General features: G+C 53.7%; 62 protein-coding genes and 2 tRNA genes (1 of these 64 only partly in view). 26 read left to right on the top strand and 38 right to left on the bottom strand.

The annotated features are described in order from the left end of the window. Positions 1–90 precede the first annotated feature (90 nt). The gene (locus HX778_RS06075; RefSeq protein ID WP_176981516.1) at positions 91–621 is read right to left on the bottom strand and encodes an NAD(P)H-dependent oxidoreductase; all 531 of its coding nucleotides are present in this window, start codon (positions 619–621) and stop codon (positions 91–93) included. A gap of 100 nt (positions 622–721) precedes the next feature. Between HX778_RS06075 and HX778_RS06070 the strand changes: the two genes are divergently transcribed. The 3 genes from HX778_RS06070 (at position 722) to nrdG (ending at position 4,637) form a co-directional block, all read left to right on the top strand. Further along, on the top strand, positions 722–1,603 hold the full coding sequence (locus HX778_RS06070; protein ID WP_176981515.1) for a LysR family transcriptional regulator: 882 nt from the start codon (positions 722–724) through the stop codon (positions 1,601–1,603). A gap of 296 nt (positions 1,604–1,899) precedes the next feature. Further along, positions 1,900–4,035: an anaerobic ribonucleoside-triphosphate reductase gene (gene nrdD / locus HX778_RS06065; RefSeq protein WP_038478571.1), complete on the top strand. Its 2,136-nt coding sequence runs from the start codon at positions 1,900–1,902 to the stop codon at positions 4,033–4,035. 137 nt (positions 4,036–4,172) lie between these two features. Further along, positions 4,173–4,637 (top strand): anaerobic ribonucleoside-triphosphate reductase-activating protein, encoded by a 465-nt coding sequence (gene nrdG, locus HX778_RS06060; RefSeq protein WP_176981514.1) that lies wholly within the window; start codon positions 4,173–4,175, stop codon positions 4,635–4,637. 30 nt (positions 4,638–4,667) lie between these two features. Here nrdG and HX778_RS06055 read toward each other — a convergent pair whose 3' ends face one another. Continuing rightward, positions 4,668–5,021, bottom strand: a complete 354-nt coding sequence (locus HX778_RS06055; protein WP_052049003.1) for a helix-turn-helix domain-containing protein — start codon at positions 5,019–5,021, stop codon at positions 4,668–4,670. 121 nt (positions 5,022–5,142) lie between these two features. On the opposite strand from HX778_RS06055, the gene HX778_RS06050 reads away from it, so the two are divergent. Further along, the gene (locus tag HX778_RS06050) at positions 5,143–5,673 is read left to right on the top strand and encodes an NAD(P)H-dependent oxidoreductase (protein WP_176981513.1); all 531 of its coding nucleotides are present in this window, start codon (positions 5,143–5,145) and stop codon (positions 5,671–5,673) included. Between the two features lie 33 nt (positions 5,674–5,706). Here HX778_RS06050 and HX778_RS06045 read toward each other — a convergent pair whose 3' ends face one another. Further along, the gene (locus tag HX778_RS06045) at positions 5,707–6,354 is read right to left on the bottom strand and encodes an NAD(P)H-binding protein (protein WP_038478563.1); all 648 of its coding nucleotides are present in this window, start codon (positions 6,352–6,354) and stop codon (positions 5,707–5,709) included. 83 nt (positions 6,355–6,437) lie between these two features. Between HX778_RS06045 and HX778_RS06040 the strand changes: the two genes are divergently transcribed. Then, the gene (locus HX778_RS06040; protein ID WP_038478560.1) at positions 6,438–6,956 is read left to right on the top strand and encodes a type 1 glutamine amidotransferase domain-containing protein; all 519 of its coding nucleotides are present in this window, start codon (positions 6,438–6,440) and stop codon (positions 6,954–6,956) included. On the opposite strand, the gene HX778_RS06035 is transcribed toward HX778_RS06040, so the two are convergent. Next, a complete protein-coding gene (locus HX778_RS06035) occupies positions 6,953–7,381 on the bottom strand; it encodes a YhbP family protein (protein ID WP_038478557.1) in 429 nt (142 codons plus the stop codon). The genes HX778_RS06040 and HX778_RS06035 overlap by 4 nt on opposite strands. Positions 7,382–7,434: 53 nt before the next feature. Here HX778_RS06035 and HX778_RS06030 point away from each other — a divergent pair, with 53 nt between their 5' ends. Next, entirely contained in the window at positions 7,435–7,728 is a 294-nt protein-coding gene (locus tag HX778_RS06030) for a GIY-YIG nuclease family protein (protein WP_038478553.1), read from the top strand. Here the strand turns inward: HX778_RS06030 and HX778_RS06025 are convergent. Together HX778_RS06025 and HX778_RS06020 are read right to left on the bottom strand one after the other, a co-directional pair. Continuing rightward, a complete protein-coding gene (locus HX778_RS06025; protein WP_038478550.1) occupies positions 7,725–8,228 on the bottom strand; it encodes a GNAT family N-acetyltransferase in 504 nt (167 codons plus the stop codon). The two genes, HX778_RS06030 and HX778_RS06025, sit on opposite strands and share 4 nt — an antisense overlap. After that, a complete protein-coding gene (locus tag HX778_RS06020; protein WP_038478547.1) occupies positions 8,222–8,746 on the bottom strand; it encodes an SCP2 domain-containing protein in 525 nt (174 codons plus the stop codon). The genes HX778_RS06025 and HX778_RS06020 overlap by 7 nt, the downstream gene beginning before the upstream one ends. Positions 8,747–9,000: 254 nt before the next feature. Here HX778_RS06020 and HX778_RS06015 point away from each other — a divergent pair, with 254 nt between their 5' ends. The 3 genes from HX778_RS06015 to HX778_RS06005 all read left to right on the top strand — a co-directional run bounded on the left by HX778_RS06015 (position 9,001) and on the right by HX778_RS06005 (position 12,034). Next, complete coding sequence (locus HX778_RS06015) at positions 9,001–9,996, top strand: peptidase U32 family protein (RefSeq protein WP_176981512.1); 996 nt, start codon at positions 9,001–9,003, stop codon at positions 9,994–9,996. Beyond that, on the top strand, positions 9,987–10,883 hold the full coding sequence (locus HX778_RS06010; RefSeq protein WP_038478541.1) for a U32 family peptidase: 897 nt from the start codon (positions 9,987–9,989) through the stop codon (positions 10,881–10,883). The genes HX778_RS06015 and HX778_RS06010 overlap by 10 nt, the downstream gene beginning before the upstream one ends. Positions 10,884–11,026: 143 nt before the next feature. Then, on the top strand, positions 11,027–12,034 hold the full coding sequence (locus HX778_RS06005; protein ID WP_038478538.1) for an LLM class flavin-dependent oxidoreductase: 1,008 nt from the start codon (positions 11,027–11,029) through the stop codon (positions 12,032–12,034). Positions 12,035–12,076: 42 nt separating this feature from the next. Here HX778_RS06005 and mtr read toward each other — a convergent pair whose 3' ends face one another. The 18 genes from mtr to rlmE all read right to left on the bottom strand — a co-directional run bounded on the left by mtr (position 12,077) and on the right by rlmE (position 31,451). Then, the gene (gene mtr / locus HX778_RS06000) at positions 12,077–13,321 is read right to left on the bottom strand and encodes a tryptophan permease (RefSeq protein ID WP_038478535.1); all 1,245 of its coding nucleotides are present in this window, start codon (positions 13,319–13,321) and stop codon (positions 12,077–12,079) included. A 157-nt stretch (positions 13,322–13,478) separates the two neighbouring features. Continuing rightward, entirely contained in the window at positions 13,479–15,419 is a 1,941-nt protein-coding gene (locus HX778_RS05995) for a DEAD/DEAH family ATP-dependent RNA helicase (RefSeq protein ID WP_038483143.1), read from the bottom strand. Further along, positions 15,412–15,489 carry a protein YrbN gene (gene yrbN / locus HX778_RS05990; RefSeq protein WP_099458804.1) on the bottom strand — a complete coding sequence of 26 codons (78 nt, stop codon included), beginning with the start codon at positions 15,487–15,489 and terminating at the stop codon, positions 15,412–15,414. The genes HX778_RS05995 and yrbN overlap by 8 nt, the downstream gene beginning before the upstream one ends. A 110-nt stretch (positions 15,490–15,599) precedes the next feature. Next, positions 15,600–16,484, bottom strand: coding sequence for a lipoprotein NlpI (nlpI, locus tag HX778_RS05985; RefSeq protein WP_038478532.1), 885 nt, complete (start codon positions 16,482–16,484; stop codon positions 15,600–15,602). Between the two features lie 117 nt (positions 16,485–16,601). Next, complete coding sequence (gene pnp, locus HX778_RS05980) at positions 16,602–18,731, bottom strand: polyribonucleotide nucleotidyltransferase (RefSeq protein ID WP_154188397.1); 2,130 nt, start codon at positions 18,729–18,731, stop codon at positions 16,602–16,604. A gap of 247 nt (positions 18,732–18,978) precedes the next feature. Continuing rightward, on the bottom strand, positions 18,979–19,248 hold the full coding sequence (gene rpsO, locus HX778_RS05975; protein ID WP_002434239.1) for a 30S ribosomal protein S15: 270 nt from the start codon (positions 19,246–19,248) through the stop codon (positions 18,979–18,981). Positions 19,249–19,402: 154 nt separating this feature from the next. After that, positions 19,403–20,347 (bottom strand): tRNA pseudouridine(55) synthase TruB, encoded by a 945-nt coding sequence (truB, locus tag HX778_RS05970; RefSeq protein WP_176981511.1) that lies wholly within the window; start codon positions 20,345–20,347, stop codon positions 19,403–19,405. Further along, positions 20,347–20,748, bottom strand: a complete 402-nt coding sequence (gene rbfA / locus HX778_RS05965; RefSeq protein WP_038478520.1) for a 30S ribosome-binding factor RbfA — start codon at positions 20,746–20,748, stop codon at positions 20,347–20,349. The genes truB and rbfA overlap by 1 nt, the downstream gene beginning before the upstream one ends. A 65-nt stretch (positions 20,749–20,813) precedes the next feature. Next, positions 20,814–23,504 (bottom strand): translation initiation factor IF-2, encoded by a 2,691-nt coding sequence (infB, locus tag HX778_RS05960; protein WP_038478517.1) that lies wholly within the window; start codon positions 23,502–23,504, stop codon positions 20,814–20,816. 24 nt (positions 23,505–23,528) lie between these two features. Continuing rightward, on the bottom strand, positions 23,529–25,016 hold the full coding sequence (gene nusA / locus HX778_RS05955; protein ID WP_038478514.1) for a transcription termination factor NusA: 1,488 nt from the start codon (positions 25,014–25,016) through the stop codon (positions 23,529–23,531). 27 nt (positions 25,017–25,043) lie between these two features. Next, positions 25,044–25,496 carry a ribosome maturation factor RimP gene (gene rimP / locus HX778_RS05950; RefSeq protein ID WP_071843016.1) on the bottom strand — a complete coding sequence of 151 codons (453 nt, stop codon included), beginning with the start codon at positions 25,494–25,496 and terminating at the stop codon, positions 25,044–25,046. A 213-nt stretch (positions 25,497–25,709) separates the two neighbouring features. Beyond that, a tRNA-Met gene (locus HX778_RS05945) sits at positions 25,710–25,786 on the bottom strand. Between the two features lie 59 nt (positions 25,787–25,845). Continuing rightward, positions 25,846–25,932 (bottom strand) — tRNA-Leu (locus HX778_RS05940). Positions 25,933–25,981: 49 nt separating this feature from the next. After that, positions 25,982–26,314 (bottom strand): preprotein translocase subunit SecG, encoded by a 333-nt coding sequence (gene secG, locus HX778_RS05935; protein WP_038478508.1) that lies wholly within the window; start codon positions 26,312–26,314, stop codon positions 25,982–25,984. Between the two features lie 235 nt (positions 26,315–26,549). Continuing rightward, a complete protein-coding gene (gene glmM, locus HX778_RS05930; protein WP_038478505.1) occupies positions 26,550–27,887 on the bottom strand; it encodes a phosphoglucosamine mutase in 1,338 nt (445 codons plus the stop codon). Then, entirely contained in the window at positions 27,880–28,728 is an 849-nt protein-coding gene (folP, locus tag HX778_RS05925; RefSeq protein WP_176981510.1) for a dihydropteroate synthase, read from the bottom strand. The genes glmM and folP overlap by 8 nt, the downstream gene beginning before the upstream one ends. 99 nt (positions 28,729–28,827) lie before the next feature. Continuing rightward, positions 28,828–30,765, bottom strand: a complete 1,938-nt coding sequence (ftsH, locus tag HX778_RS05920; RefSeq protein ID WP_038478498.1) for an ATP-dependent zinc metalloprotease FtsH — start codon at positions 30,763–30,765, stop codon at positions 28,828–28,830. Positions 30,766–30,821: 56 nt separating this feature from the next. Continuing rightward, a complete protein-coding gene (rlmE, locus tag HX778_RS05915; RefSeq protein ID WP_016538370.1) occupies positions 30,822–31,451 on the bottom strand; it encodes a 23S rRNA (uridine(2552)-2'-O)-methyltransferase RlmE in 630 nt (209 codons plus the stop codon). A gap of 126 nt (positions 31,452–31,577) precedes the next feature. Here rlmE and yhbY point away from each other — a divergent pair, with 126 nt between their 5' ends. Then, positions 31,578–31,871, top strand: coding sequence for a ribosome assembly RNA-binding protein YhbY (yhbY, locus tag HX778_RS05910; RefSeq protein WP_038478495.1), 294 nt, complete (start codon positions 31,578–31,580; stop codon positions 31,869–31,871). Positions 31,872–31,976: 105 nt separating this feature from the next. On the opposite strand, the gene greA is transcribed toward yhbY, so the two are convergent. Next, on the bottom strand, positions 31,977–32,453 hold the full coding sequence (gene greA / locus HX778_RS05905) for a transcription elongation factor GreA (protein WP_038478492.1): 477 nt from the start codon (positions 32,451–32,453) through the stop codon (positions 31,977–31,979). Positions 32,454–32,706: 253 nt separating this feature from the next. Here greA and dacB point away from each other — a divergent pair, with 253 nt between their 5' ends. From dacB to pmrB, 3 genes are read left to right on the top strand one after another with little or no spacing between them, the layout of a single operon-like run. Continuing rightward, positions 32,707–34,140: a serine-type D-Ala-D-Ala carboxypeptidase gene (gene dacB / locus HX778_RS05900; RefSeq protein ID WP_038483140.1), complete on the top strand. Its 1,434-nt coding sequence runs from the start codon at positions 32,707–32,709 to the stop codon at positions 34,138–34,140. 2 nt (positions 34,141–34,142) lie between these two features. Continuing rightward, positions 34,143–34,805: a two-component system response regulator PmrA gene (gene pmrA, locus HX778_RS05895; RefSeq protein WP_038478489.1), complete on the top strand. Its 663-nt coding sequence runs from the start codon at positions 34,143–34,145 to the stop codon at positions 34,803–34,805. Then, positions 34,802–35,857: a two-component system sensor histidine kinase PmrB gene (gene pmrB, locus HX778_RS05890; RefSeq protein WP_176981509.1), complete on the top strand. Its 1,056-nt coding sequence runs from the start codon at positions 34,802–34,804 to the stop codon at positions 35,855–35,857. The genes pmrA and pmrB overlap by 4 nt, the downstream gene beginning before the upstream one ends. Before the next feature lie 36 nt (positions 35,858–35,893). Here the strand turns inward: pmrB and cgtA are convergent, their stop codons facing one another. The 4 genes from cgtA to rplU form a co-directional block, all read right to left on the bottom strand. Further along, positions 35,894–37,066 (bottom strand): Obg family GTPase CgtA, encoded by a 1,173-nt coding sequence (gene cgtA, locus HX778_RS05885; protein ID WP_176981508.1) that lies wholly within the window; start codon positions 37,064–37,066, stop codon positions 35,894–35,896. Between the two features lie 16 nt (positions 37,067–37,082). Next, positions 37,083–38,048 carry a DMT family transporter gene (locus HX778_RS05880; RefSeq protein WP_038478480.1) on the bottom strand — a complete coding sequence of 322 codons (966 nt, stop codon included), beginning with the start codon at positions 38,046–38,048 and terminating at the stop codon, positions 37,083–37,085. A gap of 108 nt (positions 38,049–38,156) precedes the next feature. Then, positions 38,157–38,414, bottom strand: a complete 258-nt coding sequence (gene rpmA / locus HX778_RS05875) for a 50S ribosomal protein L27 (RefSeq protein WP_007673187.1) — start codon at positions 38,412–38,414, stop codon at positions 38,157–38,159. 19 nt (positions 38,415–38,433) lie between these two features. Next, complete coding sequence (rplU, locus tag HX778_RS05870; protein ID WP_008454812.1) at positions 38,434–38,745, bottom strand: 50S ribosomal protein L21; 312 nt, start codon at positions 38,743–38,745, stop codon at positions 38,434–38,436. A 260-nt stretch (positions 38,746–39,005) separates the two neighbouring features. Here rplU and ispB point away from each other — a divergent pair, with 260 nt between their 5' ends. Together ispB and sfsB are read left to right on the top strand one after the other, a co-directional pair. Next, a complete protein-coding gene (ispB, locus tag HX778_RS05865; protein ID WP_038478473.1) occupies positions 39,006–39,977 on the top strand; it encodes an octaprenyl diphosphate synthase in 972 nt (323 codons plus the stop codon). A gap of 233 nt (positions 39,978–40,210) precedes the next feature. Continuing rightward, entirely contained in the window at positions 40,211–40,474 is a 264-nt protein-coding gene (sfsB, locus tag HX778_RS05860; protein WP_038478471.1) for a DNA-binding transcriptional regulator SfsB, read from the top strand. 42 nt (positions 40,475–40,516) lie between these two features. Here sfsB and murA read toward each other — a convergent pair whose 3' ends face one another. From murA to mlaF, 7 genes are all read right to left on the bottom strand, one after another. Next, positions 40,517–41,779 carry a UDP-N-acetylglucosamine 1-carboxyvinyltransferase gene (murA, locus tag HX778_RS05855; protein ID WP_038478468.1) on the bottom strand — a complete coding sequence of 421 codons (1,263 nt, stop codon included), beginning with the start codon at positions 41,777–41,779 and terminating at the stop codon, positions 40,517–40,519. A gap of 53 nt (positions 41,780–41,832) precedes the next feature. Further along, positions 41,833–42,087: a BolA family iron metabolism protein IbaG gene (gene ibaG / locus HX778_RS05850; protein ID WP_038478465.1), complete on the bottom strand. Its 255-nt coding sequence runs from the start codon at positions 42,085–42,087 to the stop codon at positions 41,833–41,835. Between the two features lie 133 nt (positions 42,088–42,220). Beyond that, positions 42,221–42,523 (bottom strand): lipid asymmetry maintenance protein MlaB, encoded by a 303-nt coding sequence (gene mlaB / locus HX778_RS05845; protein WP_038478462.1) that lies wholly within the window; start codon positions 42,521–42,523, stop codon positions 42,221–42,223. Beyond that, on the bottom strand, positions 42,523–43,152 hold the full coding sequence (gene mlaC, locus HX778_RS05840) for a phospholipid-binding protein MlaC (protein WP_176981507.1): 630 nt from the start codon (positions 43,150–43,152) through the stop codon (positions 42,523–42,525). The genes mlaB and mlaC overlap by 1 nt, the downstream gene beginning before the upstream one ends. A gap of 17 nt (positions 43,153–43,169) precedes the next feature. After that, the gene (mlaD, locus tag HX778_RS05835; protein WP_038478456.1) at positions 43,170–43,721 is read right to left on the bottom strand and encodes an outer membrane lipid asymmetry maintenance protein MlaD; all 552 of its coding nucleotides are present in this window, start codon (positions 43,719–43,721) and stop codon (positions 43,170–43,172) included. Positions 43,722–43,725: 4 nt separating this feature from the next. Further along, complete coding sequence (mlaE, locus tag HX778_RS05830; protein ID WP_038478453.1) at positions 43,726–44,508, bottom strand: lipid asymmetry maintenance ABC transporter permease subunit MlaE; 783 nt, start codon at positions 44,506–44,508, stop codon at positions 43,726–43,728. 7 nt (positions 44,509–44,515) lie between these two features. Next, the gene (gene mlaF, locus HX778_RS05825; RefSeq protein ID WP_038478450.1) at positions 44,516–45,331 is read right to left on the bottom strand and encodes a phospholipid ABC transporter ATP-binding protein MlaF; all 816 of its coding nucleotides are present in this window, start codon (positions 45,329–45,331) and stop codon (positions 44,516–44,518) included. Positions 45,332–45,560: 229 nt separating this feature from the next. On the opposite strand from mlaF, the gene HX778_RS05820 reads away from it, so the two are divergent. The 11 genes from HX778_RS05820 (at position 45,561) to npr (ending at position 53,487) form a co-directional block, all read left to right on the top strand. Then, a complete protein-coding gene (locus HX778_RS05820; protein WP_038478448.1) occupies positions 45,561–46,538 on the top strand; it encodes a calcium/sodium antiporter in 978 nt (325 codons plus the stop codon). Between the two features lie 16 nt (positions 46,539–46,554). Then, positions 46,555–47,541, top strand: a complete 987-nt coding sequence (kdsD, locus tag HX778_RS05815; RefSeq protein WP_038478445.1) for an arabinose-5-phosphate isomerase KdsD — start codon at positions 46,555–46,557, stop codon at positions 47,539–47,541. A gap of 16 nt (positions 47,542–47,557) precedes the next feature. Then, the gene (gene kdsC / locus HX778_RS05810; protein ID WP_038478442.1) at positions 47,558–48,124 is read left to right on the top strand and encodes a 3-deoxy-manno-octulosonate-8-phosphatase KdsC; all 567 of its coding nucleotides are present in this window, start codon (positions 47,558–47,560) and stop codon (positions 48,122–48,124) included. Then, complete coding sequence (gene lptC / locus HX778_RS05805) at positions 48,121–48,693, top strand: LPS export ABC transporter periplasmic protein LptC (RefSeq protein WP_038478439.1); 573 nt, start codon at positions 48,121–48,123, stop codon at positions 48,691–48,693. Before kdsC ends, lptC begins: the two co-directional genes overlap by 4 nt. Further along, positions 48,662–49,213 (top strand): lipopolysaccharide ABC transporter substrate-binding protein LptA, encoded by a 552-nt coding sequence (lptA, locus tag HX778_RS05800; protein ID WP_038478436.1) that lies wholly within the window; start codon positions 48,662–48,664, stop codon positions 49,211–49,213. The genes lptC and lptA overlap by 32 nt, the downstream gene beginning before the upstream one ends. A 6-nt stretch (positions 49,214–49,219) precedes the next feature. Further along, positions 49,220–49,945 carry an LPS export ABC transporter ATP-binding protein gene (lptB, locus tag HX778_RS05795; RefSeq protein WP_038478433.1) on the top strand — a complete coding sequence of 242 codons (726 nt, stop codon included), beginning with the start codon at positions 49,220–49,222 and terminating at the stop codon, positions 49,943–49,945. 48 nt (positions 49,946–49,993) lie between these two features. Beyond that, positions 49,994–51,427 carry an RNA polymerase factor sigma-54 gene (rpoN, locus tag HX778_RS05790; protein ID WP_176981506.1) on the top strand — a complete coding sequence of 478 codons (1,434 nt, stop codon included), beginning with the start codon at positions 49,994–49,996 and terminating at the stop codon, positions 51,425–51,427. A 22-nt stretch (positions 51,428–51,449) separates the two neighbouring features. Next, positions 51,450–51,737, top strand: a complete 288-nt coding sequence (hpf, locus tag HX778_RS05785) for a ribosome hibernation promoting factor (protein WP_038478427.1) — start codon at positions 51,450–51,452, stop codon at positions 51,735–51,737. A gap of 82 nt (positions 51,738–51,819) precedes the next feature. Beyond that, complete coding sequence (gene ptsN / locus HX778_RS05780; RefSeq protein WP_176981505.1) at positions 51,820–52,317, top strand: PTS IIA-like nitrogen regulatory protein PtsN; 498 nt, start codon at positions 51,820–51,822, stop codon at positions 52,315–52,317. A 46-nt stretch (positions 52,318–52,363) separates the two neighbouring features. Continuing rightward, complete coding sequence (gene rapZ, locus HX778_RS05775) at positions 52,364–53,218, top strand: RNase adapter RapZ (RefSeq protein WP_008454836.1); 855 nt, start codon at positions 52,364–52,366, stop codon at positions 53,216–53,218. After that, complete coding sequence (npr, locus tag HX778_RS05770) at positions 53,215–53,487, top strand: PTS phosphocarrier protein NPr (RefSeq protein WP_038478422.1); 273 nt, start codon at positions 53,215–53,217, stop codon at positions 53,485–53,487. The genes rapZ and npr overlap by 4 nt, the downstream gene beginning before the upstream one ends. Before the next feature lie 17 nt (positions 53,488–53,504). On the opposite strand, the gene HX778_RS05765 is transcribed toward npr, so the two are convergent. Further along, positions 53,505–54,641 carry a glycerate kinase gene (locus tag HX778_RS05765; protein WP_038478419.1) on the bottom strand — a complete coding sequence of 379 codons (1,137 nt, stop codon included), beginning with the start codon at positions 54,639–54,641 and terminating at the stop codon, positions 53,505–53,507. 10 nt (positions 54,642–54,651) lie between these two features. After that, on the bottom strand, positions 54,652–55,037 hold the end of the coding sequence (locus HX778_RS05760) for a GntP family permease (RefSeq protein ID WP_038478416.1). 883 nt of this gene lie beyond the right edge of the window; 386 of the gene's 1,269 nt are visible here — the last part of the coding sequence; its start codon lies beyond the right edge, outside the window — the gene reads right to left on this strand; it ends in the stop codon at positions 54,652–54,654.

Below are 55,037 nucleotides of genomic sequence, written 5' to 3'. Positions count from 1 at the left end.
CCGGAACCGAGCCTCGCTTTAAAACCGCAGCAATTCTGAAAGTCACAGTCGCTATTTGTGACTAAGAGGCAGCCTCAGGTGAGGGAGAAATTACCCTTTCAGCGCCTGAATCCGGCTCAGCCAGCCGTTTACGCCCTCATCGATCAGCGCTTCCGTAATCGTATTTGCCCCCTGGATCAGCGCGGGTGCCTGCCAGATCATGCCGGTTTTATTCGCCATCGCATGGAACGGCAGCAGCAGCTCTTCAACGGTATAACGGTTAGCGCCGTCAGCACGATAAGCTTCCGCCGCCCCGCCGGTTGAGGTCATCACCATCAGTTTTTTACCGTGCAGCGCGGTGCCGTTGCTGCCGTAGGCAAAGCCGAAGGTCAGCACCAGATCCTGCCAGTCCTTGAGGATCGCCGGAGAGCTGTACCACCAGAACGGGAACATCAGCACGATGGACTCGTGATCCAGCAGCAGCGCCTGCTCACGCGCCACGTCAATCTGGTGGTCCGGGTATTCACGTTTCAGCTCATGAACGGTGACGCCTTCAATGCCTTTCAGGGCGGCAATACCTGCCTGGTTAATACGGGATTCATCAGGCGTGCGATGCGCCGCCAGCACTAATATTTTTTTCATCTTTCAGGTCTCATTTTTGGGATGAGGCTATCTTTTCAGATGACAGACCTTACCTGTAGTCCATAACATGGCACATCTGTTTCAACCAAAGGTTACAAGCATGATGCTTTCGGCAGACGTTCATCGGCTCATTCCGGCTTTTCTCGCGGCAGCAGACTGCGAGAGCTTTTCCGCCGCTGCGCGCCAGCTGGGCATCACGCCTGCGGCGGTGAGTAAGAGCATACGCCAGCTTGAACAGCGGCTCGGGATCGTGCTTTTCGTGCGTAATACGCACTACGTGGTGCTTACCGAGGAAGGCACAGCGCTGCGTGAACAGGTTGCGCCGCTGTGGCACGCATTGAACCAGGCGCTGGTCAACCCCGGCGCGGAACCGTCCGGGCTGCTGCGCGTCAGCGTGATCCCCGGCTTTGGTCGCCACTGCCTGATGCCGATCCTTGCCGAGTTTCAGCGGCGCTACCCGCTGATTCGCTTTGAGCTGTCGATGGAGGCCCGCAGCGTGAACTTGATTGGCGAACGCATCGACGTGGCCATCGGCCACCGCACGGTGCGTGATAACCGCGTAGTCGCCCGCGAGCTGTACACGTCACAGATGATCATGGCGGCATCACCGGCTTACCTGGCCGAGTTCGGCACGCCGCAAACGCTGGAAGACCTCATGGAGCATCGCTGCCTCGTGCACCGCAACTCCGGCACCGGGCGCCTCCAGCAGTGGATGGATAACGGCGCGCTGTTTGACGAACCCTCTGCCTGGTTTATCACTACCTCACCGGATTCGCTGGTGGATGCGGCGCTGTCCGGCATGGGGATCGTTTATCTCGCCGACTGGTATCTCACCGGGCCAATTGCGCAAGGAAAACTGCTGCCGATTTTGCAGAACGTTGCCACGGAACCACAGCAGCTCTGGGTGAAATATGCCGGAGGAAAAGTCCCGCCTAAAATCCGGGTTTTTGTCGAGTATCTCTCCGAAAAACTAATCAGATGATTCTCATCATTTTGATCGATGCCCACCGTCTCTGCCGCCCCCGATTTACTTTGTTCTGCATCAATAAAATCGCAAACATGTTTGATGCAAATCACTATATATAGACCTTAGAATGCACCTCGGCCCTACATGTTGTATCTATCGACTATTATAACAACAACGTCCGCAGGATAAGTTTGGGGATTATCTGTGGATAAAAAGGGCCGAGTTTCGGGAAGTTTTGACAGGACAAACGGCTACGCGCTCCCGAATACGCCCCTACCTATGTGGATAACCTAAAAATAAACGGAGAAATCATGACACCGCATGTGATGAAAAGAGACGGGTGCAAGGTACCTTTCACTTCAGAGCGCATCAGAGAAGCTATTCTGCGTGCAGCTAAAGCAGCGGGAGTCGATGACGCGGACTATTGCGCCACCGTCGCAGAGAGCGTCAGCCAGCAGATGGCAGGCCGCAGCCAGGTAGACATTGGCGAGATCCAGATCGCCGTGGAAAACCAGCTCATGGCCGGTAACTACAAGCAGCTGGCGCGCGCCTACATTGAGTACCGCCATGACCGCGATATTGAGCGCGAGAAGCGTGGTCGTCTGAACCAGGAAATTCGCGGCCTGGTTGAGCAGACTAACTCCGCCCTGCTTAACGAGAACGCCAACAAAGACAGCAAGGTGATCCCAACCCAGCGAGATCTGCTGGCCGGGATCGTCGCCAAGCACTATGCCAAGCAGCACCTGCTGCCGCGTGACGTCGTGCTGGCACACGAGCGCGGTGATATCCACTATCACGATCTCGATTATTCTCCGTTCTTCCCAATGTTTAACTGCATGCTTATCGATTTGAAAGGCATGCTGACCCACGGCTTCAAAATGGGTAACGCCGAGATTGAACCACCGAAGTCTATCTCTACGGCCACGGCGGTAACGGCGCAGATAATTGCCCAGGTTGCCAGCCACATTTACGGCGGCACCACCATCAACCGTATCGACGAAGTGCTGGCGCCGTTTGTGACCGAAAGCTTTAACAAGCACCGTAAGATTGCCGAAGAGTGGCAGATCCCGAATGCTGAGGAATATGCACATTCCCGCACCGAGAAAGAGTGCTACGACGCTTTCCAGTCCCTTGAATATGAAGTGAATACGCTGCATACCGCCAACGGGCAAACGCCGTTTGTTACCTTTGGTTTTGGCCTCGGCACCAGTTGGGAATCACGCCTGATCCAGAAGTCTATTCTGCGCAACCGCATCGCTGGCCTGGGCAAAAACCGCAAAACTGCGGTGTTCCCAAAACTGGTCTTTGCAATCCGTGACGGCCTGAACCACAAGTTTGGTGATGCCAACTACGACATCAAACAGCTGGCGCTGGAATGTGCGTCTAAGCGCATGTATCCGGACATTCTTAACTACGACCAGGTCGTGAAAGTGACCGGCTCGTTTAAAACCCCAATGGGCTGTCGCAGCTTCCTGGGCGTGTACGAAGAAAACGGCGAGCAAATCCACGACGGGCGTAACAACCTCGGCGTAATAAGCCTGAACCTGCCGCGCATTGCGCTGGAAGCCAAAGGGGATGAAGCTGCTTTCTGGAAACTGCTGGACGATCGTTTACAGCTGGCGCGTAAAGCGCTGATGACCCGCATTGCCCGTCTGGAAGGCGTCAAAGCTCGCGTGGCCCCTATCCTCTATATGGAAGGCGCCTGCGGCGTCCGCCTGAAGGCCGACGACGACGTGTCTGAGATCTTTAAAAACGGCCGCGCGTCGATTTCTCTGGGCTATATCGGCATTCATGAAACGGTTAACGCTCTGTTCGGTAATCAGCATGTGTACGACAGCGAAGCCCTGCGCGAGAAAGCCGTTGCTATCGTGGCTCGCCTGCGCGAAGCCACCGACAGCTGGAAAGAAGAAACCGGCTACGGCTTTAGCCTCTACAGCACCCCAAGCGAAAACCTGTGTGACCGCTTCTGCCGCCTTGATACCGCAGAATTCGGCGTCGTACCGGGCGTGACCGACAAAGGCTACTACACCAACAGCTTCCACCTCGACGTGGAGAAAAAGGTTAATCCTTACGACAAAATCGACTTTGAGGCTCCGTACCCACCGCTGGCTAACGGCGGCTTCATTTGCTACGGCGAATACCCAAATATCCAGCACAACCTGCGGGCGCTCGAAGACGTGTGGGATTACAGCTACAAGCACGTGCCTTATTACGGCACCAACACGCCGATCGATGAATGCTATGAGTGTGGTTTTACCGGCGAGTTCGAATGTACCAGCAAGGGCTTTACCTGCCCGAAATGCGGCAATCACGACGCCGCGCGCGTGTCGGTTACCCGTCGCGTATGTGGCTACCTCGGCAGCCCGGACGCTCGTCCGTTCAACGCCGGCAAGCAGGAAGAAGTTAAGCGTCGCGTTAAGCACCTGGGTAACGGGCAGATCGGCTAAGTCATTTAGCCATTTCCCCTCACCCTAACCCTCTCCCCATAGGGGAGAGGGAACCGTCGAGCATGTTGTTACATCCTGCGCTGGTTTTCTCCCTCTCCTGTGGGAGAGGGCTGGGGTGAGGGCATCAGGCCAATACTATGAATTATCATCAATACTACCCCGTCGACATCGTCAACGGCCCCGGCACTCGCTGTACGCTGTTTGTCTCAGGCTGCGTGCATGAATGCCCCGGCTGCTACAACAAGAGCACCTGGCGCTTGAATTCAGGTATGCCGTTCACTCCAGAAATGGCCGACCGCATTATTGCCGACCTCAACGATACCCGCGTTAAGCGCCAGGGAATTTCGCTTTCGGGCGGTGACCCGCTGCACCCACAAAACGTGCCGGAGATTCTTAAACTGGTGCAGCGCGTGCGCGCCGAATGCCCCGGCAAGGATATCTGGATCTGGACGGGGTATAAGATTGACGAGCTGGACGCTGCCCAGCAAGAAGTGGTTGCGTTGATTAACGTGCTGGTAGACGGCAAGTTTGTTCAGGATTTAAAAGACCCGGCGCTTATCTGGCGCGGCAGCAGCAACCAGGTCGTGCATCACCTGCGTTAAAACCGGCTTCCCGACGGCCAGCGGGAGGCTTCACTTCAGCCCATCATGGCGATGCACGTTACCCCATTCACACATCATATCCAGCACCGGGATCAGCGACTTACCGCGCCCGGAAAGGCTGTACTCGACCTTTGGCGGGATCTGCGGGTATTCGTTGCGGATAATCAGCCCGTCGCTCTCCAGCTCTTTCAGCGTCAGGCTCAGGGTTCTGAATGAGATGGTATCGATGCAGCGCTTAAGTTCGTTAAAGCGGATCACCGGTTTATGCTCCGCCAGCGCATAAAGAATGATCATTTTATATTTCCCATTCACCAGCGACAGCGTATAGGCAAAGCCCGTATCGCCCATAAATGCGCAGGAATCCGGCGCGATCTCTTCGCTCATGACACTATCCTTTTGTATAGTACATATCAACAATGACAGTATTGTACTTTAATTTAAAGCTGCCTATGATGCAAAACTTAAAATAATCGCTGACGGTCAGCCACTCCGTAAGGAATTAGATATGAAAACGTTAATTATTGTTATTCATCCCAATATCGATGAGTCAAAAATCAATAGGCATTGGATAAGTGAAGTAGAAAAATACCCGGAGTTATATACCGTGCACAATCTTTATCAGACTTATAAAGATGGCGCTATTGATGTTGAAAGAGAACAGAAACTCATTGAGCAACACGATAAAATTATTCTGCAATTTCCACTGTACTGGTTTAATAGCCCGCCTTTATTGAAGCAGTGGCTGGATGACGTCTTCACCTACGGCTGGGCATATGGCTCTACCAGCGGGCATAAACTCAGAGGCCGCAAGTTTGCGCTGGCGGTAAGCGCCGGGATTAAGGCAGAGGATTTCTCACGCGAGGGGCGTTACCACCATTCGCTTCAGGAAATACTTCTGCCCTTTGAAATGACGGCGAAATATGTCGAAGCAGATTATCAGCCGTTTTATGCTTTTTACGGTGCCGAATATGAAGTCTCGGCCCAACAGCTGGAAAACAGCGCTAAAGGATATATTGATTACCTGCAGTCCTTTTAATATTTAGCCTTTACCGCCTGGGTATTCATCTTCTCAATAATATTTAGCAGCTAATTCCCGTAGCTGACCTGAGTCGAGGATCGTCACGCCTTCCCGTGCTGGATTGAACGCTTCAGAAAGCATCGCTTTCGCCACGTCCACTGACTCAATAGCTTTTAGCTTGCCGGGCAGCATTTTGAAAATCGGCACCATCAGCGTTTCATTTAACCTCCGGGCGTGGCGATCTCCCAGCAGCATTGAAGGCCGGGCAAGCGTCAGCCGTGGCCAATTTTGCGCTATCAGCGCGTCTTCCATTTCGCCCTTAACGCGGTTGTAGAAGAACGGCGAGCGGCTGTTCGCCCCCAGAGCGCTGACCACCAGCATATGTGTTGCACCCAGCCGGAGGCCAGCAAGTGCGGTATCCACCACCAGCGTATAATCGACGAGGATAAAGGCTTCTTTGCTGCCCGCATCGCGTAGCGTCGTTCCCAGGCAGCAAAAGACGGTATCGACCGGCTCAGTGACCTGCGCGAGCGCATCGGAAAGCTGCGGATCGTGGGGATTAACCACTTTGTTCAGGGCCACCTGCAGCGGGCGGCGAGTGGGTGCAGCAATAGTGCTAATCCGGGAGTCCTGGTTAAGCAGACGAAGTAAATGGCCGCCGACAAGCCCCGTGGCTCCGGTGATTAAGATTCGACTCATAATGCCTCCTGTTCTCGCTAAGCGCTTGCAATGTCAGCATGGTAGTCCAGGCTTAATAGTGCCACAAACATAACGGAGGAAAGATGAGCAAGAAAATTGCAGTTCTGATTACCGACGAGTTTGAGGACTCTGAATTCACCTCACCGGCTGAGGAGTTTCGGCAGGCCGGACACCAGGTAATCACTATCGAGAAGCAGGCGGGAAAAACGGTTACCGGCAAACAAGGCGAAGCCAAAGTGAAGATAGACAAGGGTATCGACGACGTCCGCCCTGCCGACTTTGATGCCCTGTTGCTCCCTGGCGGCCATTCCCCTGACGCCCTGCGCGGCGACGATCGGTTTGTCAGCTTCACCCGCGATTTTGTTAACACCGGAAAACCCGTGTTTGCCATTTGTCATGGCCCACAACTGCTGATCAGCGCAGACGTGATACGCGGCAGGAAGCTCACTGCGGTAAAACCTATCGTCGTTGATGTGAAAAACGCCGGTGCGGATTTTTACGATCGTGAAGTCGTCGTTGATGGACATCAGCTGGTCACCAGTAGAACGCCTGAGGATCTGCCGGCGTTTAATCGTGAAGCATTGATTCTGCTGGGCCGCTAGTCCTCACGCAACCAGTGTAGCTTTTTCCCGAAACCAAGCGTGTTGTCGGTCATTTTCAGCTCATCGAGCCGAATTTCCCACATCGGAGCCGACATCACGCGCGCAATCGGAAAACGCTTTAAGTAGCGCCGACGATAGTCCACCGCTTCTTCTGCCGCAAGCAGGCGGATCCCCCCTCGAAACTGCACGCCGCGGATAAGCGCCACGGTTTTAGGCTGGCCGTTTATCGTGCCGGCAACCGGCGCCTGCTCTCCAATCAGCTCGCCGTGGCGTGAAGTGGTTTCGCTCAGCAAATAGAATGCCACCCGCTCGGCATCGAAGATATAAAAAGCATTCGCACACCAAAGCGAGTCCCCGCTGCCCACGCAGTAGCTCAGAACATGTTGTTTTGTCAGCCAGCGGCTGATGGCATTGAGTGATTCCATCGTCATCCTGAACAGTGATACTCTGCGGCAAATGCTAATTATGCGCCCGCACTATGACTTCCTGGTATCTCTATTTAATCCGCTGCACCGATAACCGCCTGTATACCGGCATTACTACCGACGTAGAGCGTCGCTTTGCCCAGCATCAGGCTGGCAAAGGGGCGAAGGCACTGCGTGGTAAAGGGGAGCTTGCGTTGGTATTCAGTCAGGCTGTGGGCGACCGCTCGCTGGCGCTGCGAGCTGAATACAGAATTAAGCAGTTGAGCAAGGCCGAGAAAGAGCGGCTGGTTGGAGGGAAGATGCCCCTTGAAGACCTGCTCGCAAGCCTTCAAGGGAAAACCCGTTAAACGTTGTTGAAGTGGTCCGAATACTCGACCAGGCCGCTAACGCCGTTTAAGGCATCATCAGCCAGAGGATGTACCTGGAATGCCGCTTCGGTACCCGGCCAGCTGCAACGGAGGTCGTAACGGGCCGCAGGCTGGAAGCCAAGATGACCGTACATCTCCGGCGAACCCAGCGTGACCACCGCGGCGTAGCCAAACTCGTTCAGTGAGTCCAGCCCTTCATATACCAGCTGTTTGGCAATGCCCTGACCGCGAACGGACTCGTCTACCGCCAGCGGAGCAAGCCCAACCCACTGCAGCTCTTCGCCCTCAACGGCGACCGGGCTGAAGGCGACGTAGCCAATCACCTGCCCTTCATCATCGGTTGCGACGAGACCCAGCGTTAACAACCCATCTTCCCGCAGCGCCTTGACCAGCTCAGCTTCGCCCTCGCCTTCAAAGGAACGGCGTAACAGCGCGTCGATGCCAGGGGCATCAATGGGGATCTCTACACGAATTAACATGGCTCACCTATCGAATTACCTTCAGAGGCGGGGTTATGTCTCAAACCTGCCTCAACAAAATCAGCCAGCTGTAACAGCAGGATGCGTAGCGGTTTCGGCATCGCATCCAGCTCAATGGCATCCATTAGATTCTTCACATATAACCCGAGTTCCGTGTCGCCTTCAATCACCAGGCGACGCTGGAAAAATAAGGTATCCGGGTCCTGCTTGCGAGCGGCTATCAGCAACAGGTCGTTGGCCTCAGCGCTAAAGCTCACGTCTGCTGGCGCATCGTCGCACACCAGCAGCTTATTGTCCTCAACGGAAGTAAACCACTTCAGCCCAAGGTCACGGACTTCAATACTTAGCCAGCGGCCTGCCAGAAAGTCCAGCTCTCCGTCCTGCAGCGCCTGACGGAACTGCCAGCCAAGCACCTGCTCCAGAACCTGACGCTTAACGGCAAAAGGGGTTAATCTGACCGGAACCCGCAGCAAAGAAGGACCAGCCTGAACCAGGCGAGAACGCAGTTTATCGAACACGGGTTTAGCTCCTTTAAAAAATTTGCCGTTATTTTGCCATAACGACAATTCCCGGTGACGCGCCAAATCAACAATTCCGCAGGTTGCTGCGGGGCCGAATTAGCGCCGGGCCCACTAAGCAATACGCCTTTCTCTGCCTCAAATCAAAAATTGTCGCCGACAGGTTAACTAAAATCCCGGTTCGTTAACAATTTGCTGCCCGTCCCTGTGCAGCGCGGGCATTTATTCGTGCCCCCTATGATTCAGGATAAATTATGGAGTTGCTTTGCCCGGCCGGAAACCTTCCGGCGTTGAAAGCGGCCATCGATAACGGTGCAGATGCGGTGTACATCGGCCTGAAAGATGATACCAACGCGCGTCATTTTGCAGGCCTTAACTTCACCGAGAAAAGGCTGCAGGAAGCCGTCAGCTACGTGCATCAACGTCGCCGTAAGTTGCATATTGCCATCAATACGTTCGCTCATCCGGACGGTTATGTACGCTGGCAGCGAGCGGTTGATATGGCCGCGCAGCTTGGGGCCGATGCGCTGATCCTGGCGGATTTAGCCATGCTGGAATATGCGGCTGAGCGCTACCCACACATTGAGCGCCACGTGTCGGTCCAGGCTTCGGCCACGAATGAAGAAGCGATCCGTTTTTATCATCGCAACTTTGACGTTGCCCGCGTGGTACTCCCGCGCGTGCTTTCTATTCATCAGGTTAAACAGCTCGCTCGCGTCACGCCGGTGCCGCTGGAAGTATTTGCCTTCGGCAGCCTGTGCATAATGGCCGAAGGCCGTTGCTATCTTTCGTCTTACCTCACCGGCGAGTCGCCGAATACCGTGGGCGCCTGTTCGCCTGCTCGCTTTGTGCGCTGGCAGCAAACGCCGCAGGGGCTGGAATCTCGCCTCAACGACGTACTGATCGACCGCTATAAGGACGGCGAAAATGCCGGGTATCCAACGCTCTGCAAAGGGCGTTACCTGGTTGACGACCGCCCCTACCATGCGCTGGAAGAACCCACCAGCCTTAACACGCTTGAGCTGCTCCCGGAACTGCTGGCCGCAAACATAGCCTCGGTGAAAATCGAAGGCCGCCAGCGCAGTCCGGCTTACGTTACCCAGGTGGCAAAGGTCTGGCGTCAGGCTATCGATCGCTGCATGGCGGATCCTAAAAACTACCAGGCACAGCCCGCCTGGATGGAGACGCTGGGATCGATGGCCGAAGGCACCCAAACGACGCTCGGTGCCTATCACCGCAAATGGCAGTAGGAAAAAGCATGAAATATTCATTAGGGCCGGTGCTTTACTATTGGCCAAAAGAGACGCTGGAAAAGTTTTATCAGGCGGCGGCCAAAAGCCGTGCCGACGTTATTTATCTGGGCGAAGCGGTATGCAGCAAGCGCCGGGCAACCAAAGTCGGCGACTGGCTGGATATGGCTAAAATGCTCGCCAACGAGGGCAAGCAGGTAGTGCTTTCCACGCTGGCGCTGGTGCAGGCTCCGTCGGAATTGGGCGAACTTAAGCGCTATGTAGAAAACGGCGATTTTCTGATTGAGGCCAATGATATCGGCAGCGTAAATATGGCCGCAGAACGCAAGCTGCCGTTCGTCGCCGGACACGCCCTCAATTGCTATAACGCCGTTACGCTACGCCTGCTGCATAAGCAGGGCATGATGCGCTGGTGCATGCCGGTAGAACTCTCCCGCGACTGGCTCGCCAATATGCTTAACCAGTGCGATGAACTCGGTATCCGCGATAAATTCGAAGTGGAAGTGCTGAGCTATGGCCATCTGCCGTTGGCTTATTCCGCTCGCTGCTTCACCGCACGCTCTGAAGACCGCGCCAAGGATGAGTGCGAAACATGCTGCATTAAGTACCCGAACGGCCGGGATATGCGTTCTCAGGAGCAGCAGCAGGTCTTCGTGCTGAACGGCATTCAGACCATGAGCGGCTATGTTTACAACCTCGGCAATGAGCTGACGTCGATGAAAGGGCTGGTGGATATCGTTCGCCTGTCGCCGATGGGCTTAGGGACGCTGGATATTCTTAACGCGTTCCGCGCCAATGAAAACGGCAGTGCTCCGCTTCCGCTGGCTAACCGCAGCGACTGTAATGGCTACTGGCGGCGCGTTGCAGGGCTGGAGCTACGGGCCTGATAATAGCTCACTTTGTTAACAAGTCTGGTCATTGTTTAATGCACTATTAAAGGTGCAGCTTTTCTGGCCGGCGCGGTATTCCTGCGCCAGGCTGGAAGAAGACCTTCAATCTGATGACTACGCTGTAACAAAAGTGAGCGGTTATGACTGACAAAAATATTGCTTTCTCGGTGCTCGATCTGGCGCCGATCCCTCAAGGCTCCTCGGCGCAGGAGGCTTTTTCCCACTCTCTGGATCTTGCCCGGCTGGCCGAAAAGCGCGGCTATCACCGTTACTGGCTGGCAGAACACCACAATATGGTCGGCATTGCCAGCGCGGCAACATCGGTGCTGATTGGCTACCTGGCCGCGAATACCACCACGCTGCATTTAGGCTCCGGCGGCGTGATGCTGCCTAACCATTCGCCGCTGGTCATTGCCGAGCAGTTCGGCACCCTGAATACGCTCTACCCGGGGCGTATTGACCTTGGCCTTGGACGAGCGCCGGGCAGCGATCAGCCCACCATGAGGGCGCTACGACGCCATATGAGCGGCGACGTTGATAACTTCCCACGGGATGTCGCGGAGCTGGTTGACTGGTTCGATGCCCGCGACCCAAATCCACACGTTCGCCCCGTGCCTGGCTATGGGGAAAAGGTTCCGGTTTGGCTGCTAGGCTCCAGCCTGTATAGCGCCCAGCTGGCGGCACAGCTTGGTTTGCCGTTTGCCTTTGCCTCGCACTTTGCGCCTGACATGCTGTTCCGCGCGCTGCAGCTGTACCGCGAGAACTTCAAGCCGTCCGGGCGGCTGGCAAAACCTTACGCGATGGTGTGCATCAATATCGTGGCAGCAGACAGTACCCGGGACGCGGAGTTTCTGTTTACTTCCATGCAGCAGGCGTTTGTTCGACTGCGTCGCGGCGAAACCGGGCAGCTGCCGCCGCCGGTGGAAAATATGCATCAGCTTTGGTCTGCCTCTGAGCAATATGGCGTCCAGCAGGCGCTGAGCATGTCTCTGGTGGGGGATAAAGCGAAGGTACGTCACGGCCTTGAGTCCATCCTGCGTGAAACCGAAGCGGATGAAATTATGGTTAACGGACAGATTTTCGATCATCAGGCTCGTTTGCATTCGTTTGATTTGGCGATGCAGGTTAAAGAAGAGCTTTTAGGTTAGCGTTGTATCAGGCCCTTTCAGTCTGAAAGGGCCCATTCATCTTTACTTATAAACCGGCAGCACATCGAAGGTAGAAAGGATGTGTACCAGCGCGTTGCCCACGCCAAAGACCAGAATCAGGGCAATCATCGGCTTACCGCCCCATACCCGGAATTTAGGGCTACCAAAACGCTTACGGGAAGCCCTGGCAAGCAGCGCGGGGACAATCGCAGCCCAAATAGTCGCCGCCAGTCCCGCATAGCCAATGGCATACAGGAAGCCGTTCGGCCACAGCAGGCCACCGATAATCGGCGGAACAAAAGTCAGCAGCGCCGTTTTCAAACGCCCGAACGCGGAATCGTCAAAACCAAACAGATCCGCCAGGTAATCGAACAGCCCCAGCGTAACGCCGAGGAACGAGCTCGCTACCGCAAAGTTTGAGAACACCACCAGCAGCAAGTCGAGGCTCCGGCTGTTGAGCACGCCGCTCAGCGCCTGAACCAGCACGTCAATATTACCGCCTTTCTCCGCGATGCCGACGAACTCCGGACGAGGAATATTCCCCATCGTCCCCAGCAGCCAGATAGCGTACAGCACCAGCGCCATCAGCGTGCCGTACACCAGGCAGCGAATAATGGTGCGTGGATCTTTGCCGTAATACTTCATCAGGCTCGGCACGTTGCCGTGATAACCAAAAGAGGCCAGGCAGAACGGCAGCGTCATCAGCAGATATGGCGTATAGGAAGCATTGCTCTCCGCCACGTTAAACAGCGTTGTCGGCGTTACGTGCCCAAGCAAGCTGCCGAAGGTCAGGAAGAAAGTGATGACCTTCGCGCCCAGGACAATCGCCGTCATACGGCTCACAGCTTTGGTGCTCAGCCAGACAATAAACGCGACGACCAGCGCAAACACCAGCCCCGCCAGGCGAGCCGGCACGTCGAGCGACAGCGCCGAAAATGTATGATGCAGGATAGAGCCGCTGGCCGAGATGTAGGCATAGGTCAGGATATAAAGAACAAAGGCAATCGACAGGCCGTTTATCGCGTTCCAGCCTCTGCCCAGCAGGTCTTTGGTAATGGTGTCGAAGCTGGAGCCAATGCGGTAGTTAAGGTTCGCCTCCAGGATCATTAACCCGGAATGCAGCATACAAAACCAGGTGAACACCAGCGCGGCCAGTGACCAGAAGAACCAGGCACCCGACATCACCACGGGTAAAGAAAACATCCCTGCGCCAATGATCGTCCCACCGATAATCATTACGCCGCCTATTAACGAAGGCTTTGTGCCGGGGGAGGTTAAAGTTGTCATATCGAATCCCTGAAGAGAGGCATAACGCGACGAAATTGTCTGATGCGAATCATTGTACCAGTACATGAGTACGAAAGGGATAAAAAAAAGCCCCGATTGCAATAACCGGGGCTTTTCCGACTGCCGTTTAAAAATAAAACGGCAGATTATAGGTCAATTATGCATCACCAAAGCGACGACGTGCGGTTGCGGCACCGTCTTCACGACGCGGGCCACGGCCACCTTCACGGCGTTCACCGCTGAAGCTACGACCAGCCCCAGCACCGGCTCCTGCACCAGCGCCTTCGCGACGTGGACCACGACCGCCTTCACGACGCTCGCCACCGAAGCTACGACCGCCGCCGTCGCGACCGCCACGGCGTTCACCGCTGCGCTCTGGACGAGGCTGAGCATCACCCAGCAGCTGCATATTCATCGGCTTGTTCAGAATACGAGTACGGGTAAAGTGCTGCAGAACTTCACCCGGCATGCCTTTCGGCAGCTCGATGGTGGAGTGGGTCCCGAACAGCTTGATGTTACCGATGTAACGGCTGCTGATGTCGCCTTCGTTAGCGATAGCGCCAACGATATGACGAACTTCAACACCATCATCACGGCCCACTTCGATGCGATACAGTTCCATATCGCCAGCTTCGCGACGCTCACGACGTGGACGATCTTCACCACCACGCTCTGGACGGTCACCACGCGGGCCACGGTCATTACGGTCGCCGCGACGTTCGAAACGATCGTCACGCTCTTTGAATTCACGACGTGGGCGCATTGGTGCATCTGGTGGCAGAATCAGAGGACGCTCACCCTGAGCCATTTTCAGCAGGGCTGCAGCCAGCGTTTCGATATCCAGCGCTTCTTCAGCGGAAGGCTGAATTTTTGCCAACAGCGCACGGTACTGATCCAGATCGCTGCTTTCCAGCTGCTGCTGAACTTTAGCGGCGAATTTAGCCAGACGACGCTCGCCCAGCAGATCTGCGTTTGGCAGCTCTACTTCAGGGATAGTCAGCTTCATGGTGCGCTCGATGTTGCGCAGCAGGCGGCGCTCACGGTTCTCAACGAACAGCAGCGCACGGCCAGCACGGCCAGCACGGCCGGTACGACCGATACGGTGAACGTAAGACTCGGAGTCCATCGGGATGTCGTAGTTAACAACCAGGCTGATACGCTCCACGTCCAGGCCACGGGCCGCAACGTCGGTCGCGATCAGGATGTCCAGACGACCATCTTTCAGACGCTCCAGGGTCTGCTCACGCAGCGCCTGGTTCATGTCACCGTTCAGCGCGGCGCTGTTGTAACCGCTGCGCTCCAGCGCTTCAGCTACTTCCAGGGTCGCGTTTTTGGTACGCACGAAGATGATAGCTGCATCAAAGTCTTCTGCTTCCAGGAAACGAACCAGCGCTTCGTTTTTACGCATGCCGTAAACAGACCAGAAACTCTGGCTGATGTCAGGACGAGTGGTTACGCTGGACTGAATGCGCACTTCCTGAGGATCTTTCATGAAGCGACGGGTAATGCGACGAATTGCTTCCGGCATGGTAGCGGAGAACAGCGCGGTCTGATGTTCAGCCGGGATCTGCGCCATGATGGTTTCAACGTCTTCGATGAAGCCCATACGCAGCATTTCATCAGCTTCGTCCAGAACCAGACCTTTAAGGCCGGACAGGTTCAGCGTGCCGCGTTTCAGGTGGTCAAGCAGACGCCCTGGGGTACCGACAACAATCTGTGGTCCCTGACGCAGAGCGCGCAGCTGCACGTCATAACGCTGGCCGCCGTAAAGGGCAACAACGTTCACGCCGTGCATATGTTTAGAGAAATCCGTCATGGCTTCAGCAACCTGAACCGCCAGTTCGCGGGTCGGGGCCAGCACCAGGATTTGTGGTGCTTTCAGCTCAGGATCGAGGTTGTTCAGCAGCGGCAGGGAGAACGCTGCAGTTTTACCGCTACCGGTCTGGGCCATACCCAGAACGTCACGGCCATTCAGCAGATGTGGGATACACTCTGCCTGGATTGGTGATGGCTTTTCGTAGCCCAGGTCGTTAAGAGCCTGAATGATGGAGGCGTGCAGCCCCAGATCAGAAAAAGTGGTTTCGATGATATCAGTCATGTAGTACATGTGCCTCATTGATGGCGGCCAGTCTACGTAACTCATCGTGAAATTGATCTGCAATTTTCATTGAAAAGTGTGAACCGGCTCAAATTTGATTGATTAACGAACAAAAACGCCCTCACCCGTGAAGGTGATGACTTTAGTTAAAAAGTGTATGGGACGATCGTTGTTCGTCAGCTATTGCTGGTCCGATTCTGCCAGGTCGTCATGCTCCTGGCCCAAGAGCGCTAATTCCAACAATGCATAACGATGCTCAACGTAGTTGTGTACGTTGTTAGCAACCGCTAACTTGAACAGTGCCTTGGCGCTGTCCTTATCCCCCAGACTTAGGTAGTACTTACCTAAATAGAAGTTGGTTTCACTGAGATGCTCAGCGAGCGAGGTGTTATCCGTTGCGTCCGCCTTGAGGCGTTCCATTAGCTCTTTTTCGCTAATGTTGCCCAGGTAGAACTCGACAATGTTCCATCCCCATTGTTCTTTATCCGATTTCTCGAGACGCTGTTGTAGCGCCACTTTGGCCTGTTTTTCGTCCATATTGCGTTCAGCAACATAGAGCCACAGGCTACGGAAAGGATCGTTGGGATCGTCTTGATAAAACGCCAGCAGATCATCTTGCGCTAAACGATAACGACCGCCGTAATAGAGGGCGATACCGCGATTTAAGTGCGCGTAGTTGTAAGTTGGATCAAGCTCAAGTACAGAATCAAACGCTTCATAGGCAGCATCAAAATTGCCTGCCTGCGTTAAATAAATGCCTAAGTAATTGAATACTTCAGGCATATCGGGTCGAATGGCCAGCGCTTGTGAAAAATCATTACGCGCCAGAGCCCTCAGACCGAGACTATCATACAACACTCCGCGCTCATATAAAAGCTGTGCGCGTTCGTCATCGGTTAAAGCCCGACTGGCAAGTATTTGTTCCATGCGTGCCAGAATCACTTCTTGCTGTAGCGTAGGCTGCAGTGGCACCGCTAATACTTCGTTCTTACGCCAGGCAGAGTTGCTGCATCCGGCCAGCGTGATAGCTGTCGCAACGAAACACCAGCGCAAAAAAGGCTTCATTTCCTACTCCCGAAGACAACAAATGGATGAACGTCCTGTCCCCCGGCTGCAAACGAGACTTCCTGTCCCGTAACAAACAGCTCTCCATGTCACCATGGAGAGCTTAATTGGCAAACCTTACTCAGCTTCTGGCGCAGCCGGTGCTGCATCTTCTGCTGGAGACTGCTCGGTTGCTTCTTTAATGCTTAAACGGACGCGGCCCTGACGGTCAACTTCCAGTACTTTCACCGGAACTTCCTGACCCATCTGCAGGTAATCAGTCACTTTCTCTACGCGCTTGTCAGCGATTTGAGAGATGTGAACCAGACCTTCTTTACCACCACCGATGGCAACAAACGCACCGAAATCAACGATACGAGTGACCTTACCGTTATAGATACGGCCCACTTCGATTTCAGCGGTGATCTCTTCGATACGGCGGATAGCGTGTTTCGCTTTATCACCGTCGGTCGCTGCGATTTTCACGGTACCGTCATCTTCGATTTCGATGGTGGTGCCGGTTTCTTCGGTCAGCGCACGAATCACAGCCCCGCCCTTACCGATCACGTCTTTGATCTTGTCTGGGTTGATTTTGATGGTGTGAATACGTGGAGCAAATTCAGAAATGTCGCCACGCGGTGCATCAATAGCCTGTTCCATCACGCCCAGAATGTGCAGACGCGCACCCTTAGCCTGGTTCAGAGCCTCCTGCATGATTTCGCGGGTGATGCCTTCGATTTTGATATCCATCTGCAGCGCAGAGATACCTTCGCGGCTACCGGCAACTTTAAAGTCCATATCGCCCAGGTGATCTTCGTCACCCAGAATATCGGACAGAACAACAAAGTTGTCGCCTTCTTTCACCAGGCCCATCGCGATACCCGCCACGGCGGCTTTGATCGGCACACCAGCGTCCATCAGTGCCAGAGAAGCACCACACACGGAAGCCATGGAAGAAGAACCGTTAGATTCGGTGATTTCAGAAACCACACGAACGGTGTACGGGAATTTATCAGCTTCTGGCATAACGGCCAGCACACCACGTTTCGCCAGACGACCGTGACCAATTTCACGACGCTTAGGCGAACCCACCATCCCGGTCTCACCCACGGAGTACGGAGGGAAGTTGTAGTGGAACAGGAAGCTGTCAGTACGCTCGCCCATCAGCTCATCCAGATTCTGTGCATCACGTGCGGTACCCAGAGTCGCGGTAACCAGCGCCTGAGTTTCGCCACGGGTGAACAGCGCAGAACCGTGAGTACGCGGCAGAACGCCAGTACGCACGTCCAGACCACGAATCATGTCTTTTTCACGGCCATCGATGCGCAGTTCGCCGGCCAGAATACGGCTACGAACAACGTTTTTCTCGATAGCGTGCAGAATGTCAGACAGTTCGCCAGCATCCAGAGATTCGTCTTCTGCGGTCAGGGTTGCAATAACGTCCGCTTTGATGACGTCAACCTGAGCATAACGTTGTTGTTTCTCAGTGATGCGGTAAGCATCGCTCAGGCGGGATTCTGCCAGTGCAGCAACGCGAGCATTCAGCGCTTCGTTTACTGCTTCTGGCTGCCAGTCCCAGCGCGGTTTGCCAGCTTCAGCAACCAGTGCGTTGATTTCCTTGATAACAATCTGCTGCTGATCGTGACCGAAGACTACGGCGCCCAGCATCTGGTCTTCGCTCAGCAGTTCAGCTTCGGATTCAACCATCAGTACTGCGCTTTCGGTACCGGCAACAACCAGGTCCAGCTTGCTGGTTTTCAGCTCTTCAGCGGTCGGGTTCAGCACATACTGGTCATTGATGTAACCAACACGAGCGGAACCGATTGGGCCGTTGAACGGAATACCGGACAGGCTCAGCGCAGCAGATGCGCCAATCATGGCAACGATATCAGGGTGTACCTGTGGGTTTACGGAAACAACGGTAGCAATAACCTGCACTTCGTTGACGAAACCTTCCGGGAACAGTGGACGAACCGGACGGTCAATCAGACGCGCGATCAGGGTTTCGCCTTCGCTTGGACGGCCTTCACGACGGAAGAAGCTACCTGGGATACGGCCAGCAGCGTAGGTACGCTCCTGGTAGTTAACGGTCAGCGGGAAGAAGTCCTGGCCTGGTTTGGCTTTTTTCTGGCCCACAACGGTAACGAATACCGCGGTGTCATCCATGCTTACCATTACAGCAGCGGTAGCCTGGCGAGCCATCATGCCGGTTTCAAGCGTGACCGTATGCTGGCCATACTGGAATTTACGAACGATCGGATTCAGCAAAATAAGATCCTTTAAAATGACGGGCAGCACGTGGCTTCACGCGCCGCCGTTGGTACCCGACCTTCATCGCATCCTCGCGACTAATGACAACCCTAACCCGCTCTTACGGGTAAAGCCTCTCATTAGCCGCGCGAACCTCTGCAATAAAGATCACACTCAGCAACAATACATTAGTTTCCATAGAATTGCTGCCGCCTGGTTGAAAAAAGGGGCCCTTACAGGCCCCTTTTTCTGAAACTCGCAAGAACTAGCGACGCAGACCCAGACGCTCGATCAGGCTGGTGTAACGTGCTACATCTTTACGCTTCAGGTAGTCGAGCAGTTTACGACGCTGAGAAACCATACGCAGCAGACCACGACGGCTGTGGTGATCTTTTTTGTGCTCTGCAAAGTGACCCTGCAGGTGGTTAATCTGTGCAGTCAGCAGTGCAACCTGAACTTCGGTAGAACCACTGTCGTTAGTACCACGACCAAACTCGGAAACGATTTTAGCTTTAGCTTCAACGCTTAGAGACATTTTCAACTCCAACATTATAGATAAATAAACAGGGTGCCGATCTCTAATTCAGCAACCCCAGTGCACGACTGAACCCGTTGTTAAACAATCGGCCAGTCGTTAAGCCGCGCTATTTTACCTGTAGCGCTCTTTTACCGCAAGATAGCGGCAAAAGTCAGACGGGATATTCAACGACCAGACGGCGCGGAGCAACCCGGCCCTCGTCATCGATTATCCCCATACCGATAAATTTCTTCTCTTCGCCTTCGGTAACGCGCACCAGGCCTTCAGCCTGAACACCCGCAGCGCGTACCGGATTGCCGTTTTTAAAATAAACGGCAACCTCTGGCAGCAAGTTCACCAGCGGGAAATCTGAGGCGGGGCTGTCCATTGGCATCAGCAGCGGATCCAACAGTTCTGCAGGCTCGACCTCCTGCCGGTGTGCCTGCTCGACCAGCTCATTAAGCTGTTCCAGAGTGACCATGCGCTCAATCGGATATTTACTTACCGCCAGGCGACGCAGGAAAATAACATGCGCGCCGCAGCCAAGTTTTTCACCGAGATCGTCAACTATCGTACGGATGTACGTTCCCTTAGAACAGTGAACCTCCAGCTCCAGTTCATCCCCTTCATGGCGAATAAACAGCAGTTCATACACCGTGATTGGGCGAGCTTCACGTTCAACCTCAATACCCGCGCGCGCATATTCGTACAGGGGCTTGCCCTGATGCTTGAGCGCAGAATACATCGATGGAACCTGCTCGGTGTCCCCACGGAAAGTCTCCAGCGCGGCAGCAAGCTGCCCGGCGCTAAAGTTAACCGGGCGCTCCTGAACGACAATGCCGTCGGCATCAGAAGTGTCGGTACGCTGCCCAAGTTTAGCAATCACGCGATAACGCTTGTCGGAGTCCAGCAGATATTGGGAGAACTTCGTTGCTTCACCGAGGCAGATTGGCAACATCCCGGTCGCCAGCGGATCCAGCGCACCGGTATGGCCCGCGCGGTTCGCGTTATAAAGGCGCTTTACTTTTTGTAGTGCATCGTTGGAAGAGAGCCCCTGAGGCTTGTCCAGCAACAGTACACCATGAATATCACGACCACGACGGCGAGGACGACTCATCAATCCTCCTTGCTGTCGTCCGTATTCACGCGACGCTCGTCATCATGACGGATGACATTGGAAACCAGGTTAGACATGCGCATCCCTTCAACCAGCGAGTTATCGTAGAAGAAGGTCAGCTCCGGCACGATGCGCAAACGCATTGCCTTACCAACCAAAGTGCGGATATAGCCAGACGCGTCCTGCAGAACTTTGATGCCTTCTTTGATGGCTTCTTCGTCTTTGTCGTTCAGGAACGTTACGAAAACTTTGGCATAGGCCAGGTCACGGGAGATTTCAACACCGGAGACGGTGGTCATCATACCCAGACGCGGGTCTTTAATTTCACGCTGCAGGATAATGGCAATTTCTTTCTGCAATTCCTGAGAAACGCGCTGCGAGCGACCAAATTCTTTCGCCATAATAATTTCTCCAGACAAAACGGGGGGCACACGGCCCCCCTAAGATAGTTGATGCGGTATAGCTATCAGGAGATGGTACGCTTGATCTCGATAATTTCGAAGACTTCGATCATATCGCCCACGCGCACGTCGTTGTAGTTCTTAACGCCGATACCACATTCCATACCGTTACGGACTTCGTTAGCATCATCTTTAAAGCGACGCAGGGATTCCAGCTCGCCTTCATAGATAACTACGTTGTCGCGCAGTACGCGGATTGGGTTATGACGTTTGACCACACCCTCGGTGACCATACAACCTGCGATGGCACCAAACTTCGGTGATTTAAACACATCGCGAACTTCGGCCAGGCCGAGGATCTGCTGTTTCAGCTCAGGAGACAGCATGCCGCTCATCGCCGCTTTTACTTCATCAATCAGATGATAGATGACGGAGTAGTAGCGCAGATCCAGGCTTTCCGCTTCAATCACGCGGCGCGCAGAAGCGTCGGCACGGACGTTGAAGCCAACCAGGATGGCGTTGGATGCTGCTGCCAGCGTAGCGTCAGTCTCGGTGATCCCGCCCACGCCGGAACCGATGATTTTAACTTTAACTTCATCGGTAGACAGTTTCAGCAGGGAGTCGCTGATCGCTTCCACAGAACCCTGAACGTCGGCTTTCAGCACGATGTTCACTTCGGACACTTCGCCTTCAGTCATGTTGGCGAACATGTTTTCCAGTTTGGATTTCTGCTGACGAGCCAGTTTCACTTCGCGGAATTTACCCTGACGATACAGAGCAACTTCACGGGCTTTCTTCTCGTCGCGAACAACGGTCACTTCGTCACCCGCGGCAGGTACGCCGGACAGGCCAAGGATCTCAACAGGGATAGAAGGACCCGCTTCGGTCACTTCACGGCCCATCTCGTCACGCATCGCACGCACGCGGCCATACTCGAAGCCACACAGTACGATATCGCCCTTGTTCAGAGTACCTTCACGCACCAGAACGGTTGCAACCGGACCACGACCTTTATCCAGGAAGGATTCGATTACCACGCCGCTTGCCATACCTTTACGTACGGCTTTCAGTTCCAGAACTTCAGCCTGCAGCAGGATAGCGTCCAGCAGGTCGTCGATACCGGTACCGGCTTTAGCAGAAACGTGGATGAACTGGCTTTCGCCGCCCCACTCTTCCGGCATGATGCCGTACTGGGACAGTTCCTGCTTAACGCGATCCGGGTCTGCTTCTGGTTTATCGATTTTGTTCACTGCGACTACTACCGGTACCTGCGCCGCTTTCGCGTGCTGGATAGCTTCGATAGTTTGTGGCATCACGCCATCGTCAGCCGCAACAACCAGAACAACGATATCCGTCGCCTGAGCACCACGAGCACGCATGGAAGTAAACGCTGCGTGACCCGGGGTATCCAGGAAGGTCACCATGCCGTTGTCAGTTTCTACGTGGTAAGCACCGATGTGCTGGGTAATACCACCCGCTTCACCGGAGGCAACCTTAGTAGAACGAATGTAGTCCAGCAGGGAGGTTTTACCGTGGTCAACGTGGCCCATGATGGTCACAACCGGAGCACGAGTTTCGGTTGCAGCGCCGGTATCACGGTCGCTCATTACCGCCTCTTCCAGCTCGTTTTCACGACGCAGGATAACCTTGTGGCCCATTTCCTCGGCAACCAGCTGGGCGGTTTCCTGATCGATGACCTGGTTAATGGTTGCCATTGCGCCCAGCTTCATCATCGCTTTGATGACCTGAGAGCCTTTAACAGCCATTTTGTTAGCCAGTTCAGCAACGGTAACGGTTTCACCGATCACAACATCACGGTTAACCGCCTGTGCAGGCTTGGTGAAGCCCTGCTGCAGGCTGCTTGGCTTACGCTTGCCTTTACCACCGCGAACGGCTGCACGAGCTTCTTCACGGTCAGCTTTAGATTCGCCGTGTTTGCCGCCTGCCTTTTTCTGGCGAGGAGCTTTAGCCGTTGTAGTACGAGCGCGACCACGCCCGCCTTCTACTTCACGGTCGTTTTCGTCTTCAGCCTGGCGGGCATGCTGAGAAGTGGTGACATGGTAGTCAGACTTGTCGTCTTCCACTTTCTCTTGTTCGGCCCACACGCCTGCGTTAGCTTCAGCCAATTTACGGACCTCTTCCGCTACGCGACGTGCTTCTTCTTCGAGTTTGCGACGAGCTTCTTCTTCCGCTTTGCGCTTCAGCTCTGCAGTTTCAGCTTCACGGCGGGCTTTATCGGCCTGGGCAGTTTTCGTCATATCGTCAGTTTGTTGATTGCTCACTTTGTCTTTTTCCGCAGCTTCACGTTTCGCTTTATCAGCGGCTTCGCGCTTAGCTTGTTCTTCAGCATCACGCTTAGCTTTTTCTTGTGCCGCACGTTTGGCAGTTTCCTCTGCCTCACGCTGGGCTTGCTCTTCCGCTTCACGCTGCGCCTGTTCTTCCGCGGCAAGGCGTTCAGCCTCTTGCGGATCACGTTTCACAAAGGTGCGCTTCTTGCGGACTTCGATTTGTACCGATTTACTTTTCCCACCGGTACCTGGAATGTTTAAAGTACTGCGCGTTTTGCGCTGTAAAGTCAACTTATCTGGGCCTGAGCCATGTTCATGGTTCAGGTGAGCCAGCAGAGTTTGCTTCTCTTGCGCCGAAACGGAGTCATCAGCAGACTTCGGGATCCCTGCATCAGCAAATTGCTGTACCAGGCGGTCCACGGAGGTCTGAATCTCTGCGGCCAGCGCTTTTACGGTTACATCTGTCATGCTGTTCCTTCCTGCTACAGTTTATTACGCTTCGCCGCCAAACCAGCAAATGTTACGCGCTGCCATAATCAGTTCACCGGCTTTCTCATCCGTTAAACCTTCGATATCAGACAGGTCGTCAACACCTTGCTCGGCAAGGTCTTCCAGCGAGCTAACACCACGAGCAGCCAGTTTAAAGGCCAGCGTGCGATCCATCCCTTCGAGGTTCAGCAGATCCTCGGCTGGTTTCTTATCGCCAAGGCTCTCTTCTTGTGCCAAAGCCAGTGTGGTGAGCGCGTTTTTAGCGCGATCGCGTAATGCTTCCACGGTGTCTTCATCAAGGCCGTCGATTTCCAGCAGCTCTTTCATTGGCACATAGGCCAACTCTTCAAGCGTGGAGAAACCTTCTTCGACCAACACGGTGGCGAAATCCTCGTCAATGTCGAGGTATTTGGTAAAGGTATCAATAGCCGCATGCGCTTCAGCCTGATGTTTAGCCTGCAGGTCATCAACGGTCATGACGTTGAGTTCCCAGCCGCTCAGCTGTGATGCCAGGCGAACGTTCTGACCGTTACGGCCGATGGCCTGTGCCAGGTTGCCTGCCTCTACCGCGATATCCATCGTATGTTTGTCTTCGTCGACAACGATGGATGCTACGTCAGCCGGTGCCATTGCGTTGATAACAAACTGCGCCGGGTTGTCGTCCCACAGCACGATATCAATACGCTCACCGCCTAACTCTGTAGAAACCGCCTGAACGCGTGCACCACGCATACCAACGCATGCCCCGACCGGGTCGATACGCTTGTCGTTAGTTTTCACAGCGATTTTGGCGCGAGAGCCAGGATCGCGTGCAGCGGCTTTAATCTCGATAACTTCTTCACCGATTTCCGGCACTTCAATGCGGAACAGTTCGATCAGCATTTCAGGTTTGGAGCGGCTAACGAACAGTTGCGCACCGCGAGCTTCAGGACGTACTGCGTACAGCACGCCGCGAATGCGGTCGCCCGGACGGAAGTTTTCGCGCGGCAGCATATCTTCACGCAGAATCACGGCTTCAGCATTGCTGCCGAGATCCAGAGCGATGTTGTCACGGTTAACTTTTTTCACCACGCCGGTGATAATCTCACCTTCGTGCTCACGGAACTGATCGACCACCATCGCACGCTCGGCTTCACGAACTTTCTGCACGATAACCTGCTTGGCGGTTTGGGTGGTGATACGGTCAAAGGTCACGGATTCAATCTGATCTTCAACGTATTCACCAACCGTGAAGGCCGGATCTTCGAACTGAGCCGCTTCCAAGGTGATTTCACGCGTCGGTTGCGTCACCTCTTCAACGATAACCCAACGGCGGAAGGTATCGAAATCACCGCTTTTGCGGTCGATTTCAACGCGCACGTCAATTTCTTGCTCGTATTTTTTCTTGGTCGCCGTTGCCAGCGCACTTTCCAGCGCTTCGAAAATTTTCTCACGCGGTAGCGATTTTTCGTTGGAAACTGCTTCAACAACAGCCAAAATTTCTTTGTTCATCCTGGGTTTTCACCTCAATCCAAACTATTAAAAGTGGGGTACCAGGTTCGCTTTCTGGATGTTGCTCAGCGCGAACACTTCGTCTTTTCCTTCGACCGTTACCGTGATCATCTCACCGTCTACGGCTTTAATAATACCCTGCCATTTGCGGCGGTTTTGCACAGCCATGCGCAATACAATGCTCACTTCTTCGCCGGTAAAACGAACGTAGTGTTCTGCGGTGAACATTGGGCGATCGAGGCCAGGTGATGACACTTCCAGGTGATAGGCCACGGTGATGGGATCTTCGACATCCAGTACGGCACTGACCTGGTGACTGACATCAGCACAATCATCAACATTGATGCCATCTTCACTATCAATATAGATGCGCAGCGTAGACGTGCGGCCGCGAACGAATTCGATGCCTACAAGTTCGTAGCCCAGTGCTTCGACCGGTGCTGAAATCATCTCTGTTAATTTTTGCTCTAATGTGGACAAGCCCACCCCCAAGACATAAAAAAAGGGCATATAGCCCAGTTATTCTGAAGTCAGATAACAAAAAACCCCGATAAATCGGGGCTTTATATAACTGAACCCTGTATGCCGCAACTGCGGCCCGGACACCGTCCAGGAGAATTTTTTTCTAAATTCTTCGCGAAGGCACCGAAACTGGTGTTCACAGTATATTTGAAAAAGAACTCTCAGGGAAAGTGGTTGCGGGGGCCGGATTTGAACCGACGACCTTCGGGTTATGAGCCCGACGAGCTACCAGGCTGCTCCACCCCGCGTCCGAAAACGTGGCAAATACTACGCCAGAATTGCATAAAATGCAAGAATTGCTAGGATTTGGTACCGAGGACGGGACTTGAACCCGTAAGCCCAATCGGGCACTACCACCTCAAGGTAGCGTGTCTACCAATTCCACCACCTCGGCACTCTTTGAACACGGTAACCTTCATATTACCGCATTGAAGCTGACAAACTTACTGCGGGATATCGCTGCTCGGCTTGGTAGGTGCCGCTGGCGCAGTCTGCTCAGTTTGTGCTGGCTGACTTAAATTTTCCCACTCACTTCCTTTACTGGTTTTGTTGGTGCTGAGATTACCCAGAACCAGGCTCAGAATAAAGAACAACGTTGCGAGCACACCGGTCATGCGGGTCATGAAGTTACCAGAACCACTTGAACCGAATAACGTAGCGGAAGCGCCTGCTCCGAAGGAGGCTCCCATATCAGCGCCTTTACCTTGCTGCAGCATAATAAGACCTACAAGGCCTAACGCTACAATAAGGAAAACAACCAAAAGAGCTTCGTACATAATCAACCTGTTCCTTGCGGGGTTACCGCACGCCAATTGCTTCAAACCAGTTAAGCGGATACGTTTGTCATTACCCACTGAAGCGGGTGAGAATACTAACCAAAGCCAGACTGGTGCGCAAGGGCAATTTATTAACAATGCACTGACTGCGGAAAAAAACAGCAAACAATCAGTATTCGGTAGAAGAACAGGCGGCAACTGCCGCCTTTTCAATCAGTTTGATGCGCAGAAAATATTAAACTGCCTTCACTGCATCTGCGATTTGGTGGGCAAAGGCCGTAACCTGCGCTTCGTCCTCACCTTCAACCATCACTCGAATCAGCGGTTCAGTGCCTGACTTACGCAACAATACGCGGCCACGGTTGCCCAATGCGGCTTCCACCTCAGCGGTAGCGCGTTTTACCGCTTCGTTTTCAAGCGGATCGCCGCTGCCAGCGGTAAAGCGGACGTTAACCAAAATCTGCGGGAATAATTTCATGCCGCTGCAAAGATCGTGCAGGCTCATGTGGTTGCGAACCATTGCTGTGAGTACTTGCAAACCAGCGATGATACCGTCGCCCGTTGTGGTCTGGTCCAGCAGGATAACGTGCCCGGAGTTTTCCGCACCTATACGCCAGCCTTTCTCCTGCAGTTTCTCCAGGACATAGCGGTCACCCACTTTGGCACGGACAAATGGAATACCCAGCTGCTTAAGCGCGACTTCCAGCCCCATATTGCTCATTAGCGTCCCCACGGCGCCGCCGCGTAGCTGCCCCTGACGCAATCCTTCGCGAGCGATGATATAGAGAATCTGATCGCCATCGACTTTATGCCCCAGGTTATCCACCATGATCACCCGGTCGCCGTCGCCGTCAAACGCGATACCAAGATCGGCTTTTTCTAACAACACGCGTTCTTGCAGCATGCGAACGTCGGTCGCACCGCATTTTTCATTAATGTTCACCCCATCCGGCTCACAGCCGATGGCAATGACTTTTGCGCCCAGCTCACGCAATACATTGGGTGCGATGTGGTAAGTCGCTCCGTTAGCGCAGTCCACGACGATTTTGAGGCCATTCAGGCTCAGTTCGTTCGGGAAAGTCCCCTTACAGAATTCAATATAGCGCCCTGCGGCATCAACAATACGGCTGGCTTTACCCAGCTCCGCCGAATCTACGCAGGTGATCTCTTTTTCCATCTCCGCTTCAATCGCTTCTTCGACTTCATCCGGGAGCTTAGTCCCGTCGATAGAGAAGAATTTGATGCCGTTGTCATAGAACGGATTATGAGAGGCAGAGATAACAATGCCGGCTTCCGCGCGGAATGTTCGCGTCAAATAGGCAACCGCAGGCGTTGGCATTGGCCCGGTAAAAGAAGCGGACAGACCGGCTGCGGCAAGACCTGCTTCCAGTGCAGACTCCAGCATGTAGCCGGAAATACGCGTATCTTTACCGATGATGATTTTACGGGAGCCATGACGAGCAAGCACTTTACCCGCAGCCCAGCCCAGCTTCAGAACGAAATCAGGAGTAATAGGCGCATCGCCCACGCGGCCACGAATGCCATCGGTGCCAAAATATTTACGGTTACTCATAGTATTTGTTTTCCTTCACTGAAAGCGTAGCTTCAACCACGCGCATAGCTTCAACTGTCTCTTTCACGTCATGAACGCGAAGAATTTGTGCCCCCTGCATGGCAGCAATCACCGCACAGGCAAGACTTCCGCTCAGACGCTGGTCGGGGCCAACGTTCAGCAACTGCCCCACCATGGATTTACGGGACATTCCCACCAGGAGCGGCATGCCGTAGTGATGGAATTCCGAAAGTCGGGCTAATAGCTGGTAATTGTGGGTGAGATTCTTACCGAAACCAAAGCCTGGGTCGAGCAACAATTTCTCTTTTGAGATACCTCCCGCCTCACAGCGAGCAATATGCTGCACAAAAAAGCGATTCACGTCGGCATACACGTCATCATAGTGCGGCGCCTGCTGCATCGTTTTCGGTTCACCTTGCATATGCATCAGGCAAACCGGTAGCCCCGTTTCCGCAGCTGCGGCCAGCGCACCGGGCTCCTGTAACGAGCGAATATCGTTGATAATATGCGCCCCCACTCGGGCAGACTCGCGGATAACCTCAGCCTTTGAGGTATCCACAGAAACCCAGACTTCAAAACGCTGAGCAATCGCCTCCACCACCGGGATAACGCGCTTAAGCTCTTCTTCAGTACTTACTTCGGCCGCACCAGGTCGCGTAGATTCTCCGCCAACATCAATGATTGTCGCCCCGGCGTTGATCATAGCGTTTGCATGCTTCAGGGCTTCAACCAGCGAGTTGTGCTGGCCACCGTCGGAAAAAGAATCCGGCGTGACGTTTAAAATCCCCATGACATGAGGATGGGAGAGATCCAGCGTAGAGCCCTGCGCGGTAAGTTTCATTCTTCTTCCTATGCGTTTGTCTTAGGAGGTACAAAAACAAAAACCCCGGGACAGGCCCGGGGTTTATAGATTACTGCAAAAACATCTGTCGTGAGCGTCTTATTTGTCGCCCAGCTGTTCTGACATCGTGTTACCCGGATTTGGCGTACGCGGTTCATCAACCGGGCGTGGCGCATTTGGGGTACCGTTGTTATCAGAATTATTGCTGCTCTTGCTCGCATCTTCCCAACCTGCTGGCGGACGCACTTCGCGGCGAGCCATCAGGTCGTCAATCTGCGGTGCATCGATGGTTTCATACTTCATCAACGCATCTTTCATGGTATGCAGGATATCCATGTTCTCATTCAGCAGCTGGCGAGCACGAGCATAGTTGCGTTCAATCAGGGATTTCACTTCCTGATCGATGATACGCGCGGTCTCATCAGACATATGCTTCGCTTTCGCAACTGAACGGCCCAGGAATACTTCGCCCTCTTCTTCCGCATACAGCAGCGGACCAAGTTTGTCGGAGAAGCCCCACTGGGTAACCATGTTACGTGCCAGGTTGGTCGCGACTTTAATGTCATTCGACGCCCCGGTAGAAACATGTTCCGGTCCATAGATAATCTCTTCTGCCAGACGGCCGCCGTACAGCGTGGAGATCTGACTTTCCAGTTTCTGACGGCTGGCGCTAATAGCATCGCCTTCAGGCAGGAAGAAGGTCACACCCAACGCACGACCACGAGGAATAATCGTCACTTTGTGCACCGGATCGTGTTCCGGCACCAGGCGACCGATAATCGCATGGCCAGCTTCGTGATAGGCAGTAGATTCTTTCTGCGCTTCCGTCATCACCATGGAGCGACGTTCTGCCCCCATCATGATTTTGTCTTTCGCTTTCTCGAACTCAACCATCGATACCACACGCTTGTTACCGCGAGCGGCAAACAGCGCGGCTTCGTTCACCAGGTTGGCCAGATCGGCACCGGAGAAACCAGGCGTACCACGAGCGATAATTGCAGCATCAATATCCGGCGAAAGCGGTACGCGACGCATATGCACTTTCAGGATCTGCTCACGACCACGAACGTCCGGCAGACCGACAACAACCTGACGGTCGAAACGGCCAGGACGCAGCAGCGCTGGGTCAAGTACGTCAGGACGGTTAGTTGCCGCAATAACGATGATACCTTCGTTACCTTCGAAGCCATCCATCTCAACCAGCATCTGGTTCAGGGTCTGCTCACGTTCATCGTGACCACCACCCAGACCGGCGCCACGCTGACGACCTACGGCATCGATTTCATCGATAAAGATAATGCAAGGTGCTGCTTTCTTGGCCTGTTCGAACATGTCACGGACACGGGATGCGCCCACACCGACGAACATTTCAACAAAGTCAGAGCCGGAAATCGTGAAGAACGGCACTTTAGCTTCGCCAGCAATCGCTTTTGCCAGCAGCGTTTTACCCGTACCCGGAGGACCGACCATCAGGACGCCTTTCGGGATTTTACCGCCCAGCTTCTGGAAACGGCTCGGCTCACGCAGGTATTCAACCAGCTCAGCCACCTCTTCTTTCGCCTCGTCACAGCCTGCAACGTCAGCAAAGGTGGTCTTGATTTGGTCTTCCGTTAGCATACGCGCCTTGCTCTTACCGAACGACATGGCACCTTTGCCACCGCCGCCCTGCATTTGGCGCATAAAGAAGATCCAGACCCCAATCAGCAGCAGCATTGGGAACCAGGAAATGAAGATAGTTGCCAGCAGACTCTGCTCTTCAGGCGGCTCGCCCACAACTTTCACGTTCTTGGTAATCAGATTATCAAGCAGCTTGGGATCATTAACGGGGATGTAAGTCGTGTATCGGTTACTATCTTTCTTGGTAACGTTGATTTCACGTCCGTTGATGCGCGCTTCGCGAACCTGGTCCTGATTAACTTCGGACAGGAAAGTGGAGTAGTCCACCCTACGGCCATTTGACTCGCTGGGCCCAAAGCTCTGGAATACCGACATTAGCACAACGGCAATGACCAGCCAGAGTATTAGGTTTTTCGCCATGTCACTCAAGGGATTAACCTCATATTACAACTGTGTTAACAAACAGCGTCAGGGTACTATAGTTTGCGCCCGGTCGCTACAATGTACACTTCACGTGAGCGGGCACGAGAAGAGTCCGGCTTACGAACTTTAACCGTCGTAAACAGGGAGCGAATTTCTCGCAGGTATTCATCGAAACCTTCGCCCTGAAACACTTTCACTACAAAACTACCGCCCGGCGCCAGCACGTCCCGACACATTTCCAGCGCCAGTTCAACCAGGTACATAGCGCGCGGGATATCGACTGCCGGTGTCCCGCTCATGTTTGGCGCCATATCTGACATGACAACCTGCACTTTACTGTCACCAACACGTTCCAGCAGGGCTTTGACGACTAATTCATCACGAAAATCGCCCTGGAGGAAGTCCACACCAACGATAGGATCCATTGGTAAAAGATCGCAAGCGATGATTCTCCCCTGATTCCCGATTTGGGTCACGACGTACTGTGACCACCCGCCGGGTGCAGCACCAAGATCAACAATAGTCATTCCTGGCTTAAAAAGTTTGTCACTTTGCTGTATTTCATCAAGTTTAAACCAGGCACGGGACCGCAACCCCTTTTTCTGTGCCTGTAGAACATATTTATCGCTAAAGTGTTCCTGCAGCCAGCGACTGGAGCTGGCAGAACGCTTCTTACCTGTCATCTCAATATCCAACTTTGTTCATCGTGAATAGCAGGCTAACTAACAATCAGCACAGCCGATTTGGCGATACACTGGAGATGGCGGTAGAATGAACCGTTTTCAATCCCAACGTAAGCAAAAAATACGATGAATCTGAGTACTAAACAAAAACAGCACCTGAAAGGTCTGGCCCATCCGCTCAAGCCGGTCGTTCTGCTTGGCAATAATGGTTTGACCGAAGGGGTACTGGCCGAGATTGAACAAGCGCTTGAGCACCATGAGTTAATCAAGGTGAAGATCGCAACGGAAGATCGCGAAACGAAAACCTTAATAGTGGATGCCATCGTGCGGGAAACCGGCGCCTGTAACGTACAGGTCATCGGTAAAACGCTGGTGATCTATCGCCCTTCTAAAGAGCGGAAGATCTCTCTGCCGAAGTAGGCAGAGGTGTGCAAAATGCCACGCTATGTTCGTTGATAAAAGGCCGCTATGCGGCCTTTTTCTTTTCTTTACAATACGCCAACCCTTTAGCCAGCGTAGTAAAAATTACAAATATTCTACTTTCAGGATTTCGAATTCGACATCGCCACCCGGCGTGCGAATCACAACAACATCATCGCATTCTTTACCCACAAGGCCGCGAGCAATAGGCGAATTTACAGAAATAAGATTCTTTTTAAAATCAGCCTCATCGTCACCAACGATGCGATAAGTAAGCTCTTCGTCATTATCCAGGTTCAATACCGTTACGGTGGTGCCAAAAATCACACGGCCGTTATTAGGCATTTTTGTGACATCGATCACCTGAGCATTGGACAGCTTCGCTTCGATATCCTGAATACGGCCTTCACAAAAGCCCTGCTGCTCACGCGCGGCGTGATATTCGGCGTTTTCTTTAAGATCGCCATGCTCGCGAGCTTCTGCAATTGCAGCAATGATTTCCGGACGACGAACGGACTTCAGAAAATCCAGTTCCTCGCGTAATTGTTCAGCGCCACGTAATGTCATCGGAATAGGTTGCATTTGTTATACCTCTTAAAATCAGTCCTCTGCAGCAGGGCAAAACACCCTGCTGGCTTAAAAGCATGGCCGGGATACGGGCAGTATCTCCGGCAATAAATAAAAGAAAACCAACCCGGAGTGATGACTCCAGGTCAGTAACAGTTTTCAAATTGACCGGTATTTTACCCTGGAGTTCCCTAAGGGTCATCGTTTACTTTGCACCATAATGCACCGTAGTATGGCGGTCACGTTTCCAGGCCGTTACCGCGAGATTATGCGATTTTTTAGATTTGTCATTGGGTTGACCGCTGCCGTAGCCATCAATGTTCAGGCTGCGAACGTTGAAGAGTACACCTCCCAGTTGCCTGATGGGGCGAACCTGGCGCTGATGGTGCAAAAAGTCGGTGCCACAAGCCCATTCATTGATTACCACAGCCAGCAGATGGCACTGCCTGCCAGTACTCAAAAAGTCATTACGGCGCTGGCTGCGCTGCTTCAGTTAGGCCCGGACTTTCGCTTTACGACGACGCTGGAAAGCCGCGCGCAGGTCGATAATGGCGTACTGAATGGCGACCTTATCGCGCGATTTGGCGGCGATCCTACGCTTAAACGTCAGGATATCCGCAATATGGTCGCCGAATTAAAAAAAGCAGGCGTCCAGCAGATTAAAGGTAACGTACTGGTCGATACGTCCATCTTTGCCAGCCACGATAAAGCGCCAGGCTGGCCCTGGAACGATATGACGCAGTGTTTTAGCGCCCCCCCTGCCGCCGCAATCGTGGACCGGAACTGTTTCTCAATTTCCCTGTATAGCGCCCCTAAGGCTGACGATTTGGCCTACATACGTATCGCGTCTTATTACCCGGTAGTGATGTTTAGCCAGGTCAGAACCCTGGCCAAAGGCTCCCCTGACGCCCAGTACTGTGAACTTGATGTCGTTCCGGGAGATTTGAATCGTTACACGCTGACAGGCTGCCTCACACAGCGCGCAGATCCTCTGCCATTAGCCTTTGCCATTCAGGACGGTGCTAGCTATGCAGGTGCCATTATCAAAGATGAACTGAAGCAGGCGGGGATTAGCTATAGCGGAACGCTGCTGCGCCAGACTCAGCCCAACGAACCGGGTACAGTACTCGCCAGCAAGCAGTCAGCACCGCTGCACGACCTGCTTAAAATCATGCTGAAGAAATCCGATAACATGATTGCCGATACCGTATTCAGGACCATCGGACATAATCGTTTAGGCGTCCCCGGCACATGGCGCGCAGGGGCAGACTCCGTTCGTCAGATTTTGCGTCAAAAAGCAGGCGTAGATTTGGGGAACAGCATCGTCGTCGACGGCTCCGGCCTTTCACGCCACAACCTGATTTCGCCAGCCACGATGATGCAGGTGCTGCAATACATCGCTCAGAATGATAATCAGCTAAACTTTATCTCCATGCTGCCGCTCGCGGGCTACGACGGTTCCCTGCAGTATCGTGCTGGCCTGCATCAGGCTGGCGTTGACGGTAAAGTGTCGGCGAAAACGGGCTCGCTGCAAGGGGTTTATAATCTGGCAGGCTTCATTACCACGGCAAGTGGCCAACGCATGGCCTTCGTGCAGTATCTCTCCGGCTATGCCGTTGAACCGGCCGACCAGCGTAACCGCCGTATCCCGCTGGTGCGTTTTGAAAGCCGGCTTTACAAGGATATTTACCAAAATAACTAGCCATGAAACTGCTTATTGTTGAAGACGATTTACTGCTCCAGGAAGGTCTTGCGCTGGCATTAGGCGGGGAAGGCTATGCCTTAGACTGCGCCACCACGGCGGCCCAGGCAGACGCCCTGCTGCAAAGCGGCGAGTACAGCCTGATTATTCTCGACCTGGGGCTGCCTGATAAGGACGGTGCCACGCTGCTAAGCCAGTGGCGTCGTCGTGGGGTAAAAAACCCCGTGCTGATCCTCACGGCTCGCGACGCGCTTGAAGACCGCGTAAACGGCCTGGACTCTGGCGCCGATGATTATTTGGTTAAACCTTTTGCCCTTGCAGAGCTACAGGCACGCGCCCGGGCGCTGATTCGCCGCTATCAGGGCCACAGCGACAATCTGCTGCAGGAAGACGATTTAACCCTTAATCTACAAACACAGCAGGTCTTACTCGCTAATCAGGCCGTAGAAATTACGCCCAAAGAGTTCGCCTTGCTCACCCGCCTGATGATGCGCATTGGCCAGACGGTGCACCGCGAAACGCTGCAGCAGGATATTTACAGCTGGCAGGACGACCCAGGCTCCAATACCCTCGAAGTGCATATCCATAATCTTCGCCGCAAATTAGGGAAGGACAGAATCAAAACCGTGCGCGGCGTTGGCTACCGACTGGAAAGCCGTTCATGAGCAGCATGCGCCGGCGCCTGATGATCCTGCTGGCGCTTATTCTTCTTTTTTTCCAGCTGATAAGCGTCGTCTGGCTCTGGCATGAAAGTCGTGAGCAGATTGGCTTCCTGGTGAGTGAAACGCTGTCCGCCAAAGCCCGAAACCAGCAGGTGGAGAAGGAGATCCGCGAAGCGATTGCCTCTTTGCTGGTGCCTTCTCTGGTGATGGTCGCCTTCACGCTTTTCTTCTCCTTCTGGGCAATCACCTGGATAACCCGTCCTCTGAATCAGCTGCGCTCCAGCCTTGCTAATCGTTCCGCCGACAATCTCACGCCGCTGCCCATGTTTTCCGACATGGACGAAATGGTGGCGGTGACCAATTCCCTTAACCAGCTGCTTGGCCGCCTGGATCATACTATTCAGCAAGAACGTCTGTTCACTGCCGATGCCGCACACGAACTGAGAACGCCGCTGGCTGGCCTCAGGCTGCATCTCGAACTGATGGCAAAAAAGGGCATAGAGCAGGCACCAATGCTGCTAACCAGAATCGATCAGCTCATGCACACCATTGAGCAGCTACTGATGCTCTCCCGTGCCGGGCAAGCCCTCGCCAGCGGGCATTACAATACGCTGACCTGGAGCAGCGACATCGTTGCGCCGCTGAAGATGGAAATGGAAGAATTGGCTGCGCCTCGCGGGCAAAAGCTCATCTGGCCCGCAGACTCCTCTCTGACCGTTCAGGGCGATGCCGTGCTGCTGCGTTTGATGCTGCGTAACCTGCTGGAAAATGCCTCTCGCTATAGCCCAGAAAAAGGCGTGATTCATGTGATGCTGGCAGAGAAAGAGGGAGGAACTCTGTTGAGCGTGGTCGACAGCGGTCCGGGCATTAAAGCCGAGTATCTTCAGCAGATAACGGAACCTTTCAGGCGTATGGACCAGCGTTACGGTGGAAGCGGGCTGGGCCTGAACATTGTGCTACGTATTGTGCAGCTCCATCATGGCAGTCTTGAACTGGATAACCACGCTGAAGGCGGCCTGCAGGCTGACTGCTGGCTTCCCGGCAGCATTCAATAAAAAAGGCCGGGAGCACCGGCCTTGTTCATTTGAGACTTACTTCTGGTAGATAATTTCGACGCCTTCGTCGTCTTCATCGTCCCAGTCGTCATCCCAATCTTCTTCTGCTTCAGCTTCCATTTCATCGAGCTGCTGGCGATGGTAGTCATCCCACATAAACTCGACTTTCTCTGTCTGCTTAGCGACTTCAGCCGCCGTAATTGGGTTTTCGATGATAAAGGTCATCACATCCCAGCAGAGATCCTTCACGCCCATCTGGCTTGCCGCAGAGATAAGGTAGAATTTATCTTCCCAGCCGAGTGCTTCGGCAATCGCCTTCGCCTTCTCTTCAGCCTGCGCTTTGTCCATCAGGTCGATTTTGTTAAACACCAGCCAGCGAGGTTTAGACGCCAGGCTTTCGCTGTATTTTTCCAGCTCGCCAACAATAATACGGGCGTTCTCAACCGGATCTGAACCATCGATAGGCTCAATATCGATGAGGTGCAGCAGAACACGGCAACGTTCCAGGTGCTTCAGGAAGCGAATACCAAGACCGGCACCGTCGGCGGCGCCCTCAATCAGCCCCGGGATATCCGCGACAACGAAGCTCTTCTCGTTATCCATGCGGACAACGCCAAGACTTGGCACCAGCGTGGTAAATGGATAGTCAGCAACTTTTGGCTTCGCTGCAGATACCGCGCGGATAAAGGTCGATTTGCCTGCGTTCGGCATGCCCAGCATGCCAACATCGGCCAGCAGCATCAGCTCTAACTGCAGGTCACGTTTTTCACCTGGAGTCCCCATCGTCTTCTGGCGAGGAGTACGGTTGACCGAGGATTTAAAACGGGTGTTACCCAGGCCGTGCCAGCCGCCCTTAGCAACCATCAGCTTTTGACCATGCTGGGTCATATCACCCATGGTTTCACCGGTGCCCTGATCGATAACTCGGGTACCGACGGGAACCTTCACAGTCACGTCATGACCACGCTTGCCGGTACAATCGCGGCTTTGGCCATTCTGACCGCGTTCAGCGCGGAAAGCCTTTTCAAAACGATAATCGATGAGCGTATTCAGGTTCTCGTCGGCTTCAAGCCATACGTCACCGCCGTCACCGCCGTCACCGCCGTCCGGGCCGCCTCTCGGGATATATTTTTCACGACGGAAGCTAACGCAGCCGTTACCGCCATCCCCTGCCACGACCAGGATCGTTGCTTCATCAACAAACTTCATCTTACTTCTCCGTAAATCATTCGCCCGAACGTTGCACCGGTGTGGCCGTTTCGGTTTTATGCCAGCGCCCCCAAAGGCGGTGGCCAATCGCAGAATACATAGCACCAGCCACAACCACCAGTGCACCGATGTAACCCACAAGGTTAAGCATCGGTATGGCGAAATACTCGGGCCATGCCTGAGACAGCAGGTCTGAGAACAGCAGCGTAAACAGCGGCGTTAGCGTAATGATGGCGCTAACCTGGGAGGCCTGCCAGCGCGCCATCGCCTCAGCGAGCGCGCCGTATCCTACCAACGTATTCAGACCGCAAAAAACCAGACACGTCAGTTGCCAGCTACTGAGCTGGAAAATAACGCCCGGCTTTGCCAGCGGCAAAAGTGCAATAGTACATAAAGTGTACAGCAAAAAGAGGATCTGTTGCGAGGCCAGCCGACGTAATAACACCTTCTGCGCTACACCATAACTGACCCAAACCGTTGCCGCCAGCACGCCAAAGATTACTCCAAGCGTGTAATCCGTCAGGCGGGTAAAAATTTCTATCAGGCTGGTGTTGAAGAACATCACCAGCCCGCATAAGAGCATAATGGCACCGATAACCTGTGTGCCACGCATTCTCTCTTTCAGCACCACCACGCTCGCCACCATCATCCCCACGGGGGAGAGCTGACCAATGACCTGAGACGCGGTAGGACTTAAATACTGCAGGGAGGAGCTAAAGAGCAGAAAGTTGCCAAATAGCCCACCGGTGGCAATCGCTAACAGCGCCAGCCACCGAGGCTTACGGAACAGGGTGAGCGGCGGAAGTTTACCCCGAATCGCGAGAATAATGCCGAGGCCAATACTGGCCATCAGGAACCGATAAAAGACCACCGTCGGCGGCGCCATCACCGGAAGCACCTGCTTCATCGCTATCGGTAACGCTCCCCAGCACATCGCCGTGGTAAGCGCTAAAAGAATGCCGATCCCCGCCTGCTGCCCCATGCCCATTCCCTGTTTTAATTTACCAGGCGTACAATATTTACCAGGCGTACAATGTAAAAAGCCCCGCAACACGTTGCGGGGCTTTCATCCGTTACCGGACCGAAAAACTTACTCAGCAACGATGCTGATGTATTTACGATTGTTCGGGCCTTTAACTTCGAATTTTACTTTACCGTCTGCTTTAGCAAACAGGGTGTGGTCACGACCACAACCTACATTGTTGCCAGCGTGGAATTTAGTACCACGTTGACGAACGATGATGCTACCAGCCAGTACAGTTTCGCCACCAAAGCGTTTTACACCGAGGCGTTTTGCTTCTGAATCGCGACCGTTACGAGTTGAGCCGCCAGCCTTTTTATGTGCCATTTAATCTACTCCTCAGGTCTTAGGCGCTGATGCCAGTAATTTTCACATCGGTGAACCACTGACGGTGGCCCGCTTGCTTACGATAGTGTTTACGGCGACGGAACTTGACGATTTTAACTTTCTCGCCACGACCGTGAGCAACGACTTCAGCTTTGATAACGCCACCATCGACGAAAGGAACGCCGATTTTGACTTCTTCACCGTTTGCGATCATCAGAACTTCAGCGAACTCAACAGTTTCGCCAGTTGCGATGTCCAGCTTTTCCAGGCGAACGGTCTGACCTTCGCTTACTCGGTGTTGTTTACCACCACTTTGGAAAACCGCGTACATATAAAACTCCGCTTTCCGCGCTTGCCTTTCATTGGATTCAGGTAGCGCTATAAATATTCACAATAGGGCGCGAATATTACGCAAATCGTGATGCTTTGACAAGTCCGATCGTCAATTAGCGTAGAAAAAAAACGCAACAGCACACACACCGTTTATCTGCCTCGTTTTTTCAGTACAATCTGTACTACAGTATCGAACCTCAACCCTCTCGTTATGCCATACGGATATGGAATAAACAGGACGAAAGCCAGACTTTTGCGATGAATTTAGAAAAAATTAATGAGTTAACCGCGCAAGATATGGCGGGTGTCAATGCGACAATCCTTGAGCAACTGAATTCTGATGTCCAGCTGATCAACCAGCTGGGCTACTACATCGTCAGCGGCGGCGGTAAACGTATCCGCCCTATGATTGCCGTGCTTGCCGCACGGGCACTTGCTTATGAAGGGCAGGCGCATGTCAGAATAGCGGCGCTAATCGAATTCATACATACCGCTACCCTTCTCCACGATGACGTCGTGGACGAATCAGATATGCGTCGCGGTAAAGCCACGGCTAACGCTGCTTTTGGCAATGCCGCAAGCGTGTTGGTCGGCGACTTTATCTATACGCGTTCCTTCCAGATGATGACCAGTCTGGGCTCGCTGAAAGTGCTGGAAGTCATGTCTGAGGCTGTTAACGTCATTGCTGAAGGCGAAGTACTGCAGTTGATGAACTGCAATGACCCTGATATCACCGAAGAAAGCTACATGCGGGTGATTTACAGCAAAACGGCTCGCCTGTTTGAAGCCGCAGCGCAATGTTCGGGGATCCTGGCTGGTGCATCTGACGTTCAGGAAAAAGCGCTGCAGGATTATGGGCGTTACCTGGGCACGGCTTTCCAGCTCATTGACGATCTGCTGGATTACAGCTCGGACGGGCAGACCCTGGGTAAAAACGTCGGTGATGACCTTAACGAAGGTAAGCCTACGCTGCCGCTGCTGCACGCCATGCGTAATGGTTCACCGGAACAGACACAGATGATCCGTGAAGCGATCGAACAAGGAAATGGCCGCCATCTGCTGGATCCTGTCCTGAAAGCTATGGCGGATTGCGGTTCTCTGGAGTGGACCCGCCAGCGTGCTGAGGAAGAGGCAGATAAAGCAATCGACGCGCTTTCTGTTCTGCCTGATAGCCCATATCGTGAAGCGCTTATCTCTTTAGCCCACATGTCCGTACAGCGCGATCGTTAGCGAGTACTTTAGCGCGTCATTTGGCGCGCTAAGTTTCCAATAAAACTTCGCCCCATCTCCATACCTTCACTTAAATCCTGCCATTTTCATTTGATTTCATCATATATGCGGATGAAAACACAGAATGCGTTATTCCTTACACTTACAGGAATCATTTGGAACTTTTTATGCTATAAGTTTCCTGTACTAATGCTCAGTTCAGGGCAGGATTTGTAAGATTACAGGGAGAGATTATGGAAAATCAGTATGTGGACTGGCATCCGGCGGACATCATTGCCGGCCTGCGAAAAAAGAGAACCTCGCTTGCCGCCCTGTCACGTCAGTCAGGTTTAAGCTCATCAACGCTCGCCAACGCGTTATCCCGCCCCTGGCCTAAAGGGGAGTTCATTATCGCTCAGGCTCTGGGCGTAGCCCCTCAGGTCATTTGGCCGTCGCGCTATCACGATCCTATAACCCATGAGTTTATCGACAGATCCAGCAAGATTCGGCAGCTATAAAAAAACCGGGGCATGCCCCGGTTTTTTCTTGCTAAGGGAGGCTTACTCGCTTCCCTTCACGCGTTCGATTTTCGCGCCCAGCGCCTGAAGCTTATCTTCAATGCGCTCATAGCCGCGGTCGATGTGGTAAATACGGTCAACCACCGTCGTGCCCTCTGCAATACAGCCAGCCAGAACAAGGCTTGCTGACGCGCGGAGATCTGTCGCCATGACCTGAGCACCAGAAAGTGTCTCAACGCCATGACAGATAACGGTGTTGCTTTCGATTTCCGCGTGCGCGCCCATACGAATTAACTCAGGCACATGCATAAAGCGGTTTTCGAAGATAGTTTCGGTGATCACGCCCGTCCCTTCAGCCACCAGGTTCAGCAGGGTGAATTGCGCCTGCATATCGGTAGGGAAGCCAGGGTGTGGGGCCGTACGAACCGTCACGCCTTTTGGACGCTGGCCGTGCATATCAAGGCTTATCCAGTCTTCACCGGTTTCAACCTCAGCACCTGCTTCACGCAGCTTAGCCAGAACCGCATCCAGGGTGTCAGGCTGCGCGTTACGGCAGAGGATTTTACCGCCTGAAATAGCTGCAGCCACCAGGAAGGTCCCGGTTTCAATGCGGTCAGGTAGAACGCGATAAACGCCGCCGCCCAAACGAGCAACACCTTCGATAGTAATGCGATCTGTGCCCGCACCGCTGATCTTCGCGCCCAGAGTGTTGAGAAAGTTCGCCGTATCGACGATTTCAGGTTCACGAGCGGCGTTTTCAATCACCGTCTTGCCTTCAGCAAGCGTGGCTGCACTCATGATGGTGACGGTAGCGCCCACGCTCACCTTATCCATCACAATGTGGGCCCCTTTAAGGCGGCCGTTTACCGAAGCCTTAACGTAGCCTTCTTCCAGCTTAATCTCTGCGCCCAGCTGCTCGAGACCGGTAATATGCAGGTCAACCGGACGAGCACCAATGGCACACCCGCCAGGCAGAGAAACCTGCCCTTGTCCAAAACGCGCAACCAGTGGCCCCAGAGCCCAGATAGACGCGCGCATGGTTTTTACCAGGTCGTATGGCGCACAAAAGATATTCACGCCGCTGGCATCAATGAAGACGGAACCATTACGCTCAACCTTGGTACCCAGCTGGCTCAGCAGCTTCATGGTGGTATCAATGTCTTTCAGCTTTGGAACGTTCTGAATCTCTACCGGCTCTTCCGCCAGAAGGGCTGCGAAGAGGATTGGCAGCGCGGCGTTTTTAGCCCCTGAGATTGTCACTTCACCACTCAGGCGAGTTGGCCCCTGCACACGAAATTTATCCATTGAAACTGCTCTCTTTTAAATTCAAAACGTTATCATCAGCCTGAGCCGATGATTCAAAAACCATTCAGTTTGCGATCGCGCGCCCACTCTTCCGGCGTGTAGGTCTTGATGGAAACGGCATGGATGCGATTATCCGCGATAAATTCCATCAGCGGAGCATAGACCGTTTGCTGTTTCTTGACGCGACTTAACTCGGCGAATAACTCACCCACCGCTATCACCTGAAAGTGGCTGCCATCGCCCGAGACGTGGACTTCCTGGAGGGGCAGTGCGTTCATCAGCACTGTCTGAATTTCATGATTTTCCATGGGGTATCTATTCGTCGATTAATAAATGATGAAATAAGCCACACATCTTAGAGGAAAGTGGCGTCCGCTTAAATAAGCAAAAAGCCCCGGAACTTAACAGTTCGAGGGCTTTGAAAGTAACGTGCTGAAATCATTAGCCTGCCAGATGCGGCAGCAGCGTCTCTGGCAGATTGTAGAGCTGAGCCAGCGTGCGCAAATTCTCACTGGCTCCCCGCAGCTCAACCTCGCGTCCCTGACGGGTGGCGATGGCTGTCAGGTGGATAAGTAACGCCAGCCCTGCAGTATCAACACGCGTCAGGCCGCTAAGCTCAAAGACGGTAATACCGGCGACCGTCTTCTCGCGCTGCGCCCAGAGCTGCTGAACGGTATCTCCATCCAGCTCGCCAAAAAAGTGCAACGTGGCACCTTCCTGTTTCCAGCTCAGTTCTTCCGCCATTACTGTTTACTGTCCAGAGTAATCGGCTGCTTCGAAATGGACTGCAGCTGTGCGGTCAAACCATCAATCCCTTTGGTACGCAGCAGGTCGCTCCACTCGTTCTGTTTAGTGGTGATCATGCTGATCCCTTCGGCGATCATGTCGTAGGCCTGCCAGTTGCCCGTTTGGCTATTTTTACGCCACTGGAAGTCAAGACGCACCGGCGGCCGGCCATTGGGATCGATAATCGTCACGCGGATCGCAATAATATCCGCGTTGCCCAGCGGCTGCTCCGGGGCTATCTGGTAAGTCTGACCGTGATACATCGCCAGCGCCTGACCATATGCCTGCTTCAGGTATTCTTCGAAAGCCTTAAAGTAGGCGTCGCGCTGCGCAGGCGTGGCGTCTTTATAGTAACGACCCAGCACCAATGCTCCAGCGTATTTAATCTGCACGTAAGGCAACAGCTCCTGGCCGACGATATCGCGCAGATAATTCGGGTTCTGCCGAATTTTAGGCTGCTCAGCCTTCAGGCGGTCAAAGGTCTTCTGCGCCGCCTCGTTCATTAACTTGTAAGGGTTGGTTTGATCGGCCGCCATCGCAAACGGGACTATCACCAGCATGGCAACCATCATAAGACGCTTAAACATTGTTCGTTCCTCTTAAATTAATTCGTGGTCCCTGGCTGCGGCGCGGCATCAGTATGACCCGCAGGATGCGCCTCGGCATCGCCAGAATTCTTGTTGTCGCCGTTGCCGCTCTTATAGAGGAACTGGCCAATCAGGTCCTCAAGTACCAACGCAGACTTCGTATCCTGAATGGTACTGCCGTCTTTAAGCATAGATGACCCGAGTTCCGGGTCATCAAAACCGAGATTAAGGGCAATATACTGCTCACCCAGCAGGCCAGAAGTACGAATAGCCAGGGAGCTGGTATCCGGGATCTGGTTGTAGCGCTGTTCGATATCCAGCGTTACGCGAGGCAGGTACGTTTTGGGATCGAGGGCGATGCCATCAACACGACCAATCACGACGCCGCCAAGGCGAACAGGCGAACTCATTTTCAGGCCGCCAATGTTGTCGAATGTGGCGTAGACCCGATAGGTCGGCTCACTGCGCAGAGACGTGACGTTAGCCACCTTCAGGCAGAGAAAAACAATGGCAACCAGCGCTACCAGCAGAAAAGCACCAACCCAAACTTCAAATTTCTTTGTTTGCATGAACTCAATTCCCAAACATCAGTGCTGTCAGCACAAAATCGAGGCCCAGAACGGCCAGAGAAGCGTGCACAACGGTGCGTGTGGTTGCCCGGCTAATTCCCGCCGAGGTCGGAATAGCATCGTACCCGTTGAATAACGCAATCCACGTTACGGTAATGGCGAACACCACGCTTTTAATGACGCAGTTAACCAAATCAAGCCGCCAGGAAACCGCATTTTGCATTGCTGACCAGAAGAAACCGGCATCAATGCCTTTCCAGTTAACGCCCACCAGAGCACCGCCCCAAACGCCTACGGCGACAAAAATAAGCGTCAACAGCGGCAGTGAAATCACCCCGGCCCAAAAGCGCGGCGAGACAACACGGCGCAGCGGGTCAACCGCCATCATCTCCATGCTGGAAAGCTGTTCGGTAGCGCGCATCAGGCCAATTTCGGCGGTTAAAGCAGAACCCGCACGCCCGGCAAACAGCAGCGCGGCAACGACCGGGCCAAGTTCACGAAGCAAGGAGAGCGCCACCAGCATGCCGAGACTCGACTCGGCGCTGTAGGTCGTCAGAACCAGGTAGCCCTGAAGCCCAAGCACCATCCCGATGAACAGACCGGAAACCATGATGATCAGCATCGACAATACGCCGACGTTATAAAGCTGACGCACCAGCAACGGCGCATGTTTGCGAAACTCAGGTTTCCCGACCAGCGCGTTGAATAACATCAGTCCGGCACGCCCGAACGAGGCGCAGGTTTTTATCCCACGTCGCCCGAAAGAGGCCAGTGCATTTAGCAGCATGAGCAGTTTAGCTCCTCGTTCCAGATAACAAATCTTGTTGATAATCCCCGGCCGGATAGCGGAATGGCACCGGACCGTCAGCGATCCCGTCAAGGAATTGTCGAACACGGGGATCATGATTTTCGCGAAGTTCCGCCGGGCTACCGTGCGCAACAATGTGCTGGTCGGCGGCAATATAAGCGTAATCCGCGATGCTTAATACTTCCGGAACGTCGTGCGATACCACAATGCAGGTGACACCGAGCGAACTGTTGAGTTCAGAGATGAGTTTAACCAGAACGCCCATGGTTATCGGATCCTGACCAACAAAAGGTTCGTCAAACATGATCAGGTCTGGCTCAAGCGCAATCGCGCGGGCCAAAGCTGCGCGGCGAGCCATACCGCCGGATAGTTCAGAAGGCATAAGTTTCGCGGCACCACGAAGCCCTACCGCTTCCAGCTTCATCATCACCGTGCTTTGCAGCAAAGGTTCCGGTAACTGGCGATGCTCACGCAGTGGGTAAGCCACATTTTCGAACACGTTAAGATCGGTAAATAAAGCACCTGACTGGAACAGCATGCTCATACGCTTGCGAACGGTGAAAAGCCGCGAACGTGACATCGCCGGAACGTTTTCTCCGTCAAACAGGATCTCGCCGCTGTCGGGCTGGATCTGCCCACCAATAAGCTTTAAAAGCGTAGTCTTACCGATCCCCGATGGCCCCATGATCGCCGTCACCTTGCCACGAGGTACGGTCAGCGAAATATTCTCGAAGATCTGGCGTTCGCCACGGGAAAAACTCATCCCGCGGATCTCAACCAGATTCGCTCCAGTCTGACTCATCGCCCTTCCTTTTTTGTGTTTGCCGGCAAGCATGGCCTTAAAGAGATGCTAAAACCCAACATTTTTACAGAATATTACCTGTGCGGGTTAGCGAAAGCTGGCATTTGTTTTACTTTTCCGCCGCATAAAGTCAGAATTAAGACTTATCGCCGGGTTCAGGCAGCACTTCGTTTTGCCCGAGCCTTCAGGCCCTCAGGATCGGCGATTATACCCTAAGAAAGGATTTTTCATGCTGTTAGCTACGGCGCTATTAATTATTGGTTTACTTCTGGTGGTCTATGGCGCCGACCGTTTAGTTTTCGCCGCAGCGATCCTTTGTCGCAGTATCGGGATCCCACCGCTGATTATCGGCATGACGGTGGTCAGCATCGGCACTTCACTTCCTGAAATTATCATCGCCAGCTCTTCCGCGCTGCACGGCCAGCTGGACTTAGCCGTCGGCACGGCCATCGGCTCTAATATCACCAATATAATGCTGATTTTGGGGCTCGCAGCGCTATTACACCCATTTACCGTTAATTCCGATATTCTACGGCGTGAATTGCCCCTAATGTTGGCGGTAAGTGCCGCCGCAGGCCTTTTTTTATATGACGGTGAGCTGACGCAGGCAGAAGGTATCATGCTGCTGACGATGGCAGTGTTATATCTGGTGTTTATCATTAGAATAGGCCGCCTTGCCGAGCGCCAGGGCGTTGATAGCCTGACGCGGGAACAGCTCGCTGAGCTTCCTCAGGAAGGCAGCCTGTCGGTCGCGTTTTTATGGCTGGGCGTTGCGTTAGTTATCATGCCGATGGCGACGCGGATGGTTATCGATAATGCCTCAGTGCTGGCCCATTATTTCGGCGTAAGCGAGCTGGTGATTGGCTTGACGATTATCGCCGTGGGGACCAGCCTGCCGGAACTGGCAACCGCTATCGCCGGTGCACGCAAAGGTGAAGATGATATCGCGATCGGTAATATTATCGGGTCGAATATTTTTAACGTTGTTTTTGTTCTCGGGATCCCCGCACTGGTGGCGCCCGGCAGCCTGAATCCGCTGGCTTTCGCCCGGGATTACTGGCTGATGTTAGCGGTAAGTGCTGTTTTTGCCGTGCTGTGCTGGCGTAAACCACGCCAAATCGGCAAGCTCGCCGGCGCTCTGTTAACATGTGGGTTTATCATATGGATCGTGGTGCTGTGGTTTGTTGCGCCACCTGTCGTCGGATAAAACGGAAACAGGAATTATGTCTCATATAGATTTAGCGCCGGGTTTTGACTTTCAACAAGCGGGCAAAGACGTGCTCAATATTGAACGTGAAGGCCTGGCTCAGCTTGACCAGTACATCAACGACGATTTTTCACAGGCCTGCGAGAAGATTTTCTACTGCCCGGGCAAAGTTGTCGTCATGGGCATGGGGAAATCAGGCCATATCGGTAAAAAAATGGCGGCAACCTTTGCCAGCACCGGCACCCCGGCCTTTTTTGTGCATCCAGGAGAAGCCAGCCACGGCGACCTGGGTATGGTCACGGCGCAGGATATCGTCATTGCGGTTTCTAACTCCGGCGAGTCGAATGAAATTCTGGCGCTCATTCCGGTATTAAAACGCCTGCAGGTGCCGTTGATTTGCATGACCGCACGCCCGGAAAGCTCCATGGGCCGCGCGGCGGATATCCATCTGTGCATTAAAGTCCCTCAGGAAGCATGCCCGCTTGGCCTGGCGCCGACCACCAGCACCACGGCGACGCTGGTCATGGGTGACGCCCTGGCCGTAGCCTTGCTGAAAGCCCGTGGGTTCACCGCTGAAGACTTCGCACTGTCTCACCCTGGCGGCGCGCTGGGCCGCAAACTGCTCTTACGCGTCAACGACATCATGCACACAGGCGATGATATCCCGCACGTGAGCAAAGAGGCGTCGCTACGCGATGCGCTGTTGGAAATTACCCGTAAAAATATGGGGATGACGGTCATCTGCAATGACCTGATGAAAATTGAAGGCATCTTTACCGACGGCGATTTACGTCGCGTGTTCGATATGGGAGCCGATTTAAATACCTTACGCATTGCTGATGTCATGACGACCGGCGGCATTCGCGTACGCCCTGGCACATTGGCGGTAGATGCATTAAACCTGATGCAGTCCCGCCATATCACCTCGGTTATGGTCGCGGATGGCGACCAGTTGCTGGGTGTGGTACATATGCATGACATGCTGCGCGCAGGCGTAGTTTAAAAAAGGATTAGCCTTAATGAGTAACCGTGATGCGCTGCTTGATACCTGCTACGGGCCGGTAAGCGCGCAGGTCATAGCGCGGGCGAAAGAGATTCGCCTGCTGATTCTGGACGTCGATGGCGTAATGTCCGACGGCCTTATTTACATGGGCAACAGCGGCGAAGAGCTTAAAGCCTTCAACGTGCGTGATGGCTATGGTATTCGCTGCGCCCTGACCTCCGGAATTGAAGTCGCTATTATTACTGGCAGGAAAGCAAAGCTGCTGGAAGATCGCTGCGCAACATTGGGCATCACCCACCTTTATCAGGGGCAGTCCGATAAACTGGTCGCGTTTCGCGATCTGCTGTCAAAAGTCGCGCTTTTACCGGAGCAAGTTGCCTACATTGGCGACGATCTTATCGACTGGCCGGTTATGGAGCAGGTGGGTTTAAGCGTTGCGGTAGCCGACGCGCACCCATTATTGACGCCAAAAGCGGATTACGTGACCAGAATCAGCGGTGGGCGAGGTGCAGTGCGGGAAATTTGCGATCTGCTGTTGATGGCGCAGGGTAAACTTGACGAGGCCAAAGGGCAATCCATATGAGCAAGACCAGACGTTGGATTATTTTCCTGCTCGCCATTGCGGCATTAGTGCTGATCGGCCTGAATTTGACGGATAAAGACGAGCCGGGCGTAGCCGTTAACAACGATACCCCGACTTATCAAAGTGAATTATCCACAACGATTGTCTATAACCCGCAGGGCGCGCTGAACTATAAGCTTATCGCTCAACACGTTGAATACTTCTCGGATACCGGTATTTCGTGGTTCACCAGGCCGGTAATGACGCAGTACGATGAAAATAAAATTGCTACCTGGGAAATTCACGCAGATCGCGCCAAACTTACCGATGACAAGATGCTCTATCTGTACGGTAACGTCGTCGTCACAGCGCTAACGCCAGACTCGCAGTTACGCAAAATTACGACGGACAATGCGCAGGTGAATTTAATTACTCAAGATGTCGCTTCTGACGATCTTGTTACCCTGTACGGCACCACATTTAACTCCAGTGGCCTGAAAATGCGTGGCAACTTACGCAGCCAAACTGCACAGCTGATTGAAAAGGTTAAAACCTCTTATGAAATCCAGAATAAACAAACTCAGCCTTAAACTTGTTCTGCTTGGTTCGCTTTTTGCCGCACCTTTGTCAGCCTGGGCCCTGACGGGCGACACCGAACAGCCTATTCATATCGAATCTGACCAACAGTCCCTCGATATGCAGGGCAACGTTGTCACCTTCACCGGTAATGTCGTTGTGACGCAGGGCAGTATCAAAATCAACGCCGATAAAGTTGTTGTCACCCGCCCTGGCGGCGAGCAGGGCAAAGAGGTGATTGATGGCTACGGCAAGCCTGCGACCTTCTATCAAATGCAGGACAGCGGTAAGCCGGTAAAAGGCCACGCCTCCACCATGCACTATGAACTGGCTAACGACTTCGTGGTGCTGACCGGTAACGCTTACCTTGAACAACTGGACAGCAACATCACCGGCGACAAGATTACGTATCTGGTGAAGGATCAAAAAATGCAGGCGTTTAGCGAGAAAGGCAAACGCGTTACTACCGTGCTGGTGCCGTCTCAGCTGCAGAATAAAAACGGCCAGCAGCCGGCACAAAAAAAGAGTAACTGATTCGTTATGGCAACTTTAATTGCGAAAAACCTCGCCAAGGCCTACAAAGGCCGCCGCGTTGTCGAAGACGTCAGCCTGACCGTAAATTCGGGTGAAATCGTGGGGCTGCTTGGGCCAAACGGCGCCGGTAAAACCACGACGTTTTACATGGTCGTTGGCATCGTGCCTCGTGATGCGGGAAACATTATCATTGATGATGACGATATCAGCCTGCTTCCACTGCATGCCCGTGCCCGTCGTGGTATCGGTTATCTGCCGCAGGAAGCGTCCATTTTCCGCCGCCTGAGCGTGTTTGATAACCTGATGGCGGTGCTGCAGATTCGCGATGACCTGACGTCAGAGCAGCGTGACGATCGCGCTAACGAGCTGATGGAAGAGTTCCACATCTCGCACCTGCGCAACAACCTTGGGCAATCGCTGTCCGGCGGTGAGCGCCGCCGCGTTGAAATCGCCCGCGCGCTGGCGGCCAACCCGAAATTCATTTTGCTGGATGAGCCCTTTGCAGGGGTTGACCCTATTTCCGTTATCGATATCAAACGCATCATCGAGCATCTGCGTGACAGCGGCCTCGGCGTGTTGATTACTGACCATAACGTGCGCGAAACACTGGCCGTCTGCGAACGCGCCTATATCGTTAGTCAGGGGCATCTGATTGCCCACGGCACGCCGGAAGAAATCCTTGAAGACGAGCAAGTTAAGCGAGTCTATCTGGGCGAAGAGTTCAGACTCTGATAGGGTGGGAAGTCTTACACGACTTATTTGAGGACGTTTGCTCTGAACATGAAGCAAGGTTTGCAATTACGGCTTAGCCAACAACTTGCTATGACGCCCCAGCTACAGCAGGCCATCCGCCTGTTGCAGCTTTCAACGTTAGAGCTTCAGCAAGAACTCCAGCAGGCACTGGACAGTAATCCATTGCTTGAGCAAACCGACCTGCATGATGAGATCGAGACTCAGGAGATGCCTGAGAACGAAGCAATGGACACCCGTGAAGCCCTCGAGCAGAAAGAGATGCCCGATGAGCTGCCGCTGGATGCCAGCTGGGATGAAATCTACACCGCCGGTACGCCTTCAGGGACAGGTACCGACTATCTCGATGACGAGCTTCCTGTCTATCAGGGTGAAACCACCCAGTCACTTCAGGACTACCTGATGTGGCAGGTTGATCTGACGCCGTTTTCCGATACGGATACGGCGATCGCGACCTCCATCGTCGATGCTGTCGATGAAACCGGGTATCTCACCGTTCCTCTGGAAGACATTCTGGAAAGTCTGGGCCACGACGATGTGAGCCTGGACGAAGTTGAGGCCGTGCTGAAGCGAATTCAACGCTTTGATCCCGTTGGCGTTGCGGCAAGAGACTTACGCGATTGCCTGCTGATTCAACTTTCTCAATACGCCAAAGACACGCCCCGGCTGACAGAGGCCAGGTTAATCGTAAGCGATCATTTAGATCTGCTGGCGAATCACGATTTCCGTACTTTAATGCGGGTCACGCGCATTAAAGAAGACGCCCTGAAAGAGGCCATGTGCCTGATCCAATCCCTCGACCCTCGCCCTGGCCAGTCGATTCAAACCGGCGAACCGGAGTACGTTATCCCTGATGTACTGGTCCGTAAGCACCTGGCACGCTGGGTCGTTGAGCTTAACGCAGACAGCATTCCACGCCTCAAAATCAACCAGCAGTATGCAGCCATGGGCGGCAACACGCGCAATGACAGCGACTCGCAGTTTATTCGCAGCAATCTGCAGGAAGCGAAATGGTTGATTAAAAGCCTGGAAAGCCGCAATGATACGTTATTGCGCGTGAGCCGTTGCATCGTCGAGCAGCAGCAGGCGTTCTTCGAACACGGTGAAGAACACATGAAGCCGATGGTGCTCGCCGACATCGCTCAGGCGGTCGAGATGCACGAATCGACTATCTCAAGGGTGACCACCCAGAAGTATTTGCATAGCCCGCGCGGCATCTTTGAATTGAAGTATTTCTTCTCCAGCCACGTCAATACCGAAGGCGGCGGCGAAGCCTCCTCCACGGCAATTCGGGCGCTGGTGAAGAAGTTAATTGCTGCGGAAAACCCAGCCAAACCGTTGAGCGACAGCAAGTTAACCACCCTGCTGTCGGATCAAGGTATTATGGTTGCTCGCCGCACAGTTGCGAAGTACCGAGAGTCTTTATCCATTCCACCGTCAAACCAGCGCAAGCAGCTGGTGTGACTTCACCGATAAGGAAGACACTATGCAGCTCAACATTACGGGACAAAACGTCGAGATCACTGATGCACTGCGTGAATTTGTGAACACGAAGTTTGCCAAACTGGAGCAGTACTTCGACAGAATCAACCAGGTCTATATTGTATTAAAGGTGGAAAAAGTCACCCATACAGCGGATGCTACGCTGCATGTGAATGGTGGAGAACTGCATGCCAGCGCCGAAGGCCAGGACATGTATGCCGCGATTGACGGTCTGATTGATAAACTGGCCCGACAGTTAACGAAACACAAAGATAAACTAAAACAACACTGATAATCCGGGCATCCAATGTGCATATGGCCGGCCCGCTGCCCGTGTAGCGGGCCGTTTGCACAAAAAGTGCTTAGGTGAACTTATGATGAACAACTATTCCGCTCTACAACTGAGCAATGTCCTTAACCAGGAATGTACTCGCAGTGGCGTCCACTGTCAGAGTAAAAAACGTGCGCTGGAAATCATCAGCGAACTGGCAGCAAAACAGCTTGGCCTGCCGCCGCAGGTGGTGTTCGAAGCCGTACTCACCCGCGAACGTATGGGCAGTACCGGCATTGGTAACGGCATTGCCATTCCCCACGGCAAGCTGGAGGAGGATACGCTCCGGGCCGTCGGCGTCTTTATCCAACTGGAAACGCCTATCGCGTTTGACGCCATCGATAACCAGCCGGTCGATCTGCTGTTTGCGTTACTGGTACCGGCAGACCAGACAAAAACGCACCTCCACACGCTTTCCCTTGTGGCCAAGCGTCTGGCGGATAAAACCATTTGTCGTCGGCTGCGCTCGGCCAGCAGCGATGAAGAGCTTTACCAGATAATTACTGAAACAGAAGTCGATAACGGCAGCGAAAACGAATAATCAGCGCGTTTAATGTCTCAGACAGATAAATCGGGGGAATGATTACATGGTGCTGATGATTGTCAGCGGCCGCTCAGGTTCAGGGAAGTCTGTAGCCTTGCGCGCACTGGAAGATATGGGATTCTACTGCGTGGATAACCTGCCGGTCGTTCTGCTACCAGAGCTGGCGAAAACGCTTGCCGACCGGCAAATTTCCGCGGCGGTCAGCATCGACGTGCGCAACATGCCGGAGTCGCCGGAAATCTTCGAGCACGCAATGGACAGCCTGCCGGACGCTTTTTCCCCGCAGCTGCTGTTCCTGGATGCCGATCGTAATACGCTGATCCGTCGCTATAGCGATACGCGCCGTCTTCATCCGCTCTCCAGCAAAAATCTCTCTCTGGAAAGCGCCATTGACGAAGAAAGCGATCTGCTGGAACCGCTCAAATCGCGGGCCGACCTGATTATCGACACGTCAGAAATGTCGGTGCATGAGCTGGCAGAAATGCTGCGTACTCGCCTGCTGGGCAAACGTGAACGCGAACTGACGATGGTATTTGAGTCCTTCGGCTTCAAGCACGGTATACCGATTGATGCCGATTATGTGTTTGACGTGCGCTTTCTTCCTAACCCGCACTGGGACCCGAAGCTGCGCCCGATGACCGGCCTGGATCGCCCGGTTGCCGCGTTCCTCGACAGGCACACAGAAGTACACAATTTTATCTATCAGACCCGCAGCTATCTTGAGCTATGGTTACCGATGCTGGAAACCAATAACCGTAGCTACCTGACCGTGGCGATTGGCTGTACCGGCGGTAAACACCGTTCGGTTTATATAGCTGAGCAGCTGGCCGACTACTTCCGCTCACGCGGCAAGAACGTCCAGTCCCGTCACCGCACGCTGGAAAAACGTAAAACATGACCGTAAAGCAAACCGTTGAAATAACCAACAAGCTGGGCATGCATGCTCGCCCGGCGATGAAACTGTTTGAGCTGGTACAAAGTTTTGACGCTGAAGTCATGCTGAGAAACGAAGCGGGCACCGAAGCAGAAGCCAGCAGCGTTATCGCGCTTCTGATGCTGGACTCTGCCAAGGGTGGCCATATCGAAATTGAAGTAACGGGCCCGGAAGAAGAACAGGCCCTGGCTGCCGTGATTGCTTTGTTCAACGCCGGGTTTGACGAAGACTAAAGACTTTGCGCGCGGTATTAACCGCGCGCTAATTTCCATACTGCGGCAACGTTCCGCGCCGTCACGCAAATATTATCCCTCGCCTGCTCCAGCGCCTCTGGCAGCGTCTGAACTCGATTAAGCACCGAGAAAACGGCATCGAGACCGTGCTGATGCACCACGCCGTAATCTGCCGTCATGCCCCCAGCCAGGGCAATAACCGGCACATTAAAACGCTTAGCCACTCTTGCCACGCCTATCGGCGTTTTCCCGTGGATCGTCTGGCTGTCTATGCGCCCTTCCCCGGTAATCACCAGATCGGCGCCCTGAACGGCCTCGGCAAGACGCAACGCTTCGGTGACAATCGCCACGCCCGGCTGCAGGCGGGCATTAAGCAAGCCCGACAAAGAAGCCCCCATTCCGCCCGCCGCACCGGCACCTGCAACGTTGATAACGCCTTTACCGCTGACGCGCTCAATCAGGTTGCCGTAATGCATCAGAGCGGCATCAAGCTGCTGCACCTGCTCTGGCGTAGCACCTTTTTGGGGGCCAAAGACCGCCGACGCACCATACTTACCGCACAAAGGATTATCGACATCACAGGCAACAAGAATATCGCACTCAGCAAGGCGAGCATCCAGCAGGCTAAGATCAAGAGTTGAGAGTTCAGCCAGTGCCGCACCGCCGGCGCCAATCTCATTGCCCTGCACATCACAGAGTTTAGCCCCCAGCGCCTGCATCATTCCCGCCCCGCCATCGTTTGTCGCGCTGCCGCCGATGCCAATAATGATTTTACGTGCGCCGTGATCTAGTGCCGCCAGGATAAGCTCACCCGTACCAAACGTTCCGGTCAGCAGCGGGTTACGCTTTTCCGGCACAACCAGATGCAACCCTGAAGCGGCCGCCATCTCGATGATTGCAGTATCACCTTCTCCCGTCAGCCCGAAGAAAGCGTCCACAGGCAGCCCGAGCGGGCCGGAGACCGTTACCGGGATGATTTTCCCTTCTGTGGCCGCCACCATCGACTCCACGGTGCCTTCTCCACCGTCGGCCATCGGCAGTTTGAGATAGTCAGCATGCGGATAGATCTGGCGAAAACCTTGCTCAATAGCCTCGGCTACCTGCATCGCGGTCAGGCTTTCTTTAAAAGAATCAGGGGCAATAACAATTTTCATGGCTACCTCATTAACCCGCTAAATTAAATACGCCAAACATCAGGGTCGACACAAAAGCGATCGCCAGGCCGACGGCCGTTTCATAGGGAAGCAGCTTTAAGCGTTCGTGAACCTGCATATTGACGCTGCCCCCGGTGGCGTGGAAAAAACTGCCGTGAGGCATATGGTCCAGCACCGTCGCCCCGGCATGGATCATTGCCGCACCTGCCAGCGCGGTAATGCCCATATCGATAAGCGTTGAGCTAAACACTGCCGAAGCTACCGCGGTCCCGGCAGTCGTAGAGGCCGTAGCCATCGACATCAGCGCCCCGGAGAAAGGTGCCAGCAGATAAGACGGCATTCCGGAGGCCGTTAAGCCGCTAATCAAAACATCCTTCAGCCCTGAGTTAGCGATAA

The organism is Cedecea sp. P7760, assembly GCF_013386425.1.
In the GTDB taxonomy this organism is placed as follows: domain Bacteria; phylum Pseudomonadota; class Gammaproteobacteria; order Enterobacterales; family Enterobacteriaceae; genus Cedecea; species Cedecea selenatireducens.
This window is presented reverse-complemented; position numbering and strand designations above follow the sequence as displayed.

What these genes read in the sequence shown, in the direction of transcription:
- rpmA (WP_007673187.1), bottom strand. Translation starts at nt 38,414, where the DNA reads ATGGCACATAAAAAGGCTGGCGGCTCAACTCGTAACGGTCGCGATTCA.
- cgtA (WP_176981508.1), bottom strand. Translation starts at nt 37,066, where the DNA reads ATGAAGTTTGTTGATGAAGCAACGATCCTGGTCGTGGCAGGGGATGGC.
- yhbY (WP_038478495.1), top strand. Translation starts at nt 31,578, where the DNA reads ATGAATCTGAGTACTAAACAAAAACAGCACCTGAAAGGTCTGGCCCAT.
- nlpI (WP_038478532.1), bottom strand. Translation starts at nt 16,484, where the DNA reads ATGAAGCCTTTTTTGCGCTGGTGTTTCGTTGCGACAGCTATCACGCTG.
- HX778_RS06015 (WP_176981512.1), top strand. Translation starts at nt 9,001, where the DNA reads ATGGAGTTGCTTTGCCCGGCCGGAAACCTTCCGGCGTTGAAAGCGGCC.
- mlaF (WP_038478450.1), bottom strand. Translation starts at nt 45,331, where the DNA reads ATGAGTCAGACTGGAGCGAATCTGGTTGAGATCCGCGGGATGAGTTTT.
- HX778_RS06025 (WP_038478550.1), bottom strand. Translation starts at nt 8,228, where the DNA reads ATGTTAATTCGTGTAGAGATCCCCATTGATGCCCCTGGCATCGACGCG.
- HX778_RS06030 (WP_038478553.1), top strand. Translation starts at nt 7,435, where the DNA reads ATGACTTCCTGGTATCTCTATTTAATCCGCTGCACCGATAACCGCCTG.
- mlaB (WP_038478462.1), bottom strand. Translation starts at nt 42,523, where the DNA reads ATGGCGGAAGAACTGAGCTGGAAACAGGAAGGTGCCACGTTGCACTTT.
- rbfA (WP_038478520.1), bottom strand. Translation starts at nt 20,748, where the DNA reads ATGGCGAAAGAATTTGGTCGCTCGCAGCGCGTTTCTCAGGAATTGCAG.
- yrbN (WP_099458804.1), bottom strand. Translation starts at nt 15,489, where the DNA reads ATGAAAATTGCAGATCAATTTCACGATGAGTTACGTAGACTGGCCGCC.
- murA (WP_038478468.1), bottom strand. Translation starts at nt 41,779, where the DNA reads ATGGATAAATTTCGTGTGCAGGGGCCAACTCGCCTGAGTGGTGAAGTG.
- greA (WP_038478492.1), bottom strand. Translation starts at nt 32,453, where the DNA reads ATGCAACCTATTCCGATGACATTACGTGGCGCTGAACAATTACGCGAG.
- lptC (WP_038478439.1), top strand. Translation starts at nt 48,121, where the DNA reads ATGAGCAAGACCAGACGTTGGATTATTTTCCTGCTCGCCATTGCGGCA.
- truB (WP_176981511.1), bottom strand. Translation starts at nt 20,347, where the DNA reads ATGAGTCGTCCTCGCCGTCGTGGTCGTGATATTCATGGTGTACTGTTG.
- HX778_RS06005 (WP_038478538.1), top strand. Translation starts at nt 11,027, where the DNA reads ATGACTGACAAAAATATTGCTTTCTCGGTGCTCGATCTGGCGCCGATC.
- mlaE (WP_038478453.1), bottom strand. Translation starts at nt 44,508, where the DNA reads ATGCTGCTAAATGCACTGGCCTCTTTCGGGCGACGTGGGATAAAAACC.
- pmrA (WP_038478489.1), top strand. Translation starts at nt 34,143, where the DNA reads ATGAAACTGCTTATTGTTGAAGACGATTTACTGCTCCAGGAAGGTCTT.
- rpoN (WP_176981506.1), top strand. Translation starts at nt 49,994, where the DNA reads ATGAAGCAAGGTTTGCAATTACGGCTTAGCCAACAACTTGCTATGACG.
- pmrB (WP_176981509.1), top strand. Translation starts at nt 34,802, where the DNA reads ATGAGCAGCATGCGCCGGCGCCTGATGATCCTGCTGGCGCTTATTCTT.
- HX778_RS05880 (WP_038478480.1), bottom strand. Translation starts at nt 38,048, where the DNA reads ATGGGGCAGCAGGCGGGGATCGGCATTCTTTTAGCGCTTACCACGGCG.
- mlaC (WP_176981507.1), bottom strand. Translation starts at nt 43,152, where the DNA reads ATGTTTAAGCGTCTTATGATGGTTGCCATGCTGGTGATAGTCCCGTTT.
- nusA (WP_038478514.1), bottom strand. Translation starts at nt 25,016, where the DNA reads ATGAACAAAGAAATTTTGGCTGTTGTTGAAGCAGTTTCCAACGAAAAA.
- npr (WP_038478422.1), top strand. Translation starts at nt 53,215, where the DNA reads ATGACCGTAAAGCAAACCGTTGAAATAACCAACAAGCTGGGCATGCAT.
- lptB (WP_038478433.1), top strand. Translation starts at nt 49,220, where the DNA reads ATGGCAACTTTAATTGCGAAAAACCTCGCCAAGGCCTACAAAGGCCGC.
- HX778_RS05995 (WP_038483143.1), bottom strand. Translation starts at nt 15,419, where the DNA reads ATGACTGATATCATCGAAACCACTTTTTCTGATCTGGGGCTGCACGCC.
- glmM (WP_038478505.1), bottom strand. Translation starts at nt 27,887, where the DNA reads ATGAGTAACCGTAAATATTTTGGCACCGATGGCATTCGTGGCCGCGTG.
- ibaG (WP_038478465.1), bottom strand. Translation starts at nt 42,087, where the DNA reads ATGGAAAATCATGAAATTCAGACAGTGCTGATGAACGCACTGCCCCTC.
- rlmE (WP_016538370.1), bottom strand. Translation starts at nt 31,451, where the DNA reads ATGACAGGTAAGAAGCGTTCTGCCAGCTCCAGTCGCTGGCTGCAGGAA.
- rapZ (WP_008454836.1), top strand. Translation starts at nt 52,364, where the DNA reads ATGGTGCTGATGATTGTCAGCGGCCGCTCAGGTTCAGGGAAGTCTGTA.
- HX778_RS06050 (WP_176981513.1), top strand. Translation starts at nt 5,143, where the DNA reads ATGAAAACGTTAATTATTGTTATTCATCCCAATATCGATGAGTCAAAA.
- rpsO (WP_002434239.1), bottom strand. Translation starts at nt 19,248, where the DNA reads ATGTCTCTAAGCGTTGAAGCTAAAGCTAAAATCGTTTCCGAGTTTGGT.
- rplU (WP_008454812.1), bottom strand. Translation starts at nt 38,745, where the DNA reads ATGTACGCGGTTTTCCAAAGTGGTGGTAAACAACACCGAGTAAGCGAA.
- HX778_RS06055 (WP_052049003.1), bottom strand. Translation starts at nt 5,021, where the DNA reads ATGAGCGAAGAGATCGCGCCGGATTCCTGCGCATTTATGGGCGATACG.
- ptsN (WP_176981505.1), top strand. Translation starts at nt 51,820, where the DNA reads ATGATGAACAACTATTCCGCTCTACAACTGAGCAATGTCCTTAACCAG.
- secG (WP_038478508.1), bottom strand. Translation starts at nt 26,314, where the DNA reads ATGTACGAAGCTCTTTTGGTTGTTTTCCTTATTGTAGCGTTAGGCCTT.
- HX778_RS06075 (WP_176981516.1), bottom strand. Translation starts at nt 621, where the DNA reads ATGAAAAAAATATTAGTGCTGGCGGCGCATCGCACGCCTGATGAATCC.
- lptA (WP_038478436.1), top strand. Translation starts at nt 48,662, where the DNA reads ATGAAATCCAGAATAAACAAACTCAGCCTTAAACTTGTTCTGCTTGGT.
- HX778_RS05820 (WP_038478448.1), top strand. Translation starts at nt 45,561, where the DNA reads ATGCTGTTAGCTACGGCGCTATTAATTATTGGTTTACTTCTGGTGGTC.
- sfsB (WP_038478471.1), top strand. Translation starts at nt 40,211, where the DNA reads ATGGAAAATCAGTATGTGGACTGGCATCCGGCGGACATCATTGCCGGC.
- nrdD (WP_038478571.1), top strand. Translation starts at nt 1,900, where the DNA reads ATGACACCGCATGTGATGAAAAGAGACGGGTGCAAGGTACCTTTCACT.
- mlaD (WP_038478456.1), bottom strand. Translation starts at nt 43,721, where the DNA reads ATGCAAACAAAGAAATTTGAAGTTTGGGTTGGTGCTTTTCTGCTGGTA.
- HX778_RS06070 (WP_176981515.1), top strand. Translation starts at nt 722, where the DNA reads ATGATGCTTTCGGCAGACGTTCATCGGCTCATTCCGGCTTTTCTCGCG.
- HX778_RS06035 (WP_038478557.1), bottom strand. Translation starts at nt 7,381, where the DNA reads ATGGAATCACTCAATGCCATCAGCCGCTGGCTGACAAAACAACATGTT.
- ftsH (WP_038478498.1), bottom strand. Translation starts at nt 30,765, where the DNA reads ATGGCGAAAAACCTAATACTCTGGCTGGTCATTGCCGTTGTGCTAATG.
- HX778_RS06010 (WP_038478541.1), top strand. Translation starts at nt 9,987, where the DNA reads ATGGCAGTAGGAAAAAGCATGAAATATTCATTAGGGCCGGTGCTTTAC.
- nrdG (WP_176981514.1), top strand. Translation starts at nt 4,173, where the DNA reads ATGAATTATCATCAATACTACCCCGTCGACATCGTCAACGGCCCCGGC.
- HX778_RS06040 (WP_038478560.1), top strand. Translation starts at nt 6,438, where the DNA reads ATGAGCAAGAAAATTGCAGTTCTGATTACCGACGAGTTTGAGGACTCT.
- kdsC (WP_038478442.1), top strand. Translation starts at nt 47,558, where the DNA reads ATGAGTAACCGTGATGCGCTGCTTGATACCTGCTACGGGCCGGTAAGC.
- folP (WP_176981510.1), bottom strand. Translation starts at nt 28,728, where the DNA reads ATGAAACTTACCGCGCAGGGCTCTACGCTGGATCTCTCCCATCCTCAT.
- HX778_RS05765 (WP_038478419.1), bottom strand. Translation starts at nt 54,641, where the DNA reads ATGAAAATTGTTATTGCCCCTGATTCTTTTAAAGAAAGCCTGACCGCG.
- HX778_RS06045 (WP_038478563.1), bottom strand. Translation starts at nt 6,354, where the DNA reads ATGAGTCGAATCTTAATCACCGGAGCCACGGGGCTTGTCGGCGGCCAT.
- dacB (WP_038483140.1), top strand. Translation starts at nt 32,707, where the DNA reads ATGCGATTTTTTAGATTTGTCATTGGGTTGACCGCTGCCGTAGCCATC.
- infB (WP_038478517.1), bottom strand. Translation starts at nt 23,504, where the DNA reads ATGACAGATGTAACCGTAAAAGCGCTGGCCGCAGAGATTCAGACCTCC.
- kdsD (WP_038478445.1), top strand. Translation starts at nt 46,555, where the DNA reads ATGTCTCATATAGATTTAGCGCCGGGTTTTGACTTTCAACAAGCGGGC.
- hpf (WP_038478427.1), top strand. Translation starts at nt 51,450, where the DNA reads ATGCAGCTCAACATTACGGGACAAAACGTCGAGATCACTGATGCACTG.
- mtr (WP_038478535.1), bottom strand. Translation starts at nt 13,321, where the DNA reads ATGACAACTTTAACCTCCCCCGGCACAAAGCCTTCGTTAATAGGCGGC.
- ispB (WP_038478473.1), top strand. Translation starts at nt 39,006, where the DNA reads ATGAATTTAGAAAAAATTAATGAGTTAACCGCGCAAGATATGGCGGGT.